This is a genomic window from Bordetella trematum, assembly GCF_900078335.1.
GTDB classification, from domain to species: Bacteria; Pseudomonadota; Gammaproteobacteria; order Burkholderiales; family Burkholderiaceae_B; genus Bordetella; species Bordetella trematum.
Map to the genome: position 1 here is coordinate 56,172 of NZ_FKBR01000011.1, position 55,935 is coordinate 112,106.

Genomic DNA, 55,935 nt, shown 5'->3' on the forward strand with positions numbered 1-55,935 from the left:
AGCGCCACCGCCGTGGCGGTCGCCAGCGGGATGCCCTTATAGGCGGGGCCGAACAGCATGTCGAACTGCAGCCCCGAGTTCAGCAGCGCCTGGGCGTAGAACGCGGCCAGCTTGCCGACCGAGCGCCCGGAATTGAACAGACCGGCATTGAAGAAATACGGGCTCATGCGCCCGGACTTGACCTTGAAACTACCAAAGCGCAGCACGCCCTCGTCAAGGGCGAAGCGGACAAAATCAGTGGCGGAAGAGGAAGGCATGCGGAGATTTCCGAAATGGAATGGAAAACCCCGCCATTATCCGCGATCCGTGCCGCCTGCGCCTGCGCCTCAGAGGGAAAAATCGTAGTCGATGGTCAGCGGCGCATGGTCGCTGAAGCGCTGGTCTTTGTAGATCGCGGCCTGGCGCGCCGTCTCGGCCAGTGCGCAGCTGGCGAGGTGGTAATCGATGCGCCAGCCCACGTTCTTGGCCCAGGCCTGCCCCCGGTTGCTCCACCAGGTATAGCCCTCGCCAGTGGCCTCGGGATGGAGCTTGCGGTAGACATCCACCCATTGCAGTTCATCGAGCACCCGCGTGAGCCAAGCGCGTTCTTCGGGCAGAAAACCGCTGTTCTTCAGATTGCCTTTCCAGTTCTTGATGTCGGCTTCCGTGTGAGCAATGTTCCAGTCGCCGCAGATCACGACCTCGCGGCCGCGCGCGATCAGGTCGGCCAGGTGGGCGAAGAAGTGTTCCATGAAATGGTATTTCGCCGTCTGACGGTGATCGCCGCTGGAGCCCGAAGGCAGATAGACCGACACCACCGAGAGTTTGGGATAGACCAGCTCGATGTAGCGGCCTTCGGCGTCGATCTCCGGCACGCCCAGCCCCACGACCACCGACTCCGGCTCATGCGGCGTATAGATCCCGACTCCGCTGTAGCCCTTTTTCTCCGCGTAATGGAAATAGCCCTTGCAAGGAGCCGGTGCCATCATGGCCTCGCTCAGGTTGGCCTCCTGGGCCTTCAGCTCCTGGACACAGACGAAATCAGGTTTCTGTTCGGCCATCCATTCGAAGAAGCCCTTATTGTTGGCCGACCGGATGCCATTCAAATTGGCGGAGATCACTCGCAGCATAAAAATCCAGAAAGCGCGCGCGGCGCATGCGTTGCCGAAGTCGCCACTATATCGGGATCGCCCGGATTGCGGCCCGATAGCCACAAAATAAAAAAGGGACGCACCATGGCGGAAAATATTTTTACGCCACCGAGCCCAGACTCTTCCCTCCCTTGCGCCATAGGGAAAAGCATTGCGGCCCCGCATCTCACCCATCCCCAATAAAATGGGGACGCATAATAAAAAAGGCACTTTCCCCAGGGGAAACGCGAAACTGCCGTCCTGACAATCCTGCCTGGCCTGTCATCAGGGGGAAATCATCATAAATGCGTCCCCATTTATAAGTCCTTGTTTCGCATGGTGTGACCCCGGTTTCACCCTCTGCCGCACTGCGGAAAACCTTCCTACAATCGCGCTCCGGGTCTGTGCTTTTCGTTACGTCGACGCAATGCGTCCCCGGATTTGCACCGATTGCCCGCCCCCGCACTGTTTTGCAGCAATACCCGGAGAACTTTTCCATGCAGTCACTGAACGACTTCCTCGGCAGCATCGCCGCCCGCGATCCCCATCAACCTGAGTACCTGCAGGCGGTCGAGGAGGTCATGACGAGTCTGTGGCCCTTCATCGAAAAGAACCCGCGCTTCGGTCAACAGGCCCTGCTGGAGCGCCTGGTCGAGCCCGAGCGCGTGATTCAGTTCCGTGTCTGCTGGACGGATGACCGCGGCCAGGCCCGGGTCAACCGCGCTTTCCGCATTCAGCACAATTCGGCCATCGGTCCCTTCAAGGGCGGCATGCGCTTTCACCCCAGCGTGAACCTGTCGGTATTGAAGTTCCTGGCCTTTGAGCAGACCTTGAAGAACGCACTGACCACCCTGCCCATGGGCGGCGGCAAGGGCGGCTCGGACTTCGATCCCAAGGGCAAGTCAGAGGGCGAGATCATGCGCTTCTGCCAGGCTCTGATGATCGAACTGTACCGCCACCTGAGCCCGGACACCGATGTCCCGGCAGGCGACATCGGCGTGGGCAGCCGTGAGGTCGGCTATATGGCCGGCATGATGAAGAAACTGTCGAACTCGGCGGCCAGCGTCTTTACCGGCAAGGGCCTGACCTTCGGCGGCAGCCTGATCCGCCCGGAAGCCACCGGCTACGGCACCGTTTATTTCGCCGAGCAGATGCTGCGCCGCGTGAGCATGTCCTTCGAAGGCCTGCGCGTGTCGGTGTCCGGTTCGGGCAACGTGGCCCAGTACGCCATCGAGAAAGCCATGTCGATGGGCGCGCTGGTCGTGACCGCCTCCGACTCCGGCGGCACCGTGGTCGACGATGACGGTTTCACCCCCGAGAAGCTGCACGTGCTCATGCACATCAAGAACGTGCAACGCGGCCGGGTCGAAGACTACGCCCAGCAGATGGGCCTGCGTTTCCTGCCGGGCGCACGCCCCTGGCAGGTGCCGGTGGACGTGGCGCTGCCCTGCGCCACCCAGAATGAGCTGGATGCCGATGACGCCCGCAGCCTGATCGCCAACGGCGTGAAGTGCGTGGCCGAAGGCGCCAACATGCCCGCCACCCTGGCCGCCGCCCAGGCCTTCATCGACGCCCACGTGCTGTATGCGCCCGGCAAGGCCAGCAACGCCGGCGGCGTGGCCGTCTCGGGCCTGGAAATGAGCCAGAACGCAGCCCGCCTGGCCTGGACCCGCGAAGAAGTGGACCAGCGCCTGCGCGCCATCATGTGCGACATCCACGAGAACTGCGTGCGCCATGGCCATGGCGAGTCGGGTTACGTCAACTATGTCGACGGCGCCAACATCGCCGGCTTCGCCAAGGTGGCCGAAGCCATGCTGCAGCAAGGCCTGTACTGACGGAACGCCCCGCGGCGGCTCAGTGCCAGTCGCCGCGGTAGACGAATTTCGGCATCTGCCAATTGAAACGCAGGGCCAGGAGGCGAAAGGCCAGCCCCACCGTCAGCGCCACCGGCACCGCCAGACCGGCCGCATACTGGTCCAGCACCAGATACAGCGCGCCCGTCACCAGCGACACACTGGCATACAGCTCGCGACGGAACAGCAACGGGATGTCATTGCACAGGACATCCCGCAACACCCCCCCGGCGCAGCCGGTGATGCCGCCGCTGATCATCACGATGGAAAGCGGCAAGTCCATCTGCTGGGCGACTTTGCAGCCGATGATGGTGAACGCCACCAGCCCCAGGGCATCCAGCAGCAGAAACAGCTTGCGCAGGTGGCGCAACATGGGCGCGCCCAGCGCGGTCAACAGGGCGGCGCCTGCCGTCATCGCCAGATACTCGGGATGCGCCACCCAGGTCAGCGGGTAATGGCCCAGCAGCACATCGCGCACCGAGCCGCCGCCCAGCGCGGTGACGCAGGCGATCACGCAGACCCCCACCCAATCCATGTCGCGCCGGCCGGCCACCAGGGCTGCCGTCATGGCCTCGGCCACGATGGCGACCAGATACAGCGTATGCAGCAGCAGGGTGGAAGTCTCGGCGGGCATGTCGATCAGGGCAGAAAGGCGGGGACGGCAAAGGCGTCATTGTAGGGGGGAGCAGGGCTTTGCGGACGCCGCGCCCGCCGGCGTTGACGCCAGTCAAGGCCGTGGGGCAGGATAGACGGCAAGATGGCTGTATTCCTGCACAGTAAGTGCCCCCTATGGGCCTGAGAGCCCGCTTGGAGACGATGCATGACCCAATCTTGCGGCCCCATCCTGCTGGCCACCGACCTGAGCGCCCGCAGCGATCGCGCGCTGGACCGCGCGCTGATGCTGGCCCGCCAGTGCGACGCGAACCTGGTGGCGCTGCACGTCATGGAGCCGCCCGGCGCGACGGCCCTGACCACCCCGGCCTGGCGCCGCCTGACCCCGGATCACAAATCGCTGGCCGAACGCCGGCTGGCCGATGACCTGGCCGATGCCGGCGTGCCCACCGAAGCCGTCGTGGTCAACGGCCGGCCGGTCGATGCGATTCTCGATACCGTGGCCCATTTCGGCTGCTCGCTGATCGTCACCGGCGTGGCCAGTGAAACCACGCTGGGCCGGCTGCTGCTGGGCACCACCGTGGAGCGCCTGGCCCGTCAGGCCGCGCAGCCCGTGCTGGTCGTCAAGGCGCGCCCGCGCAAGCCCTACCAGGACGTAGTGATCGCCACCGATTTCTCGGAAGGCTCGCGCCAGGCGCTGCAGGCCGCCCTCAAGGTCGCCCACGACGCCCGCATCACCCTGTTCCATGCCTATACCGTGCCGCCGCAAAGCAAGGACGTGCCGGCCGACGCGCAAACCCGCAGCTTCTACAACGATGCCCTGCAAAAGGCCCAGGCCTTCCTGGCCGGCATCCCCGAACTGGCCGGGCGCGCGCAGCCAGACATCGTGCTGGAGGCGGGCCAGCCCGAGAACCTGCTGTCGGAGTTCGTGTTCCAGCGCCGCTGCGACCTGGTCGTCACCGGCACCCACGGCCTGACCGGCATTCTGCGCACCGCCATCGGCAGCGTGGCCGAGAAGCTGCTCGAGGCCTTGCCCTGCGATGTGCTGATCGTGCGCCAGAACGGCGCACAAGACTGACGAAAAAACGCCCGGGCCTGACCCGGGCGTTTCGCATCAGAAGATGTGGCGGATACCCATGCCTGCGCCCACCTGCGAGCTGCGGCCGGCGATTTCCACTGACGAGGCGTCGTACACCTTGTTGTAGTCCACGGTGCCATAGACCTGGGTGCGCTTGGACAGCGCGTACTCCGCCACGCCCACCAGGGCCAGGCGCTTGCCCTTGTCGCCATCCTTCTGGACGTTCTTGGCACTGTCGAAGTAGGCCGCGCCGGTCAGGCTCCATTGGCCGGTGGCCTTCCAGGTGGCGCCGGCGAAGTAACCGTTATCCTTGCGCTCGAGCCCCTGCGGATTGACGGCGCTGCCCATCACGGCATTGACCCAACCGGTGCGGTCGCGGCCATTGAAGTAGCCGGCAAAGACCTTGACGCTGTCGAACTGGTAGCTGGCGTTCAGGTTCCAGACGCGCTGATGGTAGTCGGCGTTGGTGTCGGAATAGCTCTTCAGGTAGCCGCCGCCGATCGAGAACGGGCCGTCGGTGTAGGCCAACGTACCGCCGAACTGCTTGCCCAGGTTGTGGTCCTTGAAGTCGCTGCCGAAGGCATACGACAGGATGACATCGAAGCCACCCAGCTTGTTGTTGCGGTAGCGCACCGAATCGGAACTGCGCGCACGCGACATCGCCACCGGCAGCCAGGAGTTCTCGGCGTAGTTGCCGACCGTCAGCGGATCATAGGAGTCGGCCAGGATCGTAAAGAGCGGCGTGTCCTGGCGACCCAGCGAGATCGCACCGATATCGCCGCCATCCAGGCCCACATAGGCGTGCCGGTTGAACAAACGGCCTTGATCGGACTCAAGGCCATTCTGCATGTTGAAGCCGCTCTCCAGGCGGAAGAACGCACTCATGCCGTTGCCGAGGTCTTCCACGCCGCGCAAGCCCCAGCGGCTGTTGGAAATGGCGCCGTTTTCCATCGAAACACGGCTGCCCTTGACGCCCGTCGCCCCGCTGCTGGTACTCAGGTAGCGCAGGCTGACGTCGGCGATACCGTAGAGCGTGACGCTGCTTTCGGCATGCAGCGTGGGGGCCAGGCACAAGCCTGCCAGGGCGATGGCATATCGCTTCATGGGGGGTGTCTCCTCGTGTGCGGGCTGGGTCAGCCCTGTTCGTTTTTCCGTCCCCTCGGACGGCCGGCGAGATAGCGCCGTTCGTTACCATATCACCGAAGCCCCATGCCCCCAGTACAGAAAGACCCTCAACCCTGGGCGCCGCCACGCTCAAGCGCATCGATATCGTCGCGCCGATACCACAACAGCAGCAAACCCGGCAGGGCGATCCCCACCGTAACCAGGAAAAACCCGGGCCAGCCCATATAACTGACCAGCACGGGCGTCAGGGGGCCGGCCAGATAGGTACGCCCGACCGCCGAGAAGGCCGACAGCAGGGCGAACTGGGTCGCCGAAAAGGACTGATTGCACAACGCCATGAGCAGCGCCACGAAGGCGGCCGTGCCCAGGCCGCCACACAGGTTCTCCACCCCCACCGCCAGGCCCATGAGCCAGATGCTTTTGGGCGCCACGGCGATCAGCCAATAGCCCAGATTGGAGACCGCCTGCAGCAGGCCGAAGACCATCAGCGAACGGTACAGGCCCCAGCGGTTCATGAGGACCCCGCCGGCCAGCGCCCCCACGATGGTGGCAGCCAGGCCGAGGATCTTGTTGACGGTGCCCACATCGGTAGCGCTGAACCCCGCGCCCCGGATCAGGAAGGTCGTCGACAAGGCGCCGGCGAACGCATCACCCAGCTTGTAGAGCACGATCAGCAGCAGCAGCGTGAGCGCGCCGCGCCGGCCGAAGAACTCGCGAAACGGCTCCATCACGGCGCTGCCCAGGTTGCGCGGCGCGGCCACCGGCCGCTCCGGCTCGGGGGCCCACAAGGTGCCGGCCACCCCGGCCAGCATCAGCACCCCCATCAGGACGTAGGTCGGCCCCCAGCCCAGCCAGCGGTCGGCCAGCACGAGGGCCAGCCCCCCCGAGGCGATCATGGCGAGCCGGTAACCCAGCACCTTCACGGCCGCGCCGGCGCCCCGCTCGTTCTTGTGCAGGACATCGGTGGAGTAGGCATCGAAGGCAATGTCCTGGGTGGCCGACAGGAACGCCACCAGCACCGCCAGCAGGGCCAGCGGCAGCAGCGACTGCCCGGGCGAGAAGGCGCCCATGGCCATGATGCTGATGGCCAGCAGGAGCTGCGTCAGCAGCATCCAGCCCCGTCGCCGCCCCAGCAGCGGCGGCGCATAGCGGTCGATCAGGGGGGCCCAGAGAAACTTGAAGGTATAGGCGCTGCCGATCAGGGTCAGAAAGCCGATCTGCTGCAGGCTCACGCCCTCGACGGTCGCCCAGGCCTGCAGCGTGCCGCTGATCAGGGCCAGGGGCAGCCCGCTGGCGAAACCCAGCACCAGCAATGGCGCCACGCGACGGCTGTAATAAACACGATAGCTATCGGAGGCGATGATGATTCTCCTGGCGTGGCCCGTCGGGGGCCGGATTGCGGCAATCGGGCATCTTACTACCCGCGCTTCCCCGCCTAGGCTTCGAAACGATACAAGGCCAGGGTGCTACGCCAACTCGGGAAAAGCTTTACTTCCTGCGCCTCGTTGAAGGTCGCCCGCTCGAGGATGCGGACCTGCACATCGCGCGCCAGATCCTCGAAATCGCGCAGCGTGCACAGGTGGATGTTGGGCGTGTTGTACCACTGGTAAGGCATCTGCCCGGTCACCGGCATGCGACCGCGCAAAATGGACCAGCCGTGCGGCCAATAGCCGAAGTTGGGGAAGGACACCACTCCGAAGCGCGCCACCCGGGCCATTTCGCGCAGGATGTGTTCGGTATGGTGCATCGACTGCAGGGTCTGGGACAGCACCACCGTGTCGAACTGCTTGTCATCGAACAGCGCCAGACCGTCCTCCAGGTTCTGCTGGATCACCTCGACGCCGCGTTGCACGCAGGCGATCACATGGGCGTCGCTGATTTCCACGCCCGCGCCGCGCACCTGGCGATAATCGCGCAGATAGGCCAGCAATGCGCCATCGCCGCAGCCCAGGTCGAGCACCCGCGAGCCGGGCGCGATCCAGCTGGCGATACGTTCAAGGTCGGGGCGCAGCGACGGGGCGCCCAAGGGGGAGTTCATGCCTGCGCCTCCTGCGCGCTGCCCGCCTCAAGCAGACCGAGGCTGCGCGCAATGCGTTGGTAATAGGCTCGGACCACTGCGTGGTAGCGCGAGTCCTCCAGGAGAAAGGCATCGTGGCCGTGCGGCGCGTCGATTTCGGCGTAGGTCACGGGGCTGCCGTTCTTGAGCAGGGCGCGCACGATCTCGCGCGAGCGCTCCGGCGGAAAGCGCCAGTCGGTGCTGAAGGACACCAGCAGGAAGTCCGCGCTGGCCGGCGCCAGGGCTCGCGCGAGGTCGCCGCCCGTGCCGCGCGCCGGGTCGAAATAGTCCAGCGCGCGGGTGATCAGCAGATAGGTGTTGGCGTCGAAAAAGCGCGAGAACTTCTCGCCCTGGTAGCGTAGATAGGACTCAACCTCGAACTCCACGTCGTAGCCATAGCGATAGGCGCCATTCTCGGCGGGCTCACGCTGGGTGCGGCCGAATTTCTCGGCCATGTCGTCGTCGGAAAGGTAGGTGATGTGGCCGATCATGCGGGCCACGGCCAGGCCGCGGCGCGGCACGGTGCCATGGGCGTAGTAGTCGCCGCCGTGGAAGTCCGGGTCGGTGATGATGGCGCGCCGCGCCACTTCATTGAAGCCGATATTCTGCGCCGACAGGCGCGGGGTGCTGGCAATCACCACGCAGTGCGCCACGCGTTCGGGCAGCGTGAGCGACCAGCTCAGGGCCTGCATCCCGCCCAGGGAGCCGCCCATCACGGCGGCAAAACGGTCGATGCCGAAATGATCGGCCACGCGCGCCTGCGCCCTGACCCAATCCTCCACCGTCAGGACGGGGAAGGCCGCGCCCCAGGGCGCGCCGGTCTGGGGATTGATGCTGGCCGGGCCGGTCGAACCGAAGCAGGACCCCAGGTTGTTCACCCCGATGACGAAAAACACATTGGTGTCCACCGGCTTGCCGGGGCCGACCATGTTGTCCCACCAGCCGACGTCCTTGGGGTTGTCGGCCGCCACGCCCGCCACGTGATGCGAGGCGTTCAGGGCGTGGCAGATGAGCACGGCATTGCTGCGCTCGGCGTTGAGCGTGCCGTAGGTTTCCACGGCAAGCTCGTAGCCCTCGAGCGACTGGCCATTGGCCAGGGGCAGGGGCTCATCGAAGCGCAGGAATACGGGAGCGACGACGCCGACGGACTGCGGCGCTGCGGAAGAATGCGACCCGACAGGGGCCGCAGCAATAGCTGAGCTGGTCATCCAGACCTCTTTAGCGGGATTTATAAGGGGCGCCCGCAAGCGGATCAGGCAAATCGGCGCCGACAATGAAATGCAAAAGCGAGGCACATTCTAGCACCGCGCCGGGCCGGGCCCCAAGCCGGCCGCCTGCCTCAATGCTGCGTGAACCACAGCAGCGCGGGCGCCACCAGCAGAAACACCACGGTCGACACCAGCACCGCACCGGCGGCAGTGTCGCCCATGTCGGTATAGCGGCGGGCGTACATATAGCTGACCACGGCGCAGGGCATGGCCAGCTGCAACACCAGCGAACCGGCCAGCTGGCTCTCCAGCCCCAGCGCCCATACCACCAGCAGGCCCGAAATCAGGCCGGCCACCAGGCGCAGCACGCCCAGGCTGGCCCCCTGGCGCAGGCCTGCGGCCGGAATCAGCGCCAGCGCATGACCCAGGCTCAACAGCATCAGCGGCACCGTCACCGCGCCCAGCATGCGGGTGGTTTCGATCATCCACGCCGGCACCGGCAGGCCGCTGGCGCGCCAGGCCACCGACACCACCGCCGCCAGCAACACCGGATTGCGCCAGCCGCCCCGTGCCGACACACCCGGCAACAGGCGCACGCCGACGGTGTGCATCACGAAGGAATTGATGGCGAAAAAGGCGATCGCTGCCGACAGGCCGGCATCGCCAAAAGCCAGTTGGGACACCGGCAGTCCCAGGTTGCCGGCATTGGGCAGAAAGGCGGTCGGCAGCAGCGTGCGCACCGGCAGTTTCAGCAAACGCAGGGCCGCCGCGCACAGCAGCCCGCAGACCAGCAGGCCCAGCGCGGTGGCCAGCACGATCTCGGCCAGCGCCCGGTCATCCAGCTCGGTGGTGACAAAGGTGTGGAAAACCAGCGCCGGCGTGGTGACCGATGTCACCAGCATGGTGATGAAGCTGCCGCCAAACGGATAATCGCGCTTGCCCCAGAACAGCCCGATGCCCACGCAGACCAGCAACGGCATGAGCATGATGACGGCGGAAAAATAAAACTGGGCGACAGCAGACACGACCTGGAGGTCTCCACATCCATTCGAGGCGGGGCGGCTCGGCAACGCCAAGGGAAAACATGGCTTGAACCGCGAGACAAACGGCGCTGAAATGGCCTCATCCTGCCCCGCCCGCTACAGCAACAGGCCCCGAATTGTCGCCGATTTTGCCTGCCCCCGCCCTGGCCGACGATGGCACGCCTCTGGCCTGCTATCGCTGGCAGCCGGCCGCGCCACGCATTGGCGCGGCCATCTACCTGCTGCACGGCCTGGGCGAGCATGCCGGGCGCTACGACAAACTGGCCCGATGGCTGGCCGGCCACGGCTGGCGCGTGGCGGCCCACGATCATCGCGGCCATGGCCATTCGGGCGGCCCGCCGGCGCAATTGGCCCAGCGCGACGACCTGGTGCACGATGCGGCCGGCCAGATCCGCCGCTGGTCGGCAGAGCTGGGCCATGCGCCGCTGGTGCTGGGCCACAGCCTGGGTGCGCTGGTGGCCCTGCGGCTGGCCCTGGCCGGGGCTGCACCGATGACCGGCCTGGTGCTCAGCAGCCCGCCCCTGCAGCTGCGCCTGCCACCCTGGCTGCTGCCGCCGCTGCGGGGCCTGGCCCGGCGCTGGCCCGACGCCGTGCTGCCCTATTCGCTGGCACCGCTGCGGATCTCGCATGACCCGGCGGTGACGCAGGCCTTTCGCTGCGATCCGCTGTCGCATCGCCGCATCAGTGGCCGGCTGGCCACTTTCATCGACGCCTCCATTACCATGGTAATGGCTGCGGCTCCCCGTCTGACCCAGCCCAGCCTGCTGCTGGTGGCCGGCGATGACCGCGTGGTGGCGGCGGCCGGCAGCAGGCGCTTCGCACAGCGCGCGCCCTCGCGCATGGTGACCCTGCGCTGGTATCCCCGCGCCTGGCATGAAGTGTTCAATGAGAGCCCGGCGCTGGCCTCGCCCGTCTATGCCGATCTGCATACCTGGCTGCAACGCCGGCCGATGCCCACAGGCGCAACGGGGCCAAACCCGGGCAGCGTGCCAAAGAACACGTAAAATCGCCGATCGACCATCCAGAAAGCCGCCATCGTGACTGCCAATACCCATCGCCGCCTTGCCACGCTTCAGAACCATCTCGATCTGCTCGCGCAGACCCTGCGCGGAGTCGAGAAAGAAGGATTGCGGGTGGACAGCCAGGGCGCCCTGGCGCTCGGGCCGCATCCGGCAAGCCTGGGCTCGGCCCTGACCAACGAACGCGTCACCACCGACTACTCCGAAGCCCTGCTGGAATTGATCACCGGCACCCATACCCGGGTCGAGCCCTTGCTGCAGGAACTGCAGGACACGCACCGTTTCGTGGCAGGCGCCCTGGACGGCGAACTGATCTGGAACCAATCCATGCCGGCCCGCCTGCCGGCCGAAGCCGACATCCCCATCGCCTGGTATGGCAGCTCGAACACCGGCATGCTCAAGCATGTCTATCGCCGCGGCCTGGCCGAACGTTACGGCAAGACCATGCAGTGCATCGCCGGGGTGCACTACAACTTCTCGCTGCCCGATGCCCTGTGGCCGCTGCTGGAAACCGGGGCCGCCTCGCTGCAGGAGGCCCGCTCGCGCGGCTACATCGCCCTGATCCGCAACTTCACGCGCTATTCCTGGCTGCTGATGTATCTGTTCGGCGCCGCGCCCGCGCTGTCGCGCGAATTCATGCGCGATGATGACCATCCGCTGCAGGCGCTGGGCGCGCATACGCTCTATCTGCCCCATGCCACCAGCCTGCGCATGAGCGACCTGGGTTACCAGAACAAGGCCCAGTCGCAACTCAAGCCCTGCTACAACGACCTGAGCACCTTCCTGGGCCGCCTGTATGGCGCCGTGACCCAGCCCTGGGCACCCTACCAGGAGATCGGCACCCATCGCGACGGCGAATGGATCCAGCTGAACACCAACGTGCTGCAGATCGAGAACGAGTACTACTCCAGCATCCGCCCCAAGCGCGCCACCGGGCGCTGCGAACGCCCCATCACCGCGCTGGCCGAGCGCGGCGTGCAATACGTCGAAGTGCGCTGCCTGGACATCGACCCCGAGCAGCCCTGCGGCCTGGCGGCCGACACGGCGCGCTTCGTCGACGCCTTCCTGCTGTTCTGCGCGGCCTCCGACAGCCCCTTCTTCGCCGCCAACGGTTACTGTCAGCGCAGCGCCGACAACTTCCTGACCGTGGTCAAGGAGGGCCGCAAGCCGGGCCTGCAGCTCGACCGCGAAGGCACTGCCGTCGGCCTGCAGCAATGGGGCGAGGAACTGCTGGACCAGATCGCCCCCTATGCCGACCTGTATGACCAGGCCCTGGGCGGCAACGATTATGCGCGCAGCCTCGAACTGCAGCGCGCCAAGCTGCGCGACGCCTCGCTCACGCCCTCGGCCCGCCTGCTGGCCGCGCTGCTCGACAGCGGCCAGAGCTTTCACGACTTCACCCTGGCGCAAAGCCAGCGCCAGGCCGACGCCCTGCGGGCCGACCCGCTGGCCCCGGAAAAGGCCGCCGAGTACGCCCGGGCGGTCGCCGCATCGCTGGCCGAGCAGCGCCGTATCGAACAATCCGATACCATGGATTTCGACAGCTACGTGGCGCAGTACAACGCCGCGCTGAAGAATCCCTTGCCCGCCCGCGACGCCCAATAAGCACGCGACGGGCTCTTTGTTGGAGAAAACCCATGCGCTCCCTCATCCTGGCCCTCGCCCTGCTGGCCGCCGCCCCGCTGCAGGCCGCGCCACCCGTGCAGCCGGTCGAACACGTCGATCTTGAACGCTACGTCGGCCGCTGGTACGAAATCGCGCGTCTGCCCATGTTCTTCCAACGCCGCTGCGTGGCCGACACCACGGCCGAATACACCCGCCAGACGGATGGCTCGATCGCCGTCACCAACCGCTGCCGCAGCAAGGACGGCGATATCGACGTGGCCAGCGGCAACGCCACCGTGGTGGAGGGCAGCGGCAACGCCAAGCTGGAAGTCAGTTTCGTGCGCCCCTTCAAGGGCGATTACTGGATCATCGGCCTGGATCCCGACTACCGCTGGGCCGTGGTCGGCGCCCCCAGCCGAAAAACCCTCTGGATCCTGGCGCGCAGCCCCGAACTGCCACCCGCCGATCTGGAGCAAGCCCTGGCCATCGCCCGGGCCCAGGGCTATGACCTGAGCGACCTGATCTACACAGAGCAGCACTAGCGTGCCGACAAGGCGCAGATTGCGCCCGAACACCCTCCGTCACATGAGTTCCGGCACAGGCTGCCACGAGGCGATGTTTTATGGCAGGCCCCGCGACGTGGCGACCCACCCGCGGCCTCGCCTCTGAAACGGCGCCGCATCGCAAGCGCCATCAGCCACGCGCCGGCTTGCCGCCTGCGACCTCCGACGACAGCGCCAGCCACTGCGCACGGGTGATGCGGCTGATGTGTTCCTTGCGATAATCGTTCATGTGGGCATTGAACTGACTCTCGGCCGTGCGCCAGGGCCTGAAACCGCATTTTTCCTGGACCCGCAACGATTGCGCATTGCCGTCGAAGTGACCGCAATAGAGCGCCTGCATCCCAAGGCGTTCGAAAGCGTGACGCATGAGCGCGCGCACCGCCTCAGGAATCAGGCCTTGCCCCCAGAACGGCACGCCAATCCAATAGGCGACCTCGGCCTCATTGGCGGCGATCTCGAAGTTGCTGTCCTGGCCAATCAACAAGCCTGCCAGGCCAACGGCAGTGTCCTGCGGGCTGATCGTCACGGCATAGACCTCAGGACGCGCGAACTGCGTCCGTATCACTTCCAGGCTGGCCGCCTCACTGGCATGCGGCGGCCAGCCGGCAACCGGGCCGACCCGTTCGTCGCGTGCGTAGTCATACAGGGCAAGGGCATCCGTCTCGCACCAGGGGCGCAGCACCAGACGTTCCGTGGTCAGCATGCTTTTTCTTCCATCTCTCAAACCTGGCAAAGACAGATTGCAGGGTCGGGTACGGGCATACCCGGTCGCGATCGGATACCGCAAGGGCCGTGCCCGAAAACAGGCGCGCAGCAACAAACGTGTCGGCGGGAGGAAAACCAGGTAGACAAAGAAAGCGACGAAAAGCGTCGGGAAGAACCGCGAGGGCAAAAACCGCTGGCCCACCTGATGCCGAAGGGATTTACCCTTGGACTGTGCTGGCGCGCCCGACAGGAATCGAACCTGTATCAAGAGCTTCGGAAACTCTCATTCTATCCATTGAACTACGGGCGCGCAGAATTGTTATTGTACCTGTTTTTGTGCACCGCGTTGAAGCCCGGATGCCCATGTTGCCTGGCCGTCAGCCCGATCCATGCCATGCTGGCGATCCGGCGTGCCGGCGACCGCCGGGCAACAGCCACCTTTGTTTAAGCCATGTCCGATTTCCATCCTGCGCCTGACCCGTCCCGCCCGCCTGACGCGCCTCTGCGCGCATACCGGCGCGCGGCGGTAGCGGCGTTTCTTGCGCCCATCGCGTTGCTGGCAGGGCTGGTGGTCTGGCTGGCGCTTGACGACGGCCCGAGCCCGGATCCCGGGAAGTTCTCAGAGGCGGCCGTGCTGCAACGCATCGCGCCGGTGGCGCGTCATGTCACGGCGTCGCGGGAGCCAGGCGCCGACACGCCCGATGTGCCGGGCGAACCCGCAGCCGGCAGCCCGGCCGCCGGGGCCGAGGCAGCCATCGGCATGGGCCAGAAACTCTATCAAAGCGTGTGTTTCGCCTGCCATGCCACCGGCGTGGCCGATGCGCCCGTGCTGGGCGATCGCAAGGCCTGGGCGCCCTATCTGGCCACCGGCACCGAGGCGATGCTGCAAGCCGTGATGCAGGGCAAGGGGGCCATGCCGCCCAAGGGCGGCGCCGACGAGGCCACCGAGCAGGAATTGCGCGCCGCCATCGACTACCTGACGGCGGCGGCGCGCTAGCCGGCGGACAGCCGGACTCAGCCAGCCAGCAGCGATAGGCCGAGCTGCACGCGGCGTTGCAGCCACAGGCTGGGACGGTAACGCGGATCGCCGGTCACGCGCTCCATGGTGCGCAGGATTTCCAGGATGCGCGCCGCGCCCAGGGCATCGCCCATGGCCAGCGGGCCCTTGGGATAACCCAGGCCCAGCGTCACCGCGCGGTCGATATCCTCGGCCGTAGCGATCCGCTGCTGGGCGATGTCGCAGGCAATGTTCACGATGGTGGCGACCACGCGCTGGGCCACGAAGCCCGGCGAATCCTCGACCACGCTGACCGCCACGCCATCCTTGGCGAACAGGGCATGGGCGGCATCGCGCCACTGGGGCTGGGTCGCCGGCGACGTCATCAGGGTGCGGCGGCGGCTGACGGCGAAGTCATGCAGCACGTCCAGGCCGACGCAGCGGCTGCCATCCAGGCCCTGTTCGGCCACGCAGGTCGAGACGTCTGCACCCATGGGCGTGACCACCAGCAAGGCGTCGGCCGGGGCCGTTCCGGTGTCGATCAGGTCGGCGCCCAGCTGGCGCAGCAGGGCCACCGCGCGCGCCTGGCCGTCGGCGTGCGCCGGGCTGACCCAGACGCGCAGGCCTTCGGGCAGGGCGGGCACGGCCGGCTCGGCCGGAACGACCTTCTGGCCGTCGCGATAGACATAGAAGCCCTCGCCGACCTTGCGCCCCAGCAGGCCGCCGGCCAGCCGCAGGGTCGTGATCGGCGACGGACGGAAGCGCGGCTCGTCGAAAAACTGGCGGTAGATGGATTCCATCACCGGGTGCGAGACATCCAGCGCGGTCAGGTCCAGCAGCTCGAACGGGCCCATGCGGAAACCCGCCTGCTCGCGCATGATGGCGTCGATCTGCTCGAACGAGGCCACGGCTTCCTGCGCCACCCGCAAGCCCTCGGTGTTCAGGCCGCGCCCGGCGTGGTTGACGATGAAGCCGGGCATGTCCTTGGCGCGCACGGGCGTGTGACCCATGCGGCGCGCCAGCACCGCCAGCTGATCGCCCACGGCAGGATCGCTGCGCAGGCCGTCGATGACTTCGACCACCTTCATCAGGGGCACGGGGTTGAAGAAGTGGTAGCCGGCCACGCGCTGCGGGCGCTGGCAGGCTGCGGCAATGGCGGTGATGGACAGCGACGAGGTGTTCGAGGCCAGGATGCAGTCCGGCCCGACGATGGCTTCCAGCGCGGCGAACAGGTCACGCTTGACATCCAGACGCTCGACAATGGCTTCGATCACCAGTTGGCAATCCGCCATATCCTTGAGCGAGCCGGCCGGCACCAGACACTGCTGCGCGGCAGCCACGGCCTCGGCGGTGAGCTTGCCCTTCTGGAGCAGCTTGTCCCAGGTCTGTGCCAGGGCCTGCACCGCTGCCTGCACCGCCTCGGCGTTGTTGTCGTACAGGCGCACCGTCACGCCCGCCTGGGCGGCGATCTGCGCGATGCCGCGCCCCATGGCGCCGGCGCCGATCACGCCCAGAATCTGGATGTCTGCCATTTGTCTTCTCCTGCGTTTCTGAAAAACGAATCTTGTCTCAAGCCTGGGCCAGCGCCCGGATGTCCGCCTCGGACATGCCAAGCCGCTCGCTCAGGATCTGGTGGGTATGCTCACCCAACATCGGCGCGGGACGCCGGTACTGCACCGGCGTGTCCGAGAACTTGAGCGGGCTGGCCGCAATCGGCACGGTGCCGCCCAGCGCATGGGGCAGCTCGCGGCGCATCTCGCGCGCCTGCACCTGCGGATCCTGGTAGACCTGGTCCAGGGTGTTGATCGGACCGGCCGGCACGCCCGCGGCTTCCAGCGCCGCCAGCCAGTCGTCACGCTCGCCGCCAGCCATGCACTCGGCCAGGATGGGCACCAGCGTGTCGCGATTGCGCACGCGCTGCGGATTGGTGGCAAAGCGCTCATCGGTAGCCAGTTCGGGGCGGCCGATGACGCGGCAGTAATTGCGGAACTGGCTGTCATTGCCGACCGCCACGATCAAGTGGCCATCGGCGGCGGCAAACACCTGATAGGGCACCAGGTTCTGGTGCGCATTGCCGGCGCGGCGCGGCGCCACCCCGGAAGTGAGGTAATTGAGGTTCTGGTTGGCCAGCATGGCCACCTGGCAATCCAGCAGCGCCATGTCGATGTGCTGGCCCAGCCCGCTGCGCTCGCGCTCGATGACGGCGGCCAGGATGCCGACGGTCGAGTACATGCCGGTCATCAGGTCGGTGACGGCCACGCCGGCTTTCTGCGGACCGCCGCCAGGCAGGTCGTCGCGTTCGCCGGTGATGCTCATCAGGCCGCCCATGCCCTGGATCATGAAGTCGTAGCCCGGGCGGCTGGCGTAGGGGCCCGTCTGACCAAAGCCGGTGATCGAACAATAGATCAGGCGCGGATTGATGGCCTTGAGGCTTTCATAGTCCAGGCCATACTTGCGCAGGCCGCCGACCTTGAAATTCTCCACCACGATGTCGCTCTGGCGCGCCAGCTCGCGCACCGCGTCGGCGCCCCGCTCGGTGGCGATATCCAGCGCGACCGAGAATTTATTCCGGTTAGCCGACAGATAGTAGGCCGCCTCGGAAGTGTTCTCGCCGGCCGCATTCTTCAGGTAAGGCGGCCCCCAGGCGCGGGTATCGTCGCCCGAGCCCGGACGTTCGATCTTGATGACTTCGGCGCCGAGATCGGCGAGGTTCTGCGTGCACCAGGGACCGGCAAGCACGCGGGTGAGATCCAGCACGCGAATGCCGGCCAGGGGAGCGTTACGTTGCGACATGGCAATAATGAAATCAGACTTCAGAGAGCTGGCATATTAGCCCCGGCATCGCCGGGGCGTTTTTCGTTTTAGGCAAGATCTTGTGCCGCCGCGGCACAAGATCGCCGGCGTTCAACCGTGGGCCTTGAGCACTTCACGTGCAATGACCAGTTGCTGGATCTGCGTGGTGCCTTCAAAGATGCGGAACAGACGCGCATCGCGGTAGAAACGCTCCACCGGATACTCCGACATGTAGCCCGCGCCGCCGTGGATCTGCACTGCGCGGTCGGCCACACGGCCCAGCATCTCGGTGGAGAACATCTTGGTGCAGGCCGCTTCCATGGTGGTGTTCTCGCCGCGGTCGCGCTTGCGCGCCGCATCCATCACCATGCAACGCGCTGCGTAGATCTCGGCCTGGCTGTCGGCCAGCATGGCCTGGATCAGCTGGAACTCGCTGATGGCCTGACCGAATTGCTTGCGTTCCAGCGCGTACAGCGTGGCGTCGCGCAACAGGCGTTCGGCCATACCCACGCACAGCGCGGAGATATGCAGACGCCCCTTGTCCAGCACGCGCATCGAGGTGCGGAAACCCGTGCCTTCCTTCTCGCCCAGCAGCGCGCTGGCCGGCACGCGGCAGTTGTCGAACACCACGTCGCTGGTGAGTGCGCCGGCCTGGCCCATCTTCTTGTCGGGCTTGCCCAGGGTCAGGCCCGGGGTGTTGGCCTCGACCAGAAAGCAGGAGATCGAGTCGGCGCGGCGCTCGGGCGCGGTGCGCGCCATCACCGAGAACAGCCCGGCGATGGGGGCATTGGTGATGTAGCGCTTGGTGCCGTTGAGGATGTAGTGATCGCCGTCACGCACGGCGGTGGTGCGGATCGACATGGCATCGGAGCCCGCGTCCGGCTCGGTCAGCGCGAAGGAGCCGATCAGCTCGCCGCTGGCCAGCTGCGGCAGGTACTTGGCGCGCTGAGCATCGGAGCCGGCCAGCACGATGGACTGCGAGCCGATGCCGATATTGGTGCCCGCCAGCGACCGGAAGGCCGGGGAGGTCTTGCCCAGTTCGAACACCACCTGCACTTCTTCTTCCATGTTCAGGCCCAGGCCGCCGTACTCGGAAGCGATCGACAGGCCAAACAGGCCCAGCTCACGCATCTCGTTGACGATGTCCTCGGGAATCACGCCGGTGTTGGCCAGCGCCTCTTCGGCGGGCACCAGGCGTTCGGTGACGAAGCGGCGCACCGCGTCCAGCAGCAGGGTCAGGGTTTCTTGGTCCAGGGCCATGGGGTTTACCTCGGTTCAGTGGCAGGGCGGCGCAAGCCGCCGGTGATCAGGTCGAAATAGTCTTGGGCAATAGCCTGAGCCGTCTGGCCCTGGCCGGGTTTGTACCAGCGCACCATCCAGTTGAGCAGCGACAGCACCGCGCGGCCGGTGGCCGCCACATCGCGCTCGCGGAACACACCCTGGGCCACGCCATCGTTCAGGATGCGCCGCAACAGCGCCTCGTAGCGATCGCGCAACCGGGCTGCGTCGGCCTGTTCGGGCAAGGCCATGCCGGAGTAACCGATCAGCATGGTCACGAACTGGTCGTGGTGGGTTTCGAAATAGCTGGCATGCGCCAGCATGAACGCGCGCAGTTGCTCATCGGCCCCCTGCACCGCGTCGCTGGCGTCGGTCACGCGGGTAAGCAGGCCGTCCAGCACCTCGAGAATGATGGCGTCATAGATCTCCTGCTTGGTGGCGTAATAGTGATAGATGGCCGCCTTGGATACACCGAGCGACGCCGCCAGATCCGCAATCGAGCTGCCGTCATAGCCGCTGCGCGCAAACAGCGCGGCGGCCGCGCCCAGGATGCGTTCACGCGGGGCGGCCAACGTGGGCGGACGCCCGGCGCGGCGGGCTGGAGTCGGGGTAGCAGACATGGCGATTTGCAAAAAAGGAAGCGCCGCGCGGGCGGCGCCGGCATTGACAGCGATTTGCCGACTGCCGTTAAATGGTCCGGACTAATTAATTACCGGCCATCCGGTAGGTAATTATAAACCTGCCTTTTATCTTCCTCAACATCGGAAATCGACAGCCATGACCGCCCCGTCCCATCCCCTGGTCGCCGACCTGTATCGCCAGATGCGCCTGCCGGTGATCTGCTCGCCTATGTTCATCGTCTCCAACCCGGAACTGGTGGTGGCGCAATGCACCAGCGGTGTGATGGGCGCCTTCCCGGCCCTCAACGCCCGTCCGCAGACGCTGCTGGGCGACTGGCTGGATCAGGTGCAGGGCGGCCTGGCCGCACACCGCGAAGCCCACCCGCAGGCCGTGATCGCGCCGTTCGCGGTCAACCAGATCATCCACACCTCCAATGACCGCCTGGACCAGGATCTGGCTGATTGCGCACGTCATCGCGTGCCCTACATCATCACCAGCCTGCGCGCGCCGGGCGATCTGGTCGACGAGATCCACGGCTGGGGCGGCAAGGTGCTGCATGACGTGACGACCATCCGCCATGCCGAGAAGGCCCTGGAGGCGGGCGTGGACGGATTGATCCTGGTGGCCGCCGGCGCCGGCGGACATGCCGGCGCGCTGAGCCCCTTCGCGCTGCTGGCCGAGGTGCGCCGCTTCTATGACGGCCCGATCGCCCTGTCGGGCGCCATCGCCACCGGCGCCGGCGTGCTCGCCGCCCAGACCATGGGCGCTGACTTCGCCTACATGGGCACGCGCTTCATCGCCAGCACCGAGGCCAACGCCAGCCCGGACTACAAGGAGGCCCTGGTGGCCTCCAGCGCCGGCGACATCGTGTACACCCCGTTCTTTACCGGCATCCCCGGCAACTACCTGAAATCCAGCATCGTGAACGCAGGGCTGGATCCGGCCAATCTGCCGGCACCCAGCGCCGGCTCCTCCAACTTCGGCAGCACGCGCGCCAAGCCCTGGAAGGATATCTGGGGCGCCGGCCAGGGCGTGGGCAGCATCGCCGCCGTGCGTCCGGCCGCCGAGATCGTCGAACAGCTGCATGCCGAGTACCGCAGCGCGCAGGCGCGCATGGCCGCCCGGAGCTTTGCATGAGCGCCCCGGTGCTGAGCGCGCACGATGACGGCGTGCTGACGCTGACCATCAACCGGCCCCATTGCCGTAACGCCCTGGACAGCGCCAGCTATCTGGCGCTGGCCGAAGCCTTGCGCGCCGCGCAGGCCGACGCCGGGGTGGCGGCAGTCATCCTCACCGGCGCCGGCGAGCACTTCACCGCCGGCAACGATCTGCGCGACTTCCAGGGCGAGCGGCCCGCCGGCGACAGCCCGGCCCTGGTCTTTCTGCGCGCGCTGATCGACTGCGACGCACCGGTGCTGGCAGCCGTCGAAGGCCATGCCGTCGGCGTGGGCACCACCTTGCTGCAGCACTGCGATTTCGTCTATGCCGGTGAAGGGGCGCGCCTGCGCCTGCCCTTCGTGGCGCTGGGCCTGTGCCCGGAAGGCGGCTCCAGTCAGTTGCTGGCCGGCATCGCCGGCACGCGTCGGGCAACCGAGTGGCTGATGCTGGGCGACCTGATCGATGCCACGGCCGCCTGCCAGGCCGGTCTGGTCAGCGCGGTGACGGCAAGCGGGCAGGCCCTGGCCACCGCACAGGCCACCGCCCGGCGGCTGGCGGCCCAGCCGCGCCAGGCCTTGCGCACCACCAAGGCCCTGTTGCGCGGGCCGGGCCGGGCCGAACTGCACGCCACGCTGGATCGGGAAGCGGAGCAATTCGTGCAGCGGCTGGCCAGCGCGGAGGCTCAGGCCGCCTTTGCGCGCTTTTTCAAGCGCGGCTGATCAGAACGGGGCGTCGGGCGCAAAGTTCGGCGCCCGGCGCTCGCGCAGCGAACTCAGGCCTTCGCGCACATCGGGCCCGGAAAAGCCCATGAACTCCAGCGCCAACGAAGTATCGAAGGTCGGGCCCGCCTGACGCAGCCAGTTGTTCAAGGCATATTTGGTCCAGCGTATGGCCGTCTGCGAACCGCGCGCCAGGCGCTGCGCCACCTCGAAGGCGCGCTCGACCAGCTCCGGCTCCTCCACGCACAGCGACACCAGCCCGATACGCTCGGCCTCCTCGCCGCTGACGGTTTCGCACAACAGCAGGTAGTACTTGGCCTTGGCCATGCCGCACAGCAGCGGCCAGACAATGGCCGCATGGTCGCCGGCTGCCACGCCCAGGCGGGTATGGCCATCGATGATGCGCGCATCGCGCGCGGCAATCGAGATATCGGCCAGCAGCCCGGCCACCAGGCCCGCGCCCACAGCCGCGCCGTGCATGGCCGAGACCACCGGCTTGCTGCAGTTGATGATGTTGTAGACCAGGTCGCGCGCCTCGCGCCAGACACGCGAACGAACCTCGAAGCTGTCGGCCATGTCTTCGACCAGATCCAGGTCGCCGCCGCCCGAGAACCCCTTGCCCTCGCCACGTATCACCACCACGCGGGTCAGCGGATCGGTGTCGATGTCGCGCCAGATATCGGCCAGCTCGCGGTGCATGCGGTGATCGGCCGTGGACAGCTTGCCGCTGGCGTCCTTGGCCCCCATGATGAGCTCCAGCACCCCTTCCGGGTGGCGCCGCAGCTTGAGGGATTGATAGCGCGCATAGTGCGCGAGCGTGTCGTCTTGGCTCATGTCGGTCTCCATCAGGCACGCCCAGGCGCGCGCCGTTTTGGGCCACTATAGTGGAAAGCCCTCTGCCGGAGTTTCCATGCCTGCCTCAAACCCCACCCTCATCTCGCCCCGCCAGTTTCCCGCGCTTTTCGCGGCGCGCGCCACCGACAGCCACAAGGGCAGCTTCGGCACCCTGGGCGTGCTGGGCGGCGGCCCGGGCATGACCGGCGCGGCGCTGCTGGCCGCGCGGGCCGCGCTCAAACTGGGAGCCGGCAAGGTGCTGGTTGGCCTGGCCCAACAACCCAGCCCGTGGCCTTGCGACCCGCTGCAGCCGGAGTTGATGTTGCGCGACGCGGACAGCCTGCTCGATGAGCCCCTGGCCTATACCGCCTGGACCGCCGGCTGCGGCATCGGCGCCACCGACCACGCCGCCGGCCTGCTGACCCGCCTGCTGCGCCAGCGGGCCGACGCGGCCCTGGTGCTGGACGCCGATGCGCTCAACCTGCTGGCCCGGGGCGCGCTGGCGCCGGCGTGGGGCGCAGGCGTGGTTGTCCTGACCCCGCACCCCGCGGAAGCGGCCCGCTTGCTGGGCTGCGATACCGCCCGGATACAGGCCGACCGCCCGGCGGCAGCGCGCAGCCTGGCCCGGCGTTATGGCGCCTGGATAGTCCTCAAGGGGGCCGGCAGCCTGGTCTGCGCGCCCGATGGCCGTTGCCAGCGCAACCCCAGCGGCAATCCGGGCCTGGCCACGGCCGGCAGCGGCGACGTGCTGGCCGGCATGCTGGGCGCCCTGCTGGCTCAGCGCCTGCCCGTCGAGCAGGCCGTGCCGGCCGCCGTCTGGCTGCATGGCGCGGCCGCCGACGCCCTGGTGTCACAGGGGGTGGGGCCGATCGGTCTGACGGCAGGCGAACTGGCCGATGCGGCCCGGCAGTTGCGAAATCAACACAAGCAAGTCGCTGATTTCTAAGAAATACCGTCGAAAGTTCGCAAATTTACGACGTCTAGGGTTTTCCCTAGGATTGCTCTTGCTTTCGCCTAGGGTTTTCCCTATAATGGTTTTCACTGAGTAGAGAAACCGAGACCTGGAGAAAGCAATGTCTGATCTGACCCTGAACCACAATGCCCGCCTGACCGACTCCCTGGAGCGCGATCTGCTGCGCGGTGTGATGGAAGAACAATCCGCCCTGCGCCCCGTCGCCGTCATCAAGCGCGTGGCCGGCAGCATCGGCCGCGGTGTGCGCGGTGTGTTCGCCTTCATCGACGAAGTCAACGACGCCATGAACCAAGCGCGCGCCAAGAGCGCCCACTACACGGGTTCGCAGTGGTAATACCCGGCAGGGCCTGAGCGGCCTGCCAACGGCAGCGGCAGTCCGGGTCTCTTACCCGTTGCCGCAACGACGCCCCGCCTCAAGCGGGGCGTTTTTCATGGCCGCGCCATGGACTCAGGGATAATCCTCAGTCGCCCGCCGCTCCCCGATGAAAAGCCTCAATATTCGTATGAAATAACGGTAAATCGCGCCAGAGGTCTCGTTGACAGGCCCCCATTGGCTATCAATAATCCGGGCGGTAACCATTTGGAGTACTCCAACATGAAGTCCCGCATTCTGATGGCCGCCCTGACGGCAGGCGCCGTGGCGCTGCCGGGCAGCGCCGCCCTGGCGCAGTCGCTGAAGATCGCCCTGTCCTCCGAGCCTACCTCGGCCGACCCGCACTATCACAAGCAGACCCAGAACGACGCCTTCGCCGCCCACGTCTACAACTCGCTGGTGGGCCGTGACGCCGACATGAAGCTGCAGCCGTCGCTGGCGACGTCCTGGAAGAACCTGGACGACCTGACCTGGGAGTTCAAGCTGCGCGACGACGTGAAGTTCTCCAATGGCGAACCGTTCACCTCGGAAGACGTGCTGTTCACCATCTGCCGCACGCTGAACAACGAAACCAACGTATCGCAGTCGTACATGGACACGACCAAGCGCATCGCCGATGTGCAGACGCCGGATCCGTACACCGTCATCATCAAGACGGCCGCCCCGCTGCCGCTGCTGCCGGCCGAGTTCGCCCGCAGCCTGCCGATCATCTGGAACGGCATCACCGAGCACGGCAAGCTCACGTTCGACCCCAAGAACGGCTGCGGCGTGACGGGCAAGTGGCCCACGGTGGCCGACTTCAACAATGGCAAGTTCGCCATCGGCACCGGCCCCTACAAGCTGAAGTCGTACGTCAAGGGCACCGGCATCGAGCTGGAGCGCAATGACAACTACTGGGGCGAGAAGCCGCACTGGAAGGAAGTGAAGTTCGTGCCGGTGCCCAACGCGGGCCCGCGTCTGACCGGCCTGCTGTCGGGCGACTTCGACGTCATCGAGAACCCGGCCGCGCGCGACCTGCAGCGCATCAAGTCCAACCCCAAATTCGGCTATGTGGCCACGCCCTCGACCCGCCTGATCTTTTTCCAGCCGGACGTGGCGCGCAACCCCAGCCCCTTCGTGAAGTCGGCCGACGGCAAGAACCCGCTGCAGGACCTGCGCGTGCGCAAGGCCATCTCGATGGCCATCGACCGCAAGACCATCGTGGCGCGCCTGATGGATGGCCTGGCCACGCCCGCCAATCAATACATGCCCGACGGCATGTTCGGCGGCCTGCCCAACGCCCCCGAACTCAAGTACGACCCCGAAGGCGCCAAGAAGCTGCTGGCCGAGGCCGGCTACCCGAATGGCTTCGAAGTGACGCTCTCCAGCACCAACGACCGTTACGTCAACGACGGCCAGATCGTCCAGGCCGTGGCGCAGTACCTGTCGCGCGTGGGCATCAAGGCCAACGTCGACGCCATGACCGCTTCGATCTACTTCCCCAAGCGTGCCAAGCGCGAGTTCAGCCTCTCGATGGGCGGCTGGCCCTCCGAAGTGGGCGAGGCCTCGGGCCTGTTCCAGCTGTGGGTTGCCTCGCAGGACTCGCCCAAGGGCCTGGGCACCAGCAACTACGGCGGTTTCTCGAACGCCGACTTCGACAAGGTCTACCTCGAGGCCATCGGCACGGTCGATCCCGCCAAGCGTGAAAAACTGCTGCAGCAATCGACGCAGATCGCCTTGGACAACGTGCCGCTGATCCCGCTGCACTTCGAAAGCAGCATCTGGGCCTTCCGCGACGGGCTGGACTATGAAGGGCGCCGTGACCAGTACACGCTGGCCAACTCGGTGAAACCCGCCAGCAAGAAGTAAACCGGGCCGGGCCGCCGCTGTACATGACAGAGAGGCCCGACCTCGAGGGCGCCGCCGATGGTGGCGCCCTCGTGCCTTTCTGGAGGGCCGATTGCGATGCTTTTACAATCGCGCCCGCATTCCGGAGTTTTTATGTCCCATACCCCCTCCCGCCCGTTTGAACTGTCCTGTCCCGACCTGGCTCAGGAACGCCTCGGCAACACCGCCACCCCTGGTGTCTGGCACTTCGACTCAGGACAAGGCGGCCGCCAGGTCCTGCTGACGGCACTCATCCATGGCAATGAGCTGTGCGGCGCCTGGGCGCTCAAGACCCTGCTGGCCAGCGGGCTGCGCCCCCGGCGCGGCACCCTGACGCTGGCGTTCTGCAACCTGGCGGCCTTCGACCGCTTCGACCCGGCGGACTACGCCCGCTCACGCTTCGTGGACGAAGACATGAACCGTGTCTGGAGCGCCGACAAGCTGGCCGACGGCGACAGCCAGGAGCGGCGCCGCGCCCGCGAACTGCGCCCCTGGGTCGATCGCGCCGACTGGCTGCTCGACTTCCATTCGATGAGCAACGCCGACGAGCCGCTACAGCTCTCGGGCCTGGCGCCGCGCAACATCGAGCTGGCCTGTGCGCTGGGCAGCCCCGCCCATGTCGTGGCCGACGCCGGCCATGCGGCGGGCGTGCGCCTGCGCGATTACGGCCGCTTCGCCGTCGACGGCGACCCGCAGACCCGTTCGCTGCTGATCGAGTGCGGCTTTCACGGCGCCCCCGAAAGCCGCGCCGTGGCGCTGGATGTCATGGCACGCTTCCTGCTGGCCAGCGAGCTCATCGACACCGACGATCTGCCCGAAGGCTGGCTGCGCCCGGCCACACGGGCGCCGCAAGCCTTGCGGGTGACCGATGCGGTGGCCGCCCGCAGCACGGACTTCCGTTTTGCCCAGGACTGGCAAAGTCTGCAGGCGCTGCCCGAGGCCGGCACGATCATCGGCTGGTCGGATGGACAGCCCGTGACCACGCCCTACGACAACTGCGTGCTCATCATGCCGTCGCTGGCCAATCTGCGCCCGGGCGTCACGGTGTGCCGGCTGGCCCAGCCCCTGGCCTGAGCCTTGGGCGCGCGCCATCCCCGCGCGCCCGCCCTCCCTTAAGACCACCAAGGAAATCGAAACGTGGCCTTGTTTATTCTTCGCAGGCTGATCCAGAGCCTGTTTGTCCTGCTGGCGGTATCCGTCGTGGTGTTCCTGGCGGTCTACGCCGTGGGCGACCCGATCGAACTGCTGGTCAGCCCGGAAGCCAGCGTGGAAGCCCGCCAGGCGATGATCACCCGCCTGGGCCTGGACCTGCCCGTCTGGGAGCAATACCTGCGCTTCCTGTGGCGGGCCCTGCATGGCGATCTGGGCAATTCTTTCGTCCATGGCATTCCGGCCATCGAACTGATCGTGCAACGTATTCCGGCGACCTTCGAGCTGGTGTTCGTGGCCATCATGCTGACCGTGGTGCTGGGCATCCCGCTGGGTCTGCTGGCCGGCCTCAAGCGCGAACAACCGCTGGGCCGGGGCATCATGGCCGGCTCGGTGCTGGGCTTTTCGCTGCCGAACTTCTGGCAGGGCATGATGCTGATCCTGCTGTTCTCGGTCTGGCTGGGCGTGCTGCCGGCCTCGGGACGCGGGCCCACGATCAATGTGTTCGGCATTCCGCTGTCGATCTTCTCGGCCGAAGGCTGGTCGCACCTGATCATGCCGGCCATCAACCTGAGCCTGGCCAACATTGCGCTGATCCTGCGCATGACGGCCACCGGCGTGGGCGAGGCGCAATCGCAGGAGTACGTGAAATTCGCGCGCGCCAAGGGCATCAAGCCCGGGCGCATCGTGCGCCGTCACATCCTGCGCAACATCCTGATCCCCGTGGTGACCGTGATCGGCATGGAATTCGGCCAGCTGATCGCCTATTCGACCATCACCGAGACGGTCTTCGCCTGGCCCGGCATGGGCAAGCTGCTGATCGACAGCGTCTACCAGCTCGACCGCCCCGTGGTGGTGGCCTACGTGATGCTGGTCACGCTGATCTTCGTCATCATCAACCTCGTCGTCGACATCATGTACGCTGCGCTCGATCCGCGCGTGCAGCTGGTCGCCCCCGCTCAATAAGGTGACTCGCCATGGCACTTTCTCCTAGCAATGGCCGCACGCGCACCGTCGCGCCGCTGTCCGAAACGCCGGCCCGCGCCCGCATCCTCAAGCGGCTGCACAGCCGCCCGACCGTGCGCGGCTCGGTCACGGCGCTGGTCATCCTGATCGCCGTGGTAATGCTGGCGCCGCTGTTCGCGCCGCAGAACCCCTACGACCTGGCCAACCTCAACCTGCTCGACGGCCGCCTGGAACCGTACTCGCCGATGACCGACGGCGGCTACTACTGGCTGGGCACCGACGACCAGGGGCGCGACATGCTCAGCGCCATCCTGTATGGCCTGCGCATCAGCCTGATGGTGGGCCTGACCGCCGTGGCCCTGGCCACCGCCATCGGCAGCCTGGCCGGCCTGGTCGCCGCCTATGCCGGCGGCATCGTCGACACCATCATCATGCGTCTGGTGGACTTCATCCTGGGCTTTCCGACCATTCTGGTGGCCCTGGTGCTGCTGGCCATGATGGGGCGCGGGGTGGACAAGGTCATCCTGGCGCTGGTGATCGTGCAGTGGGCGCATTACGCGCGCATCATGCGCGGCCGCGCGCTGCAGGAGCGGCGCAAGGAATATGTCGAGGCAGCGTCCAACCTGGGCTTCCCCGCCTGGCGCATCATCCTCTTTCACCTGCTGCCCAACTGCCTGGCGCCGGTGATGGTGTTCGCCACCGTGCAGATCGCCAATGCCATCGTGCTGGAAGCCACGCTGTCGTTCCTGGGAGTGGGCGTGCCCATCACCGAGCCGTCGCTGGGCCTGCTGATCGCCAACGGCTTTCAGTACCTGCTGTCGGGCGACTACTGGATCAGCCTGTTCCCCGGCCTGGCCCTGCTGTTCCTCATTCTGACCATCAACATCGTGGGCGACCGCCTGCGTGAAAGCCTGGATCCGCGACGAGCATGAGCGACACTATTCTCGATGTGCGCGGCCTGCGCACCGCATTTCATACCGAAGCCGGCGCCTGGCCGGCGGTCGACGGCGTCGACCTTTCCGTCAAGCGCGGCGAGATCGTCGGCCTGGTGGGCGAATCCGGCTCGGGCAAATCCGTGACCGGCTTCTCGCTGCTGGGCTTGATCGACCCGCCCGGCGAAGTCATCGAAGGCGAGGTGCTCTTCAAGGGGCAGGACCTGCGCAAGTACAGCGAAGAGCAGATGCGCCAGCTGCGCGGCAATCGCATCGCCATGATCTTCCAGGATCCGCTGATGACGCTCAATCCCGTGCTGAAGGTCGGCGAGCAGATGCTCGAAGCCATCCTGACGCACGAGAACGTGTCCAAACAGGCGGCCCTGGAGCGCTGCCGCGAAGCGCTCGCCATGGTGGGCATCCCCTCGCCAGAGAAACGCCTGGACAGCTATCCGCACGAGTTCTCCGGCGGGATGCGCCAGCGCGTGGCCATCGCCATCGCCATGCTCAACCGCCCCGACCTGATCATCTGCGACGAGCCGACCACGGCGCTGGACGTGACCATCCAGGGCCAGATCCTCTACCGCATGCAGGAGATCTGCCGCGAGCACCAGACCGCGCTCATCTGGATCACGCACGATCTGGGCGTGGTGGCCGAACTGGCCGACAAGGTGGCCGTGATGTATGCCGGGCGCATCGTCGAGGCCGGCCCGGTCAACGATGTGCTGGACGCGCCACGCCATCCCTATACGCGCGGCCTGCTCGACTCGATGCCGGCGCAATCGCCACCCGGCTCCCGTCTGCACCAGATCAACGGCATGGCGCCCACACTGTCGGCACGCCCTTCGGGCTGTGCCTTCCGGCCGCGCTGCCCCTATGCCATCCCGCGCTGCACCGAGCAGCCTCCCGCCGTCATCCACGAAGGCTCGCGCAGCTTCCGCTGCTATGTGCCGCTTGCCCGCGAGGCCGCATGACCCAGAACGAATCCCCCGTTATCGAACTGCGCGACGTCCACAAGCGCTTTGAAAGCCGCCCCGATATGGCGCAGCGCCTGCTCTCCCTGGCCGGCAAACCGATCGACCGGCGCACCGTGCACGCCGTCAACGGCGTGTCCCTGTCGGTGGCGCGCGGCGAGGTGGTCGGCCTGGTGGGTGAATCCGGCTGCGGCAAGTCGACGCTGGGCCGCGTGGTGGCAGGCCTGCATGGCGCCAGCGCCGGCCAGCTGTTCTACCAGGGCCGCGAGGTCAAGACGCTGAGCGGCGCCGACAAGCTCGCCTATACCCTGGGCGTGCAGATGATCTTCCAGGATCCGCAGGCTTCGCTGAACCCGCGCCAGCGTCTGCACCAGATCCTGGGCGAAGCGCTCAAGGTGCACAAGCTGGTGCCGGCTGCCGAGATCCCCGAGCGGGTGGACCGCGCCCTGGCCGAGGTGGGCCTGGACCGCGAGTACCGCGATCGCTTTCCGCACCAGATCTCCGGCGGCCAGCGCCAGCGCATCGGCATCGCGCGCGCCTTGCTGGTCAACCCCAAGTTCCTGGTGTGCGACGAACCGGTCGCCGCGCTCGACGTGTCCATCCAGGCGCAGGTGATCAATCTGTTCATGGACCTGCGCGAACAGCACGGCTTCACCTATCTGTTCATCAGCCACGATCTGGGCGTAGTGCGCCACATCTCCGACCGGGTGGCCATCATGTATCTGGGCAAGATCGTCGAGCAGGCCAGCGCCAGCGAAATCTTCGCCCGGCCCAATCACCCGTACACTCAAGCCTTGATGGCCGAAGTGCCCGACGTGAGCCGGCGTGGGCGCGCCTTCACGCCGATCCGGGGCGAGATCCCCTCGCCCCTGAATCCGCCGTCGGGATGCACCTTCCATCCGCGCTGCCCGCATGCCATGCCGCGCTGCAAGGAAGAAGTGCCGGTCCTCAAGACTATCGCTCCGGGCCACGTGTCGGCCTGTCACCTCAACGACGTTCCCGCCTGAATATGAAACCCGCCGAACTGAGCAACGTCGATCGCATGGCCATTGAACTGGGCCATGCCGGACGCAACAGCTTTGTGTACATCGACGACGACCGCAACGCCGATCGTCCCTTCACCCTGAACACCTATCGCCCGTACGGCTACACGCCCGAGGACCCGGTGGTCGTGGTGCAGCACGGTGTGCTGCGCAACGGCGACGAGTACCGCGACTTCTGGATTCCCGCGGCCGACAAGCACCGCCTGCTGATCGTGGCACTGACTTTCTCCAATGAGATCTGGCCGGGCGTCGAAAGCTACAACAACGGCCGCGCCTTCAGCGCCGGCGGCAATCCGCGCCACCTCGATGGCTGGACCTACGCCCTGGTCGCCAATGTGCTCAGGGACCTGGCCGCCTCGGGCGTGTCGAACTGCCAGCCGGCCTATCTGTTCGGCCACTCGGCCGGCGGCCAGTTCGTGCATCGCCTGATGAGCTCGCAGCCGCATACGCCGTTCGCCGGCGTCATCACCGCCAACCCGGGCTGGTACACGCTGCCCGACCTGACACTGCCCTATCCGGAAGGCATGGGCGGCGTCGGCCTGACCGATCAGCACCTGGCCCGCCTGCTGGCTTATCCCATGATCATCCTGGCCGGCGACCAGGACACCGACACCAGCGACCCCAACCTGCCGGCCCAGCCCGAAGCCCTGCGCCAGGGCCCGCACCGCTACGCGCGCGCCCAGCATTACTTCGAGGCCGGCCGCCAGGCCGCCGAGCGTCTGGGCCTGCCTTTCGGCTGGCGCTTGCAAAGCGTGCCCGGCATCGGGCACGATGGTCGTGCCATGTCTGCCGTCGCCGCCCACCTGTGGTTTGACGGCGGCATGCCCGACGCCGCCACGCTGGCCGACCTGGCTGGCGATCATTCCGCCTGAATCCGTACAAAGCCATGAACAAACTGCCCAATACCGAAGCCCTCGTCAGTGAAATCCAGACCTGGATTCAATGCGAGTCGCCCACCCACTACGTCGAAGGCATCACCGCCATGGCTCACCTGGCGGCGGAACGCGCCCGCGGGCTGGGCCTGCGCGTCGAGCTCACGCCGCTGGGCGACAACGTCGGCCCCATGGTGTATGCCACCACGCGCGTCCCGGGCGACACCACGCCGGGCATTCTCATCATCGGCCACCTGGACACCGTGCACCCGGTCGGCACCTTGAGCGACAACCCCTGCCGCATCGAGGATGACCGCCTCTATGGTCCGGGCAGCTACGACATGAAGGCCGGCATCGTGCTGGCCCTGGCCGGCATGACGGGCCTGACCGACCACGCCCGCGGCACCCGCCTGCCCATCGACTTCCTGATGGTGCCCGACGAAGAAACCGGCAGCCATGCCTCGCGCCCCCACATCGAGCACCTGGCCAAGCAGGCCAAGTACGCGCTGGTGTGCGAGCCGGCCCGACCCAACGGCGGCAAGTGCGTCACCGCCCGCAAGGGCACCGGCATGTTGCGCCTGGGCGTCAAGGGCCGTCCGGCCCACGCTGGCATGGCGCACGAGAAAGGCCGCAGCGCCATCCGCGAGATGGCCCATCAGGTGCTGGCACTGGAAGGCATGACCGACTACGAGCGCGGCGTGACCGTCAGCGTCGGCACGATCGCCGGGGGCACCGTCACCAATACCGTGCCGGGCTATTGCCGCTGCGTGGTCGACTTCCGCGTGCCCGACATGGGCGCCGCGCAGGACGTGCTGCGCCGCATGCGCGAGCTGTGCGCCGTCACCCCCGACGTCGAACTGGACATCGACGTCCAGCTCAATCGCCCGCCAATGGAAAAGACGGCAGCCTCGGGCGCGCTGCTGGAACTGGCCCAGGGTTACGCCACCCAGGCCGGCTTCCCGCTCGAAGACGCCCCCATGACCGGCGGCGGCAGCGATGCGAACTTCACTTCGGCGCTGGGCGTACCCACGCTGGACGGGCTGGGCGCCGATGGCGACGGCGCGCACACGCTGCATGAGTACATCCAGATCTCCACGCTGGAAATGCGTGCCAAGTTCTGGCATCTGCTGCTGCGCGACCTGGCCTGAGGCAGCATCGGGGCCGGCGCCGCCTGGGGCACGCCGGCCTTATTTTTTCAGCAAGGCCTTGAGCATGCCGAGCCTTTCCTTCGGGCTCATGGCGGCAGTGGCCGGATCTTCGGCAATGCCCGGTTCGGCCAAACCCATTTCCTCGATGAAGCGCGAAGGCTCGCAGATGCGGTCTTCGCGCGCGCGGCGGCGCTTGCGGCACCAGCTCAGATGCAGGCTGCGCTGCGCCCGGGTGATCCCCACGTACATCAGGCGACGCTCTTCCTGAACCCGGCCCATGAGAATGGTGCCGGCGTTCTCCGGATCGATATCCTCGTCGTCGCGACCCAGATGAGGCAGCAGCCCTTCCTCGACCCCTGCCAGGTACACATGCGGGTACTCCAGGCCCTTGGAAGCGTGCAGCGTGGACAGCTTGACCGCATCGGGCTCGTCTTCCTCGCCGCGCTCGAGCATGGTCACCAACGCCACGTGCTGCACCAGTTCAAACAGCGTCATGCCGTCTTCGTCGGCTTTGCGCTTGAGCCAGGAAACCAGTTCCATGACGTTCTGCCAGCGCGTCTGCGCCGGGCGCTCTTCGAGCAGGTCGAACAGATAGCGTTCGTACTGGATGGCCTGCAACAGATCATCCAGCAGCGGACCGGCCGGCTCGGCAGCACGGGTCGCGGCGCCTTCGGCGCCCCGGCCGGCACGCCATTGAATGCGCCGGATGAACTCGCCGAAGGTACGCAACGGCTCCAGCTGGCGCGGCGCCAACAGCGCCTGCAGTCCCTCTTCGGAACACGCCTGCAGCAATGAAATCGCGCGCTGCGCGGCGTACTGTCCCAGCGTCTGCAACGTGCTCTGCCCGATGCCACGCTTGGGCGTGGTGGCCGCACGGATGAAGGCCGGATCATCATCGTCATTGGCAATCAGGCGCAGGTAGGCCAGGATATCGCGCACCTCGGCTTTGTCGAAGAAACTCTGCCCGCCCGAGATGGTGTAGGGAATCTTCAGATTGCGCAGCGCCTGCTCCAGCACGCGCGCCTGATGGTTGCTGCGGTACAGGATGGCGAAGTCTTTCCATTGCGCCTGGCGCTCGAAGCGCGAGGCCGAGATCTTCATGCCGATCGACTCGGCTTCATGCTCATCGCCATCCATGGGCGTGACCGTGATGGGCTCGCCTGCCCCCAGCTCCGACCAGAGCTTCTTCTCGAACAGCTTGGGATTGCGTTCGATCACATTGTTGGCCGCCGCCAGGATGCGCTGCACCGAGCGATAGTTCTGTTCCAGCTTGATCAGCTTCAGATTGGGATAGTCGGCCGGCAGCTTGGCAAGGTTCTCGATGGTTGCGCCGCGCCAGGCATAGATCGCCTGGTCGTCGTCGCCCACCGCCGTGAACATGGCCCGGTCCCCCGTCAGCAACTGCACCAGTCGGTACTGGCAGACGTTGGTGTCCTGGTACTCGTCGACCAGCAGGTAACGCACCCGGTTCTGCCAGCGCGTGCGCACTTCCTCGTTGGTCTCCAGCAATTGCGCCGGAATGCGGATCAGGTCGTCGAAGTCCACTGCCTGATAGGCGGCCAGCGTCGCCGCATAACTGCGGTAGACCGCCACGGCCTCGACCTCACCGGGGGTGATGGCCGCCTGGGCCGCCTGGTCGGGGTCGAGCAGGGCGTTCTTCCACAAGGAGATGATGGATTGCACCTCGCGCAGGCGGGCGCGATCGGTAGTGGCCAGCAGGTCCTGAATGATGGCGATGGCGTCATCCGAATCCAGGATAGAGAAATTGGGTTTCAGACCGGCGTTGGCCGCCTCCTCGCGCAGCAGGCGCACCCCCAGCGCATGGAAGGTGCTGATGGTCAGGCCCTTGGCCAGTTTCCGGTCGACCAGCTCCTTGACGCGCTCGGCCATCTCGCGCGCCGCCTTGTTGGTGAAGGTCAGCGCGACCACGTTGCGGCCCATATAGCCGCATTCGCGCAGCAGGTAGGCAATCTTCTGCGTGATCACCCGCGTCTTGCCGCTGCCGGCGCCGGCCAGCACCAGACAGGGGCCGTCCAGGTAGAGCACGGCGGCTTTCTGCGCCGGGTTCAGGCCGTGGCCAATAGGGGTATCCGTAGACATGGAGCGTCGCTCGCCATTGCAAAAAATTCAAACTCGCGGCCTGGGCCGCACTCGCCGCTGCTGCAGGTGCCTCAGATCTCCATGGGGTCGACCTCAAGCTGCCAGCGCACCCGCGCTTCGCCGGCCAGATGCGCCAGCCAGTCCCCCCAGCCCGGCAGAAAGGCCTGCAGCGCAGGGCGGCTGCTGCTTTCCACCAGCAGCTGGGCGCGCTCGACGTTGGCCACGCGCACGATGCGCAACGGCACCGGATCATAGAGCGTGATGAGCGAGCCGTCGCCCAACTGCGCCCCCAGCCGTTCGCCCGCGTCGCGCGCGGCCTGCAGGTAGGCCAGGGCCTGCGCAATCTCGCGCGCCTCGGCGGTCAGCAAGGCCTGAAAGGCGAACGGCGGCAGCCCCATGGCCTCGCGCTCCTCGAGCGAGTGCCGCGCAAAGCCGGCATAGTCGTGACGCATCAGGGCCTGATAGACCGGCTGCTCGGGATAGCCCGTCTGGATCAGGACCTCTCCGCCGCCCGTATGGCGTCCCGCCCGCCCGGCGACCTGCATCAGTTGCGCGAACAAGCGTTCCGGCGCACGGAAATCCTGTGCATAAAGCATCGAGTCCGCATTCAGTACCCCGACCAGGCCGAGGCGGGAGAAATCATGCCCCTTGGCCACCATCTGCGTGCCCACCAGGATGTCGACCTCGCCGGCATGCACCGAGGCGAACAAGGCCTGCGCGCTGCCTTTGCGGCGCGTGCTGTCGGCATCGATGCGCGCGATGCGGGCCTCGGGAAACCACTCCGCCAGATGCTCTTCGATGCGCTGGGTGCCGCGCCCCATGGGCTGCAGATCCTGGTCACCACAATCCGGACAGGCTCGCGGCACCGGCGCCTGATAACCGCAATGGTGGCACTGCAGCCGGTAGCCGCCGGGGCTGGCGCGATGCAGTACCGTATAGGCCGAGCAGCGCGGGCAATTCGTGACCCATCCGCAGGAGGCGCAATGCAGCACCGGCGCATAGCCGCGCCGGTTCAGAAACACCAGCGCCTGCTCGCCGCGCTCCAGGCGCTCGCCGATGGCATCCAGCAGCTGCGGCGCCAGGCCATTCTTGAGCGGCAGGCGGCGGGTATCGATCAGGCGCACGCGCGGCAGCTCGGCACTGCGCGCCCGGCTCGCCAGGCTCAGACGCAGATAGCGCCCGCGCTCGGCATGGTGCCAGCTTTCCAGCGACGGCGTGGCCGAACCCAGCACCACCGGGATGCCGAGATCGTGGGCGCGCCAGACAGCCAGATCACGCGCCGAGTAGCGCAGACCTTCCTGCTGCTTGTACGAGGCATCGTGTTCTTCGTCGACGATGATGAGCCCCAGCTGCGGCATCGGCGCGAAGATCGACATCCGGGTGCCCAGCAGCATGCGCGCCTGGCCCCGTTGCACCCGTGCCCAGGCCTGCAGGCGCTCGCCGTCGGCCAGGCCGCTGTGCAGCACCGCCAGGCCATCCACGCCTACCAGCGCCTCCAGCCGGGCGCGCAAGGCGGCCTCCAGCTGCGGCGTCAGGTTGATTTCCGGCACCATGAACAGCACCTGCCGACCGGCGGCCAGCGCCTTGCCGGCCGCGTGCAGATAGACCTCGGTCTTGCCGCTGCCGGTCACGCCGTGGAGCAGCACCGGCTTGAACCCTTCGATCGCCTGGATGGCCTGCACGGCTGCCTGCTGAGCCTCATTGAGCGCCGGCGGCGCATCCGGGGCGACCGCCAGGGCCGCCTTGCGCGGCTTGCGCGCGTCCATGCGGGCCACCGGCCCCAGACCAGAGCGCTTGCCTTGATAGGCGGCGGGCTTGCGCAAGGGCGGCGGCAGCACCGGCAGCATGACTTCGCCCAGCGGCCGCTGATAGTACTCGGCGGCAAACCGCGCCAGACGCATCCAATCCGCCGGAAAGGGTGGCAGATCCTGCAGCACCTGTTCGATCTCGCGCACCTGGGCGGCATCGATGGACGGCGCCGCGGGCAACTCCAGTACCACCCCGATCAACTTGCGTCGCCCGAAGGGGACGATCACACGACTGCCCGGCGCCAGTTCCTGCGCGCTCACGCCCGCCGGCGCCCGGTAGTCGAAGGGACCGGGCAGCGGCACATCGAGGGCGACGCGCAGCCAGACGCCAGGAATTTCAGCCATGCCGACTCATGTTCAAGATCGTTGCCACTTAAAGTAGATTCTGGAAGTCGCCGCTAAGCGCCGCGCCGCCAGAGGAGAAGCCACAGACTTTTGCCAGCCTGTGGATAACTTTGGGGAAAACCGCCGGAGAAACCTCTCTGCCGGATTTTCGATTCGCGCCGAAAATTTTCCGCAGCGCCGCAAAAACCATATTTTCGATTTAATTTCATGGACTTAAATCGAAATTACAAGCTTGTGACGAAGCGTTTACGCTTTGCTGCGGAGCCACTCTTGCTGTGCACAACTTGGGAAAGGCGGGCCATGGCCGCGCCTCTTATCCCGCTAGTAGTCACTTACTCGCATGCAGACGGCGGCTGTAGCTGTGGACTTCGTCGACCAGTTCGGTAACCGCTTCGGGTGGAGTGAACTGCGAAATGCCGTGACCCAGATTGAAGACATGCCCGCCCTGGCCAACCGGCCCGAAACTGTCCAGCGTACGGCGCGCCTCGGCGCGGATCGCCTCGGCCGAACCGAACAGCGTCATGGGATCCAGGTTGCCCTGCAAGGCCACCGCATCGCCCACGCGCGCACGCGCCTGACCCAGGTTTACGGTCCAATCCAGCCCCATGGCGTCGCAGCTGCTGGCGGCGATGTCTTCGAGCCACTGGCCGCCACCCTTGGTGAAGGCGATCACCGGCACGCGGCGGCCTTCATGCTCGCGCTTGAGGCCGGCGATGACCTTGCGCGTGTAGGCCAGGGAAAACGCCTGGTAGAGCCCGTCGGCCAGGACGCCGCCCCAGCTGTCGAAAATCATCACGGCCTGCGCGCCGGCGTCGATCTGGGCATTCAGATAGCGGCAGGTCGCCTCGGCATTGATTTCCAGGATGCGATGCAGCAGATCCGGCCGTGCATAGAGCATGGTCTTGATCTGGCGGTAATCAGTGCTGCCGCGCCCTTCGACCATGTAGCAGGCGATGGTCCAGGGGCTGCCGGCAAAGCCTATCAGGGGCACACGTCCATCGAGGGCGCGGCGGATGCTGGCCACAGCGTCGAACACATAGCGCAGCTTGTCCATGTCGGGCACCGCCAGACGGGCCACATCGGCCTCGTCACGGAGAGGGTGCGCAAAACGAGGACCTTCGCCTTGGACGAAATCCAGGCCCAGGCCCATGGCATCAGGAACGGTAAGGATGTCCGAGAACAGAATGGCCGCGTCAAGCTCGAAGCGCTCCAGGGGTTGCAGCGTGACCTCGGTGGCGTACTCCGTATTTTGGGCCAGGCCCATGAAAGAACCCGCACGGGCACGCGTGGCCTTGTACTCGGGCAGATAGCGGCCGGCCTGACGCATGAGCCAGATCGGGGTGTAGGGCACGGGTTCACGCAGCAAGGCGCGCAGGAACACATCGTTCTTCAGGACGGCAGTCACGACTTTCCTCTATGACAGGTAGCCCCCGATTTTAGCCTCCTGCCGCCGTCCGGGCGAACTCGCCGCCGCGCTAGCCCGGATCTCGGTCGCGGGCCTGCTCCCGGTAGGGGGCAGCCTGGATGCGGTGCTTGCGCATCAAGGCCCAGAAGGCGCGCCGATGCTTGGCCGCCGCTCGCGCCGCCTGGGTGACATTGCCCTCATGACGCGCCAGGCTGCAGTGCAGATAGGTGCGCTCGAAGTGCCCCACCACCCGCGCCTTGGCCGCGCCGAAAGGGGTGTCCAGCAGGGAGGCGTCCAGCGCCGGCTCGGCGGCCGGCTCGGACAGCTCGGCAGCAGGCGCCCAGTCTGGCGCTGGCTGGCGCTGGCGCCGGCTGGCCGCCAGCGCCACCCGCAGGCGCAGCTCATCCGGGCATTCCGGGCGCAGGAAGTCCTCCAGGCCCAAGCGCAGCAGATCCCGTACGGCGATGGCGCCCACGCCCTCGACCAGGGCCAGCACGGGCGTGCTCAACTCCTGCCGGGCCACCGACAGGGCCGTGCGGACCCACGACAGCGTAGCCGCCTCCACGGGCAGCAGGCAGGCATCGAAGCGGCGCAGGGACAAGGCCGAGGCGCGCAGCCAGACCGTGCTGGCCTGCTGCCCGGCGCATTCGGGAAGCTGGGGGAACAGGCGGGGATGCCCGGCGCGCAGGCTCTGGCCCTGGTGGCGTCGCAACCATTGCTGCAGCCAGGGGCCATGGCCGGGGATCAATACGACGGCGCAATCGTAAGTGTCACGCATCGGCTTTTCCTCTCTTTCCAAGGATGAGCGGAAAGGCTACGCGAGCATCTTGGGGTAGGAAAAGACGCGCCAGCCACAATACGGCAACTACGCACTGGCAAAAACACACCGCACAAAGCACAAGGCGGCCCGAAGGCCGCCTTGCTTGATCCCCGTTTGCGGGAGCCGGACTCAGTGCGAGTTGCGGCCCTGACGCAGACGGCGTGCGGCGGCAGCCTGAGCGGCCAGCATGGCCAGCTCGGCTTCGACCACGGCGATGTCCTCGCTGCTCTTAGCATTGCTCAAGGCCTCTTCGGCCTTCTTGCGTGCCTCGACAGCGCGGGCTTCGTCCAGGTCGGCAGCACGGATGGCCGTATCGACCAGTACCGTCACGCTGCCAGGCTGCACTTCCAGAATGCCCCCAGCGACGAAGATGTTTTCCTCGCCTTCGTCGGCACGGACGATTTTGACCGTCCCGGGGCGGATGCGCGAAATGAGCGGGGTATGCCCGGGCAGAATGCCCAGCTCGCCCGACTCGCCAGGCAGGACCACGAACTTCGCCTCACCGTTGAAGATCGCTTCCTCCGCGCTGACCACATCGACATGCAGGGTAGCCATAATGGTTCCTTATTGCAGTTTCTTGGCCTTCTCGAAGGCCTCATCAATCGAGCCAACCATGTAGAAGGCCTGCTCGGGCAGCGCATCGCACTCGCCTTCGACGATCATCTTGAAACCACGGATGGTTTCGGCCAGCGGCACGTACTTGCCCGGCGAACCGGTAAACACTTCGGCCACGTGGAAAGGCTGCGACAGGAAGCGCTGGATCTTACGAGCACGCGCCACGGCCTGCTTGTCTTCCGGCGACAGTTCGTCCATGCCCAGAATGGCGATGATGTCGCGCAGTTCCTTGTAGCGCTGCAGCGTCTGCTGCACGCCACGGGCCACCTGGTAGTGCTCTTCGCCCACGACTTGCGGGTCGAGCTGGCGGCTGGAGGAGTCGAGCGGATCGACGGCCGGGTAGATACCCAGGGCGGCGATGTCACGCGACAGCACGACGGTCGAGTCCAAGTGCTGGAAGGTCGTGGCCGGCGACGGGTCGGTCAAGTCATCGGCAGGGACGTAAACGGCCTGGATGGACGTGATCGAGCCGGTCTTGGTGGAGGTGATGCGCTCTTGCAGCACGCCCATTTCCTCGGCCAGGGTGGGCTGGTAGCCCACGGCCGACGGCATACGACCCAGCAGGGCGGACACTTCGGTACCGGCCAGCGTGTAGCGGTAGATGTTGTCCACGAAGAACAGGATGTCGCGACCTTCGTCACGGAACTTCTCGGCCATCGTCAGGCCGGTCAGGGCCACGCGCAGACGGTTGCCCGGGGGCTCGTTCATCTGACCGAACACCATGGCGACCTTGTCCAGCACGTTCGACTCTTCCATTTCGTGGTAGAAGTCGTTGCCTTCGCGGGTACGCTCACCCACGCCGGCAAACACGGACAGACCGCTGTGCTGCTTGGCGATGTTGTTGATCAGCTCCATCATGTTGACGGTCTTGCCCACACCGGCGCCGCCGAACAGACCGACCTTGCCGCCCTTGGCGAACGGGCACACCAGGTCAATCACCTTGATGCCGGTTTCCAGCAGCTCAACCGAGGGCGACAGTTCGTCGAACTTCGGGGCCGGCTGGTGGATCGAGCGCTTTTCTTCGCTGGCGATGGGGCCGGCTTCGTCGATCGGACGACCCAGCACGTCCATGATGCGACCCAGGGTGCCGTGACCGACGGGCACCGAGATCGGCGCGCCGGTACGGGCCACGGCCATGCCGCGACGCAGACCGTCGCTGGAGCCCAGCGCAATGGTACGCACCACGCCGTCGCCCAGCTGTTGTTGCACTTCCAGCGTCAGACCCTTTTCGGCAAACGAGGAACCCTCGTCAGCCAGGGTGAGCGCCTCGTAGATCTTGGGCATTTCATCGCGGGGGAACTGAATGTCCACCACGGCGCCGATGCACTGAACGATGGTTCCGTTGCTCATGTCGATTCCTTGATATTTTGACGGGATACTGCCCGGTTTACACCGCGGCAGCGCCCCCTACGATTTCCGAAATTTCCTTGGTGATCGCGGCCTGACGGGTCTTGTTGTAGACCAGCTGGAGATCGGCGATGACCTTCTTGGCGTTGTCCGACGCGGCCTTCATGGCGACCATACGAGCGGACTGCTCCGAAGCCATGTTCTCGGCCACGGCTTGATACAGCAGGCCTTCGACGTAGCGCTGCAGCAGATCGTCGATCACGCTCTTGGCGTCCGGTTCGTAGATATAGTCCCAGCTATAGTCGGACTTGACTTCGGTGGTGCCATCCAGCAGCTCCATGCCCGACTGGAAAGGATCATCCAAACCCGACGCCAGGGGCAGCAGACGCAGGAACACCGGCTCCTGCTTCATCGTATTGACGAAGCGGGTGGTCGCGACGTACAGCGCGTCGATGCGGCCTTCCAGGTAGTCGTCCAGCTGGACCTTGATGGCGCCCAGCAGGCGATCCAGGTCGGGCTTGTCGCCCAGCTGGGTTTCCTGCGACACCAGTTTGGCACCGATACGGGTCAGCAGGCCGAGGCCCTTGTTCCCGAAGGCGGTCGTCTGCACCTTGATGTTCTTCGCATCGAAGTCCTTCAGGCGCGACAGGGTCAGACGGCTGACGTTGGTGTTCAGGCCGCCACACAGCCCCTTGTCGGTGGTGACCAGCACCACGCCCACCGACTTGACTTCACGCTCGTGAAGATAAGGGTGGTGATACTCGGGGTTGGCCTGCATCAGGTGCGCGGCGATCTCGCGCACCTTGGTGGCGTACGGACGACCGGCGCGCATCCGTTCCTGCGCCTTGCGCATCTTGGACGCGGCGACCATTTCCATCGCCTTGGTGATCTTGCGCGTGTTCTGCACGCTCTTGATCTTGGTTCGGATTTCCTTGATTCCGGGCATTGCGCTTTCCTGTTGAGACGGCTGGCGGGTCCGGCCTGAGGCCTTTCCCGCCCTACCGTAGGATGGGCGTTAACCCATCGACTACGCCAGAACTTGCCTTAAAAAGCACCGTGCTTCTTGAAATCCTGGACAGCGGCGGCCAATTCGGCCTCGTCGTCCTTGGACAGTTCCTTGGTGTCTTCGATGCGCTGGATCAGCGCGGCATGCTTGGCCTTGAGGAAATCCTTGAGGGACTTCTCGAAGGACAGCACCTGAGCCACGTCCACGTCATCCAGGTAGCCGTTGTTCACGGTGTACAGCGACACGGCCAGTTCCCACACCTGCAGCGGCTGGTATTGCGGCTGCTTGAGCAGTTCCACCACACGCTTGCCGCGCTCGAGCTGGCGACGGGTCGCGTCGTCCAGGTCGGAGGCGAACTGCGCGAAGGCGGCCAGTTCACGGTACTGCGCCAGGTCGGTACGGATACCGCCGGACAGCTTCTTGATGACCTTGGTCTGAGCGGCGCCACCCACACGCGACACCGAAATACCGGCGTTGATGGCGGGACGGACACCGGCGTTGAACAGGTCGGTTTCCAGGAAGATCTGGCCGTCGGTGATCGAGATCACGTTGGTCGGAACGAAGGCGGACACGTCGCCGGCCTGCGTTTCGATGATCGGCAGCGCGGTCAGCGAGCCGGTCTTGCCCTTGACGGCGCCGTTGGTGAACTTCTCGACGTACTCTTCGTTCACGCGAGCGGCGCGCTCGAGCAGACGCGAGTGCAGGTAGAAGACGTCGCCCGGGTAGGCTTCGCGGCCCGGCGGACGGCGCAGCAGCAGCGACACCTGGCGATAGGCCCAGGCTTGCTTGGTCAGATCGTCATAGATGATCAGGGCGTCTTCGCCACGATCACGGAAGTATTCGCCCATCGTGCAACCGGCGTAGGCAGCCAGGTACTGCATGGCGGCCGAGTCGGAGGCCGAGGCGGCCACGACGATGGTGTATTCCATGGCGCCGTGCTCTTCGAGCTTGCGCACCACGTTGTTGATGGTCGACGCCTTCTGGCCGATGGCGACGTACACGCAAGTGACGCCCTTGCCCTTCTGGCTGATGATGGTGTCGACAGCCACGGCGGTCTTGCCCGTTTGGCGGTCACCGATGATCAGTTCGCGCTGGCCACGACCGATCGGCACCATCGAGTCGATGGCCTTGATACCGGTCTGCAGCGGTTGCGACACCGAGCGGCGGGCGATAACGCCGGGAGCCACTTTCTCGATGATGTCGGTTTCTTTGGTGTTGATCGGGCCTTTGCCGTCGATGGGCATGCCCAGCGTGTTGACCACGCGGCCCTTCAATTCGGGGCCGACCGGCACTTCGAGAATGCGGCCGGTCGTCTTGACCTGGTCGCCTTCGGAAACGCCCGTGTAGTCGCCCAGAATCACGGCGCCGACGGAATCGCGTTCAAGGTTGAGCGCCAGACCGAAAACGTTGTTGGGGAACTCGAGCATTTCGCCCTGCATCACGTCGGACAGACCGTGGATGCGGGTGATGCCGTCGGTCACGGAGACGACGGTACCTTGGGTACGAACATCAGTCGAAGCGCCCAGGCCCTCGATGCGGCTCTTGAGCAGTTCGCTGATCTCGGAGGGATTGAGTTGCATATTGACTCCTGGAATCCTGTTAGTCTCGCGTGCCTTTTCAGGCGGCCAGCGTATCGCGCAAGCGGGCCAGTTGGGCTTTCACGGAAGTATCGAGCACCTGGTCGCCGACAGCCACACGCACGCCGCCGATGAGGGAATGATCGACGGTGACATGCGGCTTGAGCTTGAGACCGAATTTGACTTCGAGCGCGCCGACGAGCTCAGAGACCTGGGCCTCGCTCATTTCGAACGCGCTGGTGATTTCCGCCTGCGCCGTGCCTTCGCGACGATTCTTCAACGCGACGAACTGGGTGGCGATGATCGGCAACAGCAGCAGCCGGTCATTCTCGACCAACAGTTCGATGAAATTGCGCACGGCCTGCGGCAACGACGATTTGATCAGGCTGGTGAAAACCTCGACGCGCTGGGCGTTCTCCAGACGCGGGTCGGACATCACCTCGCGCACGTCAGGGTTCTCGGCAACCTGGGCCAGCTCGCCGACGAGGTCGGCCCAGGCAGCCAGGCCAGCCTTGTCGTCGCACGCAGCGCCGAACAACGCTTCGGCGTAGGGGCGGGCAACAGTGGAAAGTTCAGCCATGACGTTCCCGGATTAAAGCTGCGCCTTGAGCTGGGTCAGCAGCTCGGCATGGGCGCGGGCATCCACCTCGCGCTTGAGAATCTGCTCAGCACCCTGAACAGCCAATGCAGCAACGGCGTCACGCAGCGAATCGCGCGCACGCTGGGCTTCCTGAGCAGCATCTTGGGCAGCTTGAGCAATGATGCGGGCACGCTCGGCCTCGGCTTCGCGGCGGGCCTGTTCGATCAGGACAGCGGCTTGCTTCTCGGCGTCGACAATGCGAGCATGAGTTTCAGACTTGGCAGAAGCTTCGATCAGACTGACGCGCGCTTGGGCCTGGGCCAGGTCGGCTTTCCCTTTCTCGGCGGCGGCAAGGCCGTCGGCGATTTTTTGGCGGCGCTCTTCGATCGCCTTCGTCAGGGGCGGCCACACGAATTTCATCGTGAACCAGCCCAGAACGAAGAACACGATCATCTGGAAAAAGATTGTCGCGTTCAGATTCACGGTCGTTCCTTTAACACCTTGCGGCCCCGGCTACCCGAAAGAGCGGCTCGGAGCACTCGATACTTGCCGGTGCGCGGCGCCATGCGCCACGCCCGGCTGCGGGCCCGCCCATAAGCCGGCGGGCGGGGCCTTTAACCAACGAAGGGGTTGGCGAAGGCGAACAGCATGGCGATACCCACGCCGATCAGGAACGCCGCGTCGATCAGGCCGGCCAGCAGGAACATCTTGGTTTGCAGCGCGTTCATCAGTTCAGGCTGACGAGCCGAGGCTTCCAGGTACTTGCCACCCATCAGTGCGATACCGATGCAAGCGCCGATAGCGCCCAGACCGATGATGAGACCGCAAGCGAGAGCAACGAAAGCGACGTTGGTCATGACAACTCCTTGGTTAAAAATCTGAAATCAAAAAAATGTAGGAAACGGGTACTGCTGGAATGCAAGAAAATCTTGCCATCGGCGCCCGCCACTGCGACAGGCGCCGAAAATTGGGATCAATGACCTTCGTGAGCCTGACCGATATACACCAGAGTCAGCATCATGAAGATGAACGCTTGCAACAGGACGATCAGGATGTGGAAGATGGCCCACACCGAACCGGCCAGCACCTGCCCGATACCCAAACCGATGCTGGCGGCATTCAAGCCGGTCCAGGCGCCGCCCAACAGGGCGATCAGCATGAAGATCAGTTCGCCGGCAAACATGTTGCCGAACAACCGCATGCCCAGCGACACGGCCTTGGCGGCGTACTCGATCAGGTTCAGCAGCAGGTTGAACGGGGCCAGCACGATGGCGGCCAGGCCATGCCCATGGAAGGGGGCAGCGAACAATTCTTTGACGAAACCGCCCGGGTGCTTGATCTTGATGCCGTAGTACAGCATCAGCAGCAGCACGCCCAGCGACATGCCCATCGGGATGTTCAGGTCGGCGGTCGGCAGAATACGGTGGTAGTACAGGGGATCGCCATGCTCGGCTCCCAGGCCGGTCAGGCGCCAGATGGTCGGCAGCAGGTCCACCGGCAGCAGGTCCAGCATGTTCATCAGGATGATCCAGAGGAACACGGTGAGCGCCAGCGGCGTCACGAACAGGCGGCTGGTGGGGTTGTTGACGATGCTCTTGGCCTGGTCATCGACCATGCCGACGATCATCTCGATGAATGCCTGGAAGCGGCCCGGCACGCCCGCGGTTGCGCGGCGGGCGACCATCCACAGGCAGAAAACGACGATCAACCCCATCAGCAAGGACCAGAACATCGAGTCATAGTTGACGACGTCGAACTGGGCGATGACGGATTGCTTCTCACCCAGGTTGTTCAGGTGCACCAGGTGGTGCTGAATGTACTCGGACTGAGGCGATGCGCCACTGGCTGCGGCCATGTGAAATCCTACCCTGTTTGCAGTGCGCCACGACTTGCGTCGCGGAGCGCACGATGGTTAATTGCGCTAAGACAGTTTGCGAAACATCAGCAGTACGAGGTAGCCCTTGAGCGTCAGGATAAGCCCCAGCAATACCGCGGGCCACACCAACCAGGCCTGCGTGTAGTACCAGATCAGCCACAACAGCAGTGCTGTCATGAATAGCTTGACCAGTTCGCCAAAGAAAAATGTCGCTGGATTGGGCCGCACGGACCTGACGACGTTAATGAGCAAGCGCAATGCAAACAAGGCATTGGGCAAGAAATATGCCCCCGCTCCCAATAACGCCGACGTCGCCGCCGCCGTTCCTGCAACAATCCCCGCGATTGCTGCCGCCACGAGTCCCATGAGCCCCTGAGCCAAAACGGCCATGAAGAGCTCCCGGCAGGCCCGCGCATTGATCGCCGCGCGGTCGGCATCGGTAAGTACCAAACTCTTCTGCATCAAGCATCCCCGCTGAGCCCGCCCTCGCGCCACTGCGAATGACCGCAGGGCAATCGGGCCCGCTGCTTTCAAGACCTGTTCTCAGTGCCGATCCCGTATCGCTCACCCGGCACCGCACCGACCATTGCTGGCCGTTCAGAACCCCGGTAAAAACGCCCGATTGCCTGTGGACAGGCCCCGGACGGGAATCGGGCCGCTGATCGTGGCCTCTCTTTGCGTTTCCGCCTAATTTTGCTATGGCCGCCTGGGCGCAGCTTTTTAAGCTACGTGTTATCCCGCAAGCGTCAAACCGCGAAAGTATAGCTTGAAAGCAATTCCACAGACAAATCTAATCGGCGCCGCAAGATAGGGGCGGCAACAGCCATTTCAAGGGCCGCGCCCGACGAGCGCCGGCTTCCTACAGGGAGAACGGCCCCCCCGCTGTCCGCCCGGCAAGCCTTCAGACCCGTTTAACCTCGCCAGAATGTTGCGCCACCGACACAAAACAACGGCAAATTTGTCGGATTAAGAAGAAAAAGGCCGCTACCCATCAAAGTCGGACAGCGGCCTTGCGGGCCGGCCGGCGGCCGGCCCCAGCTCAACGGTGCTTGAAGTCGGGCTTGCGCTTCTCGACGAAGGCAGCCATGCCTTCTTTCTGATCTTCGGTGGCGAACAGCGAGTGGAACACCCGGCGCTCGAACAACAGGCCTTCATTCAGGGGGGTCTCGAAGGCTCGGTTGACGCACTCCTTGGCCATCATGGCCGATGGCAGCGACATGGAGGCGATCACGGTGGCGGCCTCCAGCGCCTCGTCCAGCAGCTTGTCGGCCGGGACCACGCGCGAGACCAGGCCGGCGCGCTCGGCCTCCTCGGCCCCCATCATGCGGGCCGTCAGGACCAGATCCATGGCCTTGGCCTTGCCCACGGCATGCGTCAGGCGCTGAGTGCCGCCGGCACCCGGGATCACGCCCAGCTTGATCTCCGGCTGGCCGAAACGGGCGCTGTCCGCAGCGATGATGATGTCGCACATCATGGCCAGCTCGCAACCGCCACCCAGTGCATATCCGGCCACTGCGGCGATCACGGGCTTGCGGATGCGCTTGAGGGTTTCCCAGTTGCGGCTGATGTAGTCGGTGCCGTACACATCCATGTACGACCAGTCCTTCATGGCGCCGATGTCCGCGCCGGCGGCGAAGGCTTTCTCGCTGCCGGTGATGACGATCGCGCCAATACCCGCGTCCGCTTCGAAAGCCAGCAGGGCCGCTCCCAACTCATCCATGAGCTGATCGTTCAAGGCATTGAGGGCCTTGGGCCGGTTCAGGGTCAACAGGCCAACCCGGCCACGGGTTTCAACCAAAACAAACGACTCGCTCATTGTGAATGTCTCCTGCGAAGTTGAACGAAGCTTGGGGAATACGGATAGTAGAGCCTGCCGGCACTAAAATGGTCCAGGCCATTTTGCTGAGCAGGTTCTGGAATGAACGACAACGCCATACTGTACCGCCTCGAGCCCTTCGACCTGGCGGGCCACCGCTACCGGATAACCCTAACGGTGCCGCAGCCGGATCCGCTGGGCCAGCAGTTGTCGCTGCCGGCCTGGATTCCCGGCAGCTACCTGATCCGCGATTTCTCGCGCCAGATCGAAACGCTCACGGCCCGCGCCGGCAAGCAGGTGCTGGGCAGCCACAAACTGGACAACCACACCTGGCGCATCGACCCCTGCGACGGGCCGCTGGAAGTCGAATACACCGTCTATGCCTGGGATCTGTCGGTGCGCAGTGCGCACCTGGACGAGACCCACGGCTTTTTCAACGGCACCAGCGTCTTTCTGCGCGTGCACGGCCAGGAGCAGCGCCGCTGCCTGCTGGACCTGCAGGCGCCGGACCAGGCGCGCGGCTGGAAGGTCTACACCAGCCTGCCCCTGTCGGGCGGGCGGCACGGGGCAAGACGCCATGGTTTTGGCCGCTACGAAGCGCCCGACTACGATGCCCTGATCGACCATCCCGTGGAGATGGGCACGCCGCAGGTGGCGCGCTTCGAGGCCCACGGCGCCCTGCATGAACTGGTCTTCACCGGCGTGATCCCGCAACTGGATCTGGCCCGCATTGCGCGCGACGTGCGACGCATCTGCGAGACCCAGATCGCCTTCTTCGAGCCGCGCTCACGGCGGGCGCCTTTCCTCGACAGCGCCGATCGCTATGTCTTCATGACCATGGTGACCGGCGACGGCTATGGCGGCCTGGAGCATCGCGCCAGCACCGCGCTCATGGCCGCGCGCAAGGACCTGCCGGTCATCGGCCAGGATGGCCAGAGCGAGGGCTATCGCAATTTCCTGGGCCTGGTGAGCCACGAGTACTTCCATACCTGGAACGTCAAGCGCATCAAGCCGGCGGCGTTCGTGCCCTACGATCTGCAACGCCCCGACCTGACCCGCCTGCTGTGGGTCTTCGAAGGCTTCACGTCCTACTACGACGATCTGCTGCTGCTGCGTTCCCAGGCCATTACCGAAGCCGACTATCTGCGCCTGCTGGGCAAAACCATCAGCGGAGTGATGCGCAGCCCCGGGCGTCACAAGCAATCGGTAGCCGAAAGCTCCTTCGATGCCTGGACCCGCTACTACAAGCAGGACGAGAATTCACCCAACGCGCTGGTGAGCTACTACACCAAGGGTTCGCTGGTGGCGCTGGGCCTGGATCTGCTGATCCGTCGCGAGAGCGGCAACGCGCACTCGCTGGATGATGTGATGCGACTGCTGTGGCAGCGCTTCGGACGCGATTTCTATCGCGGCCAGCAAGCCGGCCTGGACGAAGACGCGCTGCCGGGACTGATCCGCGAGGCAACCGGCGTGGACACGGCGCGCTTCATCCAGCGCTATGCCTACGGCACCGACGACCTGCCGCTGGCCGATCTGCTGGCCGGACAGGGCATCTCGCTGCGCTGGCAGGGCGGCGAAGGTTGCACGCTCGATGTCCGCACGCGCCGCCAGGGCGACGCGCTGGTCCTGGCGACGGTATTCGAGGGCGGGGCTGCGCATCGCGGCGGCCTGTCGGCCGGCGACGTGCTGGTCGCCATCGATGGCATCAAGGTCGACCCGGCCGGGGGTCTGGAGCCGCTGCTGGCGCGCTATCGCGCGGGAGACCGGCTGCGGGTGCACGTGTTCCGGCGCGACGAACTGCGCAGCTATCGGGTACGCCTGGGCGCGCCCGAAGCGCTGGATTGCGAGCTCAGCCGCCGCTGACAGATCGCCCGCCGGTCCGGGTCGCGCAAGCCCGCAGCAGGCCTCAGCTCCGCTCCCAGCGGCGCTGGATATCCTTGGCGGCCACCACGCCGTCGGCCATGGCCGTGACCACGCAGGGATGGGCCCGGTTGGCGACCTCGCCGATGGCATAGACATCGGGCAGGCTGGTGCGCGCCGTCGCGGCATCGGTCTGGATGTAGCCGCGCGCATCGCGCGCCAGCGCCAGCCCATCGGCGAAACCGGCCTGCGGCTCCCAGCCGTAGAACACCAGGATCAGGTCGTAGGGCTGGCCGTTGACCGTGCGCGCGGCCGGGTCGACCTCGTAGGGCCCGACGCTCACGCCGTCGCGGCCGGCGCGCTGCACCCACTGCTGCTGCGCCCGGACGCTGCGCGCATACAAATGCACCCGCCGCGCGCCGCGGTTGCGCACATAGACAAAATTCTCGAAGGCGTTGTCGCCACCGCCCAGCACCGCCACCGACAGGCCGGCGTAATCCTGGGCCACGATGGACGAACCCGGCCCGATCAGCACGCCGGGCCAGCGGGCCTGGGGCGGATGGCCCGGCAGGCCGCGGGCGCGAACGCCGGTGGCGATCACCAGGCAGCGGCCATGAAACCATTGGGGCGCCCGCGCATCGCCAGCGGCCAGCGCAATGCCTCCCTCACAGGGCACAACCTCCTGCGCCGGCGCATCGCAATGCAGCGGCACCCCGGCGTGCGTCAGGCTGAGGCCGATACGCTGGGCCACTTCCTGGCCGGTCACGCCCGGCGCAGCCACGATCCAGTCATCCGGGAAAGGATTGTGGGCAGCCAGGCCGCCCACCTGCCCGGAGGCTTCGATCAGCACCGGCGCCAGGCCCAGGTGCGCCAACCACACCGCGCATGACGCGCCGGCCGGGCCCGCACCCACAATGACCGCATCATAGAACTGCCGCATCTTCCTGTTTCTTCCTTGAACGCGCCGCAAAGGCGCCTGTCTGCATGGAGCACCACCGATTGTAGTCAGCCCCCGCCGCCAGCGGCCGTACAATCCCGGATTCTTCTGCCCCGAGTTGACCATGCCCACCCGCCGAATTTTCATTTCCGGCCTGGCCCTGGATGCCCGCATCGGCATCCTCGAGCACGAACGCCGCGCCACCCAGCCCCTGCATGTCGATGCCGAGTTCGATATCGACATCACGCGCAATGTCGATGACCAGGATATCCACAGCGTGCTGGACTACCGTCGCCTGCGCGAAGCCATCGTGCAGCAGTGCACCCAGGCCCACGTCAATCTGATCGAAACGCTGTCCGAGCAGGTGGCCGAACGGTTGCTGGCCGACTTCGCGGAAATCCGCGCGCTGCGCCTGCGCATCAGCAAGCCCATGGCCTTTTCCGACTGCAACGCCGTCGGCGTGGAAATCCAGATCAACCGCTGACATCATGAGCACCCCCGGAATCGAACGCCCGGCGCGCAGCCCGGCCGAGGAAAAAGCCCGCTACGAGGGCAACAAGCTGACCAAGCGCCTGGCGCGCGAGACCACTCGCGCCCTGTCCGACTACAACATGATCGAAGAGGGCGACCGCGTCATGGTCTGCCTGTCCGGCGGCAAGGATTCCTATGCCATGCTGGACATCCTGATGGCGCTGCAAAAGCGCGCGCCCTTCCGCTTCGAACTGATCGCGGTCAACCTGGACCAGAAACAGCCCGGCTTTCCGGCCGAGATCCTGCCCGAGTACCTGAGCGGGCTGGGCGTGCCGTTCCACATCGAAACCCAGGACACCTATTCGATCGTCACGCGGGTGCTGGCCGAAGGCAAGACCATGTGCTCGCTGTGCTCGCGCCTGCGCCGCGGCATCCTGTATCGGGTGGCCGACGAGCTGGGCGCCACCAAGATCGCCCTGGGCCACCATCGCGACGACATCCTGGGCACGCTGTTCCTGAACCTGTTCTATGGCGGCAAGCTCAAGGGCATGCCGCCCAAGCTGGTCTCCGACGACGGCCGCCACACCGTGATCCGGCCTCTGGCCTACGTGGCCGAGACAGACCTCATCGCCTACGCCGAGCTCAAGCAGTTTCCGATCATTCCGTGCAACCTTTGCGGCTCTCAGGAAAACCTCAAGCGCAAGGAAGTCTCGCGCATGATCCAGGAATGGGATCGCAAGTATCCGGGACGCTCCTGGAATGTGTTCAATGCGCTTTCGCGCGTGGTGCCCTCGCACCTGATGGATCGCGAACTGTTCGATTTCGTGGGCCTCAGGCCCACCGGCGTGCCGGACGCCAATGGCGATATCGCCTTCGATGAGCCCGACCTGCCCGCCGCTCCCTGTAGCGACGACGCACCGCAAAACGCCCAGGAAGGCCTGCAGGAGCAGGCCCTGGTGTTCAGCCGGACGCGCTAGGCGTTCAAGACATGAACCGGCGTGCCGGCCTGCCAGGCCAGCACGGCCTTGAGCGCGTTGCGGTAGAAGGCCTCGAAGTTGGACTGGCTGACATAACCCAGGTGCGGGGTGAGGATGACGTTATCGCGATCGCGCAGCGGATCCATCGGCGGCAGCGGTTCTTGCGGATAGACGTCAAGCCCCGCGCCGGCGATACGGCGCTTGTCCAGCGCGTCCATCAGCGCGCTCTGGTCGACCAGCCCCGCACGCGAAGTGTTGACCAGATAGGCCGTCGGCTTCATGGCGGCCAGCGATTCGGCGTCGACCACCCCGCGCGTGCGCTCGCTGAGCACCAGGTGGATGCTGACGGCGTCCGCCGTGGCGAACAGCTCGGCCTTGTCGAGCCGCCGCACACCCGCCTGGGCGGCGCGCTCGTCGGTCAGGTTGGGGCTCCAGGCCACCACATCCATGCCGAAAGCCTGGCCCACCCGGGCCACGGCCTGACCCAGCTTGCCCAGGCCCAGCACGCCCAGGCGCTTGCCGGCCAGAGGTTGCGGCATGCCGGTCTGCCACATGCCGCGGCGCATGGCCGCGTCTTCCTGGGGCAGATGCTTGAACAGGGCCAGCAGGTGCGCCCAGGCCAGTTCGGCGGTGGCGCCGGCCGCCTCGGCGCTGCCGGGCGCGCCGCAGACCAGCACGCCGCTTGCCGAGGCCGCCGCCATGTCGATGGCCTGGTTGCGCAGGCCCGTGGTGACCAGCAACTTGAGCTGCGGCAGGGCCCGGATCAGCTCGGCCGGGAAAGGCGTGCGCTCGCGCATGGCCACCACCACGTCGAAAGGCAGCAAGGCCTCGATGCGCGCCGCGCCTTCGGGCAGCGGATCGCGCAAGGCCGTCACCTCCGCATCCAGCACGGACCAGTCGGCGTAGCGCAGCGCCACATCGTGGTAGTCATCCAGCAGGGCGATCTTCATGAGGCGACTCCGGGCAGGGTCAGCGCGCGGCCTGCAGGCGCGCCTTGAGTTGATCCAGCGACATGGCGCCGCTTGCGCGCGTGCCATTCTCGAAAAACACGGTGGGCGTGCCTCGCACCATCAGCCGGCGCCCCAGCGCCACCATGGCGTCCACCGGCGCATCGCACTGCGCAGCAGACGGGCGCTGCCCGCTGAGCATCCAGTCATCCCAGCTCTTGCCCGGATCGTCGGCGCACCAGACATCACGCACCTTGCGGTTCGAGTCGGGCGACAGGATGGGATACATGAAGGTGTAGATGGTCACGTCATCGAGTTGCTTGAGCGTCTGGCGCAATTGCTTGCAGTAGCCGCAATTGGGGTCTTCGAAGACAGCCAGCTTGCGCGTGCCCTTGCCCTGGACCTGCCTGAGGGCGAGATCCAGCGGCAGCTCGGAAAACGCCATGGCGCTGGCGCGCTCCTGGTTGGCGCGCGTGACGTCGCGCCGGGTGGCCGCGTCGATGAGCGGCCCCAGCATGACCCAGGTCACGCCCTCATCGGTGTAGATCATGTCGGTGCCGACCTGCACTTCGAACAGGCCATAGGGGGTGCGCTTGACGGCCACCACCTCCATGTCGGTGAAGCGCAGCTTGAACCGCTTCCTGACTTCGTCGGCGGCCGGATCGTCCGGCTGCAGGGAGCGCGTGCCATAGACCTTGTCGGCTGCCGCCGCCTGCCCGGGCTGGGTCGAATAGACCTTGTCCTGGGGGGCCTGCTGGGCCTGGGCAGCAGCGCCCGGCAGACCCAGACTTGCCAGAAGAAAACCGAGGCCCATGACGGCGAAACGGGCTTTCATGCGGTGAGGCTCCAGAGAGGGCGCGAACGGCGGTCAGTTGCGCGAGGCTTGTTCGATAAGGTGGCGTTTGAGAAACGGCAGGTCATCGACCAGCCGCATGCCGGCATTGCGCAGGAAGGCCATCGGTGCATTGTGGGCGGCAAACAGGCGGTGCAGGCCATCGGTGGCCAGGCGCATGGCGGCCACCGGCTCGGCGCGCGCGCGCTGGTAGCGCCGCAATACGCGCAGATCGCCCGCCGCGCGGTAGGGCTCGCGCTCGGCGATCACGCGGGCCAGCGCTTCGACATCGCCCAACCCCATGTTCAGGCCCTGCCCGGCCAGCGGATGCAGGCGATGGGCGGCATCACCCACCAGGGCGATGCCGGGCGCCACCGGCTGGGATTGCTCCAGGGTCAGGGGGAAGCCGTGCAGACGGCTGCGCACGCGCAGGCGACCCAGACGCTGCTGGCTGGCCTCCTGCAGGCGGCGTTCAAGCTGGGCGGCCTGCTCCCCGGCGGGCAATGCCAGCAACTCGCGGGCCTGCGCCTCGCGCATCGACCAGACCATGGAGACCTGCGATCCGTCGCGCGTGTCCGGCAGCGGCAGCAGCGCCAGCACGCCATCGTCGCGGAACCATTGCAGGGCGGTGCCATGGTGCGGCAGTTCGGCATCCAGGTGCACCACCAGGCCGATGTCGCCATAGGAACGGGCTTCATGCTTGAGGCCGGCGGCCGTGCGCAACGGCGAGGCCGCGCCATCGGCGCCGATGAACAGCTCGGCCGCGATACGTTGCCCGGCGTCCGTTTCGATCTCGCCGGGACGCCAGCCAGTGGCGCGCGCTTCGATCCAGGGAATGCCGAACATGCGCACCGCCTGCAGCAGCACGCGTTCGATCTCGCCCGACTCAACGATCCAGGCCAGCTGTTCATGGGCCGCCTGCCAGGCCTTGAGTTCGACGCGGCCGTCGCCATCGCCGTAGATTTCCATGCCGCGCACCGGGGTCAGGCGCGCCTCGGGGATGGCATCCCAGATGCCCAGCTGCGCCAGAAAGCGCTGGCTGGCCGGCGAGATGGCGTAGACGCGCGGGTGGTAGACATCGGGCTCGGCCGGCGCCAGCTGGGCACGCGGCGCCAGCAAGGTGACGCGCTGCTGACGCCGGGCCAGCGCCAGCGCCGTGGACAGGCCGACGATGCCGGCCCCGCATACGAGAATCTGTGGTGTCATCGCGCCGACGGCTCCCCGGCCTGCTTGGGCCACAGCAGCCACATCTGGCCGCGCTGCTTCATGCGGCCGGCCTGCTGCCCGGCCTCTTCGCCAAAGCCCCAGTAGTAATCGGCCCGCGCCGCGCCCTTGATGGCCGTGCCCGTGTCCTGAGCGAACACCAGGCGCTGCAAGGGACGATCGGTGGCGGGATAAGTGGTGCTCAGGTAGACCGGCGTACCCAGCGGCACGAAGGTGGGATCGACCGCGATGGCGCGCCCGGCTGCCAGCGGAATGGCATAGGCGCCCTTGGGCCCCTGCTCGGGATCATCGACCGCCTCTTCGCGGAAGAACACCACGGCCGGATTGGCGTTGAGCATTTCCGGCACGCGCGCCGGGTTGCGTTGCGCCCAGGCGCGGATGTTCTGCATCGAAGCCTGGTTGGCCGAGAGTTCGCCACGATCGATCAGCCAGCGGCCGATGGACGCGTAAGGCCGCCCATTGTGATCGGCGTAGGCGACCCGTATGGTTTTGCCCTTGTCCGGCCCGTCGGTCAGCAGCACCCGGCCCGACCCCTGCACCTGAAGAAAAAAGTTGTCGACCGGATCATCGACCCACACCAGCGCCGGCGGCTTGCGCGAACCGGCCTCGATCTCGGCCCGCGCGTCATAGGGCACCACGCGGCGGCCGTCGAGCTTGCCGCGCACACGCTTGCCGGCCAGATCAGGGTAGACGGACCCCAGGTCGATGATGAGCAGATCA

Annotated in this window: 54 protein-coding genes, 1 tRNA gene and 1 riboswitch (2 of these 56 running past the window's edge); of the genes, 21 read left to right on the forward strand and 34 right to left on the reverse strand. The window is 66.0% G+C overall.

The window, feature by feature from the left end; translation table 11 throughout:
* On the reverse strand, positions 1–257 hold the 5' portion of the coding sequence (gene pyrE, locus A7V84_RS04405) for an orotate phosphoribosyltransferase (protein WP_025515245.1). Its footprint begins 412 nt before the window's first position; the window shows 257 of its 669 coding nt (coding positions 1–257); it begins with the start codon at positions 255–257; its stop codon lies beyond the left edge, outside the window.
* Between the two features lie 69 nt (positions 258–326).
* Positions 327–1,109, reverse strand: coding sequence for an exodeoxyribonuclease III (locus A7V84_RS04410; protein WP_063491615.1), 783 nt, complete (start codon positions 1,107–1,109; stop codon positions 327–329).
* Between the two features lie 497 nt (positions 1,110–1,606).
* Between A7V84_RS04410 and gdhA the strand changes: the two genes are divergently transcribed.
* On the forward strand, positions 1,607–2,944 hold the full coding sequence (gene gdhA / locus A7V84_RS04415) for an NADP-specific glutamate dehydrogenase (protein WP_063491616.1): 1,338 nt from the start codon (positions 1,607–1,609) through the stop codon (positions 2,942–2,944).
* Between the two features lie 19 nt (positions 2,945–2,963).
* Here the strand turns inward: gdhA and A7V84_RS04420 are convergent, their stop codons facing one another.
* A complete protein-coding gene (locus A7V84_RS04420) occupies positions 2,964–3,596 on the reverse strand; it encodes a trimeric intracellular cation channel family protein (protein ID WP_025515239.1) in 633 nt (210 codons plus the stop codon).
* Between the two features lie 186 nt (positions 3,597–3,782).
* On the opposite strand from A7V84_RS04420, the gene A7V84_RS04425 reads away from it, so the two are divergent.
* Positions 3,783–4,652 (forward strand): universal stress protein, encoded by an 870-nt coding sequence (locus A7V84_RS04425; RefSeq protein WP_025515237.1) that lies wholly within the window; start codon positions 3,783–3,785, stop codon positions 4,650–4,652.
* Positions 4,653–4,688: 36 nt separating this feature from the next.
* Here the strand turns inward: A7V84_RS04425 and A7V84_RS04430 are convergent, their stop codons facing one another.
* From A7V84_RS04430 to A7V84_RS04450, 5 genes are all read right to left on the reverse strand, one after another.
* Positions 4,689–5,756: a porin gene (locus A7V84_RS04430; RefSeq protein WP_025515235.1), complete on the reverse strand. Its 1,068-nt coding sequence runs from the start codon at positions 5,754–5,756 to the stop codon at positions 4,689–4,691.
* A gap of 128 nt (positions 5,757–5,884) precedes the next feature.
* Positions 5,885–7,141, reverse strand: coding sequence for a muropeptide transporter (locus A7V84_RS04435; protein ID WP_033534943.1), 1,257 nt, complete (start codon positions 7,139–7,141; stop codon positions 5,885–5,887).
* Between the two features lie 71 nt (positions 7,142–7,212).
* On the reverse strand, positions 7,213–7,815 hold the full coding sequence (gene metW / locus A7V84_RS04440; protein ID WP_025515232.1) for a methionine biosynthesis protein MetW: 603 nt from the start codon (positions 7,813–7,815) through the stop codon (positions 7,213–7,215).
* The gene (gene metX / locus A7V84_RS04445) at positions 7,812–9,041 is read right to left on the reverse strand and encodes a homoserine O-succinyltransferase MetX (RefSeq protein ID WP_051348243.1); all 1,230 of its coding nucleotides are present in this window, start codon (positions 9,039–9,041) and stop codon (positions 7,812–7,814) included. The genes metW and metX overlap by 4 nt, the downstream gene beginning before the upstream one ends.
* Positions 9,031–9,111, reverse strand: a riboswitch (SAM riboswitch). (Overlaps the previous gene by 11 nt.)
* A 61-nt stretch (positions 9,112–9,172) precedes the next feature.
* Positions 9,173–10,066: an AEC family transporter gene (locus A7V84_RS04450; RefSeq protein WP_025515229.1), complete on the reverse strand. Its 894-nt coding sequence runs from the start codon at positions 10,064–10,066 to the stop codon at positions 9,173–9,175.
* A 134-nt stretch (positions 10,067–10,200) separates the two neighbouring features.
* On the opposite strand from A7V84_RS04450, the gene A7V84_RS04455 reads away from it, so the two are divergent.
* The 3 genes from A7V84_RS04455 to A7V84_RS04465 are packed head-to-tail and all read left to right on the forward strand — an operon-like array spanning position 10,201 to position 13,250.
* The gene (locus A7V84_RS04455; RefSeq protein ID WP_231940162.1) at positions 10,201–11,088 is read left to right on the forward strand and encodes an alpha/beta fold hydrolase; all 888 of its coding nucleotides are present in this window, start codon (positions 10,201–10,203) and stop codon (positions 11,086–11,088) included.
* Between the two features lie 33 nt (positions 11,089–11,121).
* Positions 11,122–12,708 (forward strand): glutamate--cysteine ligase, encoded by a 1,587-nt coding sequence (gene gshA / locus A7V84_RS04460; protein WP_025515226.1) that lies wholly within the window; start codon positions 11,122–11,124, stop codon positions 12,706–12,708.
* Positions 12,709–12,740: 32 nt separating this feature from the next.
* Positions 12,741–13,250, forward strand: coding sequence for a lipocalin family protein (locus tag A7V84_RS04465; protein WP_025515225.1), 510 nt, complete (start codon positions 12,741–12,743; stop codon positions 13,248–13,250).
* 151 nt (positions 13,251–13,401) lie between these two features.
* Here the strand turns inward: A7V84_RS04465 and A7V84_RS04470 are convergent, their stop codons facing one another.
* Together A7V84_RS04470 and A7V84_RS04475 are read right to left on the reverse strand one after the other, a co-directional pair.
* Positions 13,402–13,974, reverse strand: coding sequence for a GNAT family N-acetyltransferase (locus tag A7V84_RS04470; RefSeq protein ID WP_063491617.1), 573 nt, complete (start codon positions 13,972–13,974; stop codon positions 13,402–13,404).
* A 237-nt stretch (positions 13,975–14,211) separates the two neighbouring features.
* Positions 14,212–14,286, reverse strand: a tRNA-Arg gene (locus tag A7V84_RS04475).
* Between the two features lie 141 nt (positions 14,287–14,427).
* Here A7V84_RS04475 and A7V84_RS04480 point away from each other — a divergent pair.
* The gene (locus tag A7V84_RS04480; RefSeq protein WP_081695040.1) at positions 14,428–14,973 is read left to right on the forward strand and encodes a c-type cytochrome; all 546 of its coding nucleotides are present in this window, start codon (positions 14,428–14,430) and stop codon (positions 14,971–14,973) included.
* Positions 14,974–14,990: 17 nt separating this feature from the next.
* On the opposite strand, the gene A7V84_RS04485 is transcribed toward A7V84_RS04480, so the two are convergent.
* The 4 genes from A7V84_RS04485 to A7V84_RS04500 form a co-directional block, all read right to left on the reverse strand.
* Positions 14,991–16,505 carry a 3-hydroxyacyl-CoA dehydrogenase gene (locus A7V84_RS04485; protein ID WP_033534941.1) on the reverse strand — a complete coding sequence of 505 codons (1,515 nt, stop codon included), beginning with the start codon at positions 16,503–16,505 and terminating at the stop codon, positions 14,991–14,993.
* Positions 16,506–16,542: 37 nt separating this feature from the next.
* Positions 16,543–17,766: a CaiB/BaiF CoA transferase family protein gene (locus A7V84_RS04490; protein ID WP_025515209.1), complete on the reverse strand. Its 1,224-nt coding sequence runs from the start codon at positions 17,764–17,766 to the stop codon at positions 16,543–16,545.
* A gap of 111 nt (positions 17,767–17,877) precedes the next feature.
* Positions 17,878–19,026: an acyl-CoA dehydrogenase family protein gene (locus A7V84_RS04495; protein ID WP_025515208.1), complete on the reverse strand. Its 1,149-nt coding sequence runs from the start codon at positions 19,024–19,026 to the stop codon at positions 17,878–17,880.
* Between the two features lie 5 nt (positions 19,027–19,031).
* Positions 19,032–19,664 (reverse strand): TetR/AcrR family transcriptional regulator, encoded by a 633-nt coding sequence (locus tag A7V84_RS04500; protein WP_033534939.1) that lies wholly within the window; start codon positions 19,662–19,664, stop codon positions 19,032–19,034.
* Positions 19,665–19,821: 157 nt separating this feature from the next.
* Here A7V84_RS04500 and A7V84_RS04505 point away from each other — a divergent pair, with 157 nt between their 5' ends.
* Both A7V84_RS04505 and A7V84_RS04510 read left to right on the forward strand, forming a co-directional pair.
* A complete protein-coding gene (locus A7V84_RS04505) occupies positions 19,822–20,802 on the forward strand; it encodes an NAD(P)H-dependent flavin oxidoreductase (protein WP_063491619.1) in 981 nt (326 codons plus the stop codon).
* Positions 20,799–21,542 (forward strand): enoyl-CoA hydratase-related protein, encoded by a 744-nt coding sequence (locus A7V84_RS04510; RefSeq protein WP_063491620.1) that lies wholly within the window; start codon positions 20,799–20,801, stop codon positions 21,540–21,542. Before A7V84_RS04505 ends, A7V84_RS04510 begins: the two co-directional genes overlap by 4 nt.
* On the opposite strand, the gene A7V84_RS04515 is transcribed toward A7V84_RS04510, so the two are convergent.
* Complete coding sequence (locus A7V84_RS04515) at positions 21,543–22,376, reverse strand: enoyl-CoA hydratase/isomerase family protein (RefSeq protein WP_025515201.1); 834 nt, start codon at positions 22,374–22,376, stop codon at positions 21,543–21,545. It abuts the gene before it with no gap.
* Between the two features lie 76 nt (positions 22,377–22,452).
* On the opposite strand from A7V84_RS04515, the gene A7V84_RS04520 reads away from it, so the two are divergent.
* The 10 genes from A7V84_RS04520 (at position 22,453) to A7V84_RS04565 (ending at position 32,672) form a co-directional block, all read left to right on the forward strand.
* On the forward strand, positions 22,453–23,322 hold the full coding sequence (locus tag A7V84_RS04520; RefSeq protein WP_063491621.1) for an NAD(P)H-hydrate dehydratase: 870 nt from the start codon (positions 22,453–22,455) through the stop codon (positions 23,320–23,322).
* 127 nt (positions 23,323–23,449) lie between these two features.
* Positions 23,450–23,683: a hypothetical protein gene (locus A7V84_RS04525; RefSeq protein WP_033534935.1), complete on the forward strand. Its 234-nt coding sequence runs from the start codon at positions 23,450–23,452 to the stop codon at positions 23,681–23,683.
* Between the two features lie 261 nt (positions 23,684–23,944).
* Positions 23,945–25,570, forward strand: a complete 1,626-nt coding sequence (locus A7V84_RS04530; RefSeq protein WP_025515198.1) for an ABC transporter substrate-binding protein — start codon at positions 23,945–23,947, stop codon at positions 25,568–25,570.
* Positions 25,571–25,702: 132 nt separating this feature from the next.
* Complete coding sequence (locus tag A7V84_RS04535) at positions 25,703–26,662, forward strand: M14 family metallopeptidase (RefSeq protein WP_025515196.1); 960 nt, start codon at positions 25,703–25,705, stop codon at positions 26,660–26,662.
* Between the two features lie 63 nt (positions 26,663–26,725).
* Positions 26,726–27,703 (forward strand): ABC transporter permease, encoded by a 978-nt coding sequence (locus tag A7V84_RS04540; RefSeq protein ID WP_025515193.1) that lies wholly within the window; start codon positions 26,726–26,728, stop codon positions 27,701–27,703.
* An 11-nt stretch (positions 27,704–27,714) separates the two neighbouring features.
* Positions 27,715–28,635 (forward strand): ABC transporter permease, encoded by a 921-nt coding sequence (locus tag A7V84_RS04545; RefSeq protein WP_025515191.1) that lies wholly within the window; start codon positions 27,715–27,717, stop codon positions 28,633–28,635.
* Positions 28,632–29,609: an ABC transporter ATP-binding protein gene (locus A7V84_RS04550; protein WP_025515189.1), complete on the forward strand. Its 978-nt coding sequence runs from the start codon at positions 28,632–28,634 to the stop codon at positions 29,607–29,609. The genes A7V84_RS04545 and A7V84_RS04550 overlap by 4 nt, the downstream gene beginning before the upstream one ends.
* A complete protein-coding gene (locus A7V84_RS04555; RefSeq protein ID WP_063491622.1) occupies positions 29,606–30,616 on the forward strand; it encodes an ABC transporter ATP-binding protein in 1,011 nt (336 codons plus the stop codon). The genes A7V84_RS04550 and A7V84_RS04555 overlap by 4 nt, the downstream gene beginning before the upstream one ends.
* 2 nt (positions 30,617–30,618) lie before the next feature.
* Positions 30,619–31,524, forward strand: coding sequence for an alpha/beta hydrolase family protein (locus A7V84_RS04560; RefSeq protein ID WP_025515186.1), 906 nt, complete (start codon positions 30,619–30,621; stop codon positions 31,522–31,524).
* Positions 31,525–31,538: 14 nt separating this feature from the next.
* Entirely contained in the window at positions 31,539–32,672 is a 1,134-nt protein-coding gene (locus A7V84_RS04565; protein ID WP_025515184.1) for a M20 family metallopeptidase, read from the forward strand.
* 39 nt (positions 32,673–32,711) lie between these two features.
* Here the strand turns inward: A7V84_RS04565 and A7V84_RS04570 are convergent, their stop codons facing one another.
* The 14 genes from A7V84_RS04570 to A7V84_RS04635 form a co-directional block, all read right to left on the reverse strand.
* Positions 32,712–34,772 carry a UvrD-helicase domain-containing protein gene (locus A7V84_RS04570; protein ID WP_025515181.1) on the reverse strand — a complete coding sequence of 687 codons (2,061 nt, stop codon included), beginning with the start codon at positions 34,770–34,772 and terminating at the stop codon, positions 32,712–32,714.
* A gap of 71 nt (positions 34,773–34,843) precedes the next feature.
* Positions 34,844–36,925, reverse strand: a complete 2,082-nt coding sequence (locus A7V84_RS04575) for a primosomal protein N' (protein ID WP_051348240.1) — start codon at positions 36,923–36,925, stop codon at positions 34,844–34,846.
* Between the two features lie 328 nt (positions 36,926–37,253).
* The gene (gene hemE, locus A7V84_RS04580; protein ID WP_063491623.1) at positions 37,254–38,330 is read right to left on the reverse strand and encodes a uroporphyrinogen decarboxylase; all 1,077 of its coding nucleotides are present in this window, start codon (positions 38,328–38,330) and stop codon (positions 37,254–37,256) included.
* A 70-nt stretch (positions 38,331–38,400) separates the two neighbouring features.
* Complete coding sequence (locus A7V84_RS04585; protein WP_033534379.1) at positions 38,401–39,108, reverse strand: hypothetical protein; 708 nt, start codon at positions 39,106–39,108, stop codon at positions 38,401–38,403.
* 171 nt (positions 39,109–39,279) lie between these two features.
* On the reverse strand, positions 39,280–39,705 hold the full coding sequence (locus tag A7V84_RS04590; protein WP_025515175.1) for a F0F1 ATP synthase subunit epsilon: 426 nt from the start codon (positions 39,703–39,705) through the stop codon (positions 39,280–39,282).
* Between the two features lie 9 nt (positions 39,706–39,714).
* Positions 39,715–41,115: a F0F1 ATP synthase subunit beta gene (gene atpD / locus A7V84_RS04595; RefSeq protein ID WP_025515174.1), complete on the reverse strand. Its 1,401-nt coding sequence runs from the start codon at positions 41,113–41,115 to the stop codon at positions 39,715–39,717.
* Positions 41,116–41,152: 37 nt separating this feature from the next.
* Complete coding sequence (gene atpG / locus A7V84_RS04600; RefSeq protein WP_025515172.1) at positions 41,153–42,058, reverse strand: F0F1 ATP synthase subunit gamma; 906 nt, start codon at positions 42,056–42,058, stop codon at positions 41,153–41,155.
* Between the two features lie 98 nt (positions 42,059–42,156).
* Positions 42,157–43,698, reverse strand: a complete 1,542-nt coding sequence (gene atpA / locus A7V84_RS04605) for a F0F1 ATP synthase subunit alpha (protein ID WP_025515171.1) — start codon at positions 43,696–43,698, stop codon at positions 42,157–42,159.
* Between the two features lie 37 nt (positions 43,699–43,735).
* Positions 43,736–44,275, reverse strand: coding sequence for a F0F1 ATP synthase subunit delta (locus A7V84_RS04610; protein ID WP_025515169.1), 540 nt, complete (start codon positions 44,273–44,275; stop codon positions 43,736–43,738).
* Between the two features lie 12 nt (positions 44,276–44,287).
* Entirely contained in the window at positions 44,288–44,758 is a 471-nt protein-coding gene (locus tag A7V84_RS04615) for a F0F1 ATP synthase subunit B (RefSeq protein ID WP_025515167.1), read from the reverse strand.
* 131 nt (positions 44,759–44,889) lie between these two features.
* Positions 44,890–45,132, reverse strand: a complete 243-nt coding sequence (gene atpE / locus A7V84_RS04620) for a F0F1 ATP synthase subunit C (protein ID WP_003815363.1) — start codon at positions 45,130–45,132, stop codon at positions 44,890–44,892.
* Positions 45,133–45,248: 116 nt separating this feature from the next.
* Positions 45,249–46,130: a F0F1 ATP synthase subunit A gene (atpB, locus tag A7V84_RS04625; RefSeq protein ID WP_025515150.1), complete on the reverse strand. Its 882-nt coding sequence runs from the start codon at positions 46,128–46,130 to the stop codon at positions 45,249–45,251.
* Positions 46,131–46,196: 66 nt separating this feature from the next.
* Complete coding sequence (locus tag A7V84_RS04630) at positions 46,197–46,613, reverse strand: ATP synthase subunit I (RefSeq protein WP_025515149.1); 417 nt, start codon at positions 46,611–46,613, stop codon at positions 46,197–46,199.
* A 577-nt stretch (positions 46,614–47,190) separates the two neighbouring features.
* The gene (locus tag A7V84_RS04635; RefSeq protein ID WP_063491624.1) at positions 47,191–47,967 is read right to left on the reverse strand and encodes an enoyl-CoA hydratase; all 777 of its coding nucleotides are present in this window, start codon (positions 47,965–47,967) and stop codon (positions 47,191–47,193) included.
* Between the two features lie 102 nt (positions 47,968–48,069).
* Here A7V84_RS04635 and A7V84_RS04640 point away from each other — a divergent pair, with 102 nt between their 5' ends.
* Complete coding sequence (locus A7V84_RS04640) at positions 48,070–49,830, forward strand: M61 family metallopeptidase (RefSeq protein ID WP_063491625.1); 1,761 nt, start codon at positions 48,070–48,072, stop codon at positions 49,828–49,830.
* A gap of 43 nt (positions 49,831–49,873) precedes the next feature.
* Here A7V84_RS04640 and A7V84_RS04645 read toward each other — a convergent pair whose 3' ends face one another.
* A complete protein-coding gene (locus tag A7V84_RS04645) occupies positions 49,874–50,767 on the reverse strand; it encodes an NAD(P)/FAD-dependent oxidoreductase (RefSeq protein WP_033534377.1) in 894 nt (297 codons plus the stop codon).
* A 121-nt stretch (positions 50,768–50,888) separates the two neighbouring features.
* On the opposite strand from A7V84_RS04645, the gene folB reads away from it, so the two are divergent.
* Positions 50,889–51,248 carry a dihydroneopterin aldolase gene (gene folB, locus A7V84_RS04650; RefSeq protein ID WP_025515142.1) on the forward strand — a complete coding sequence of 120 codons (360 nt, stop codon included), beginning with the start codon at positions 50,889–50,891 and terminating at the stop codon, positions 51,246–51,248.
* A 4-nt stretch (positions 51,249–51,252) separates the two neighbouring features.
* Positions 51,253–52,212 carry a tRNA 2-thiocytidine(32) synthetase TtcA gene (gene ttcA, locus A7V84_RS04655; protein ID WP_025515141.1) on the forward strand — a complete coding sequence of 320 codons (960 nt, stop codon included), beginning with the start codon at positions 51,253–51,255 and terminating at the stop codon, positions 52,210–52,212.
* Here the strand turns inward: ttcA and A7V84_RS04660 are convergent.
* The 4 genes in view from A7V84_RS04660 to mltA are tightly spaced (at most 54 nt apart) and all read right to left on the reverse strand, a layout consistent with a single transcriptional unit that may run on beyond the window.
* Entirely contained in the window at positions 52,209–53,162 is a 954-nt protein-coding gene (locus tag A7V84_RS04660) for a D-2-hydroxyacid dehydrogenase family protein (protein ID WP_025515140.1), read from the reverse strand. The two genes, ttcA and A7V84_RS04660, sit on opposite strands and share 4 nt — an antisense overlap.
* 19 nt (positions 53,163–53,181) lie before the next feature.
* Positions 53,182–53,973: a DsbC family protein gene (locus A7V84_RS04665; protein WP_063492549.1), complete on the reverse strand. Its 792-nt coding sequence runs from the start codon at positions 53,971–53,973 to the stop codon at positions 53,182–53,184.
* A gap of 54 nt (positions 53,974–54,027) precedes the next feature.
* Complete coding sequence (locus A7V84_RS04670; RefSeq protein WP_033534376.1) at positions 54,028–55,197, reverse strand: UbiH/UbiF family hydroxylase; 1,170 nt, start codon at positions 55,195–55,197, stop codon at positions 54,028–54,030.
* Positions 55,194–55,935, reverse strand: the 3' portion of a protein-coding gene (gene mltA, locus A7V84_RS04675; RefSeq protein WP_025515136.1) for a murein transglycosylase A. Its footprint extends 545 nt past the window's final position; only the last 742 of its 1,287 coding nucleotides appear in the window; its start codon lies off the right edge, out of view; it ends in the stop codon at positions 55,194–55,196. The genes A7V84_RS04670 and mltA overlap by 4 nt, the downstream gene beginning before the upstream one ends.

What these genes read in the sequence shown, in the direction of transcription:
- A7V84_RS04410 (WP_063491615.1), bottom strand. Translation starts at nt 1,109, where the DNA reads ATGCTGCGAGTGATCTCCGCCAATTTGAATGGCATCCGGTCGGCCAAC.
- gdhA (WP_063491616.1), top strand. Translation starts at nt 1,607, where the DNA reads ATGCAGTCACTGAACGACTTCCTCGGCAGCATCGCCGCCCGCGATCCC.
- A7V84_RS04420 (WP_025515239.1), bottom strand. Translation starts at nt 3,596, where the DNA reads ATGCCCGCCGAGACTTCCACCCTGCTGCTGCATACGCTGTATCTGGTC.
- A7V84_RS04425 (WP_025515237.1), top strand. Translation starts at nt 3,783, where the DNA reads ATGACCCAATCTTGCGGCCCCATCCTGCTGGCCACCGACCTGAGCGCC.
- A7V84_RS04430 (WP_025515235.1), bottom strand. Translation starts at nt 5,756, where the DNA reads ATGAAGCGATATGCCATCGCCCTGGCAGGCTTGTGCCTGGCCCCCACG.
- metW (WP_025515232.1), bottom strand. Translation starts at nt 7,815, where the DNA reads ATGAACTCCCCCTTGGGCGCCCCGTCGCTGCGCCCCGACCTTGAACGT.
- metX (WP_051348243.1), bottom strand. Translation starts at nt 9,041, where the DNA reads ATGACCAGCTCAGCTATTGCTGCGGCCCCTGTCGGGTCGCATTCTTCC.
- A7V84_RS04465 (WP_025515225.1), top strand. Translation starts at nt 12,741, where the DNA reads ATGCGCTCCCTCATCCTGGCCCTCGCCCTGCTGGCCGCCGCCCCGCTG.
- A7V84_RS04470 (WP_063491617.1), bottom strand. Translation starts at nt 13,974, where the DNA reads ATGCTGACCACGGAACGTCTGGTGCTGCGCCCCTGGTGCGAGACGGAT.
- A7V84_RS04480 (WP_081695040.1), top strand. Translation starts at nt 14,428, where the DNA reads ATGTCCGATTTCCATCCTGCGCCTGACCCGTCCCGCCCGCCTGACGCG.
- A7V84_RS04485 (WP_033534941.1), bottom strand. Translation starts at nt 16,505, where the DNA reads ATGGCAGACATCCAGATTCTGGGCGTGATCGGCGCCGGCGCCATGGGG.
- A7V84_RS04490 (WP_025515209.1), bottom strand. Translation starts at nt 17,766, where the DNA reads ATGTCGCAACGTAACGCTCCCCTGGCCGGCATTCGCGTGCTGGATCTC.
- A7V84_RS04495 (WP_025515208.1), bottom strand. Translation starts at nt 19,026, where the DNA reads ATGGCCCTGGACCAAGAAACCCTGACCCTGCTGCTGGACGCGGTGCGC.
- A7V84_RS04500 (WP_033534939.1), bottom strand. Translation starts at nt 19,664, where the DNA reads ATGTCTGCTACCCCGACTCCAGCCCGCCGCGCCGGGCGTCCGCCCACG.
- A7V84_RS04505 (WP_063491619.1), top strand. Translation starts at nt 19,822, where the DNA reads ATGACCGCCCCGTCCCATCCCCTGGTCGCCGACCTGTATCGCCAGATG.
- A7V84_RS04510 (WP_063491620.1), top strand. Translation starts at nt 20,799, where the DNA reads ATGAGCGCCCCGGTGCTGAGCGCGCACGATGACGGCGTGCTGACGCTG.
- A7V84_RS04515 (WP_025515201.1), bottom strand. Translation starts at nt 22,376, where the DNA reads ATGAGCCAAGACGACACGCTCGCGCACTATGCGCGCTATCAATCCCTC.
- A7V84_RS04520 (WP_063491621.1), top strand. Translation starts at nt 22,453, where the DNA reads ATGCCTGCCTCAAACCCCACCCTCATCTCGCCCCGCCAGTTTCCCGCG.
- A7V84_RS04525 (WP_033534935.1), top strand. Translation starts at nt 23,450, where the DNA reads ATGTCTGATCTGACCCTGAACCACAATGCCCGCCTGACCGACTCCCTG.
- A7V84_RS04530 (WP_025515198.1), top strand. Translation starts at nt 23,945, where the DNA reads ATGAAGTCCCGCATTCTGATGGCCGCCCTGACGGCAGGCGCCGTGGCG.
- A7V84_RS04535 (WP_025515196.1), top strand. Translation starts at nt 25,703, where the DNA reads ATGTCCCATACCCCCTCCCGCCCGTTTGAACTGTCCTGTCCCGACCTG.
- A7V84_RS04545 (WP_025515191.1), top strand. Translation starts at nt 27,715, where the DNA reads ATGGCACTTTCTCCTAGCAATGGCCGCACGCGCACCGTCGCGCCGCTG.
- A7V84_RS04550 (WP_025515189.1), top strand. Translation starts at nt 28,632, where the DNA reads ATGAGCGACACTATTCTCGATGTGCGCGGCCTGCGCACCGCATTTCAT.
- A7V84_RS04555 (WP_063491622.1), top strand. Translation starts at nt 29,606, where the DNA reads ATGACCCAGAACGAATCCCCCGTTATCGAACTGCGCGACGTCCACAAG.
- A7V84_RS04560 (WP_025515186.1), top strand. Translation starts at nt 30,619, where the DNA reads ATGAAACCCGCCGAACTGAGCAACGTCGATCGCATGGCCATTGAACTG.
- A7V84_RS04565 (WP_025515184.1), top strand. Translation starts at nt 31,539, where the DNA reads ATGAACAAACTGCCCAATACCGAAGCCCTCGTCAGTGAAATCCAGACC.
- A7V84_RS04570 (WP_025515181.1), bottom strand. Translation starts at nt 34,772, where the DNA reads ATGTCTACGGATACCCCTATTGGCCACGGCCTGAACCCGGCGCAGAAA.
- A7V84_RS04575 (WP_051348240.1), bottom strand. Translation starts at nt 36,925, where the DNA reads ATGGCTGAAATTCCTGGCGTCTGGCTGCGCGTCGCCCTCGATGTGCCG.
- A7V84_RS04585 (WP_033534379.1), bottom strand. Translation starts at nt 39,108, where the DNA reads ATGCGTGACACTTACGATTGCGCCGTCGTATTGATCCCCGGCCATGGC.
- A7V84_RS04590 (WP_025515175.1), bottom strand. Translation starts at nt 39,705, where the DNA reads ATGGCTACCCTGCATGTCGATGTGGTCAGCGCGGAGGAAGCGATCTTC.
- atpD (WP_025515174.1), bottom strand. Translation starts at nt 41,115, where the DNA reads ATGAGCAACGGAACCATCGTTCAGTGCATCGGCGCCGTGGTGGACATT.
- atpG (WP_025515172.1), bottom strand. Translation starts at nt 42,058, where the DNA reads ATGCCCGGAATCAAGGAAATCCGAACCAAGATCAAGAGCGTGCAGAAC.
- atpA (WP_025515171.1), bottom strand. Translation starts at nt 43,698, where the DNA reads ATGCAACTCAATCCCTCCGAGATCAGCGAACTGCTCAAGAGCCGCATC.
- A7V84_RS04610 (WP_025515169.1), bottom strand. Translation starts at nt 44,275, where the DNA reads ATGGCTGAACTTTCCACTGTTGCCCGCCCCTACGCCGAAGCGTTGTTC.
- atpE (WP_003815363.1), bottom strand. Translation starts at nt 45,132, where the DNA reads ATGACCAACGTCGCTTTCGTTGCTCTCGCTTGCGGTCTCATCATCGGT.
- atpB (WP_025515150.1), bottom strand. Translation starts at nt 46,130, where the DNA reads ATGGCCGCAGCCAGTGGCGCATCGCCTCAGTCCGAGTACATTCAGCAC.
- A7V84_RS04630 (WP_025515149.1), bottom strand. Translation starts at nt 46,613, where the DNA reads ATGCAGAAGAGTTTGGTACTTACCGATGCCGACCGCGCGGCGATCAAT.
- A7V84_RS04635 (WP_063491624.1), bottom strand. Translation starts at nt 47,967, where the DNA reads ATGAGCGAGTCGTTTGTTTTGGTTGAAACCCGTGGCCGGGTTGGCCTG.
- A7V84_RS04640 (WP_063491625.1), top strand. Translation starts at nt 48,070, where the DNA reads ATGAACGACAACGCCATACTGTACCGCCTCGAGCCCTTCGACCTGGCG.
- A7V84_RS04645 (WP_033534377.1), bottom strand. Translation starts at nt 50,767, where the DNA reads ATGCGGCAGTTCTATGATGCGGTCATTGTGGGTGCGGGCCCGGCCGGC.
- folB (WP_025515142.1), top strand. Translation starts at nt 50,889, where the DNA reads ATGCCCACCCGCCGAATTTTCATTTCCGGCCTGGCCCTGGATGCCCGC.
- ttcA (WP_025515141.1), top strand. Translation starts at nt 51,253, where the DNA reads ATGAGCACCCCCGGAATCGAACGCCCGGCGCGCAGCCCGGCCGAGGAA.
- A7V84_RS04660 (WP_025515140.1), bottom strand. Translation starts at nt 53,162, where the DNA reads ATGAAGATCGCCCTGCTGGATGACTACCACGATGTGGCGCTGCGCTAC.
- A7V84_RS04665 (WP_063492549.1), bottom strand. Translation starts at nt 53,973, where the DNA reads ATGGGCCTCGGTTTTCTTCTGGCAAGTCTGGGTCTGCCGGGCGCTGCT.
- A7V84_RS04670 (WP_033534376.1), bottom strand. Translation starts at nt 55,197, where the DNA reads ATGACACCACAGATTCTCGTATGCGGGGCCGGCATCGTCGGCCTGTCC.